50 protein-coding genes and 3 pseudogenes (2 of these 53 only partly in view) are annotated in these 57529 nt (G+C 53.4%); 25 read left to right on the top strand and 28 right to left on the bottom strand.

What is annotated here, in order from left to right; genetic code table 11:
- Positions 1–223, bottom strand: the beginning of a protein-coding gene (locus ACLD1X_RS20990) for a DODA-type extradiol aromatic ring-opening family dioxygenase (RefSeq protein WP_429370891.1). It extends 545 nt beyond the left edge of the window; the window shows 223 of its 768 coding nt (coding positions 1–223); its start codon is at positions 221–223; the stop codon falls past the left edge of the window.
- A 102-nt stretch (positions 224–325) separates the two neighbouring features.
- Here ACLD1X_RS20990 and ACLD1X_RS20985 point away from each other — a divergent pair, with 102 nt between their 5' ends.
- Positions 326–982, top strand: coding sequence for a thiopurine S-methyltransferase (locus ACLD1X_RS20985; protein WP_429370940.1), 657 nt, complete (start codon positions 326–328; stop codon positions 980–982).
- A gap of 168 nt (positions 983–1150) precedes the next feature.
- On the opposite strand, the gene htpX is transcribed toward ACLD1X_RS20985, so the two are convergent.
- The gene (htpX, locus tag ACLD1X_RS20980; RefSeq protein WP_007973520.1) at positions 1151–2041 is read right to left on the bottom strand and encodes a protease HtpX; all 891 of its coding nucleotides are present in this window, start codon (positions 2039–2041) and stop codon (positions 1151–1153) included.
- Positions 2042–2357: 316 nt separating this feature from the next.
- Positions 2358–3569: a pyridoxal phosphate-dependent aminotransferase gene (locus ACLD1X_RS20975; RefSeq protein WP_008017190.1), complete on the bottom strand. Its 1212-nt coding sequence runs from the start codon at positions 3567–3569 to the stop codon at positions 2358–2360.
- Positions 3570–3795: 226 nt separating this feature from the next.
- Between ACLD1X_RS20975 and msrB the strand changes: the two genes are divergently transcribed.
- The 3 genes from msrB to ACLD1X_RS20960 all read left to right on the top strand — a co-directional run bounded on the left by msrB (position 3796) and on the right by ACLD1X_RS20960 (position 5333).
- Positions 3796–4191 (top strand): peptide-methionine (R)-S-oxide reductase MsrB, encoded by a 396-nt coding sequence (gene msrB / locus ACLD1X_RS20970; protein WP_429370888.1) that lies wholly within the window; start codon positions 3796–3798, stop codon positions 4189–4191.
- A 198-nt stretch (positions 4192–4389) separates the two neighbouring features.
- On the top strand, positions 4390–4875 hold the full coding sequence (locus ACLD1X_RS20965; protein WP_429370886.1) for a glutathione peroxidase: 486 nt from the start codon (positions 4390–4392) through the stop codon (positions 4873–4875).
- Positions 4872–5333 (top strand): MarR family winged helix-turn-helix transcriptional regulator, encoded by a 462-nt coding sequence (locus tag ACLD1X_RS20960; protein WP_429370884.1) that lies wholly within the window; start codon positions 4872–4874, stop codon positions 5331–5333. The genes ACLD1X_RS20965 and ACLD1X_RS20960 overlap by 4 nt, the downstream gene beginning before the upstream one ends.
- Here ACLD1X_RS20960 and ACLD1X_RS20955 read toward each other — a convergent pair.
- A complete protein-coding gene (locus ACLD1X_RS20955) occupies positions 5317–7680 on the bottom strand; it encodes a response regulator (RefSeq protein ID WP_429370882.1) in 2364 nt (787 codons plus the stop codon). The two genes, ACLD1X_RS20960 and ACLD1X_RS20955, sit on opposite strands and share 17 nt — an antisense overlap.
- A gap of 123 nt (positions 7681–7803) precedes the next feature.
- On the opposite strand from ACLD1X_RS20955, the gene ACLD1X_RS20950 reads away from it, so the two are divergent.
- Complete coding sequence (locus ACLD1X_RS20950; protein WP_429370880.1) at positions 7804–8694, top strand: ATP-binding protein; 891 nt, start codon at positions 7804–7806, stop codon at positions 8692–8694.
- Complete coding sequence (locus ACLD1X_RS20945; protein ID WP_429370878.1) at positions 8691–9173, top strand: GAF domain-containing protein; 483 nt, start codon at positions 8691–8693, stop codon at positions 9171–9173. Before ACLD1X_RS20950 ends, ACLD1X_RS20945 begins: the two co-directional genes overlap by 4 nt.
- Here the strand turns inward: ACLD1X_RS20945 and ACLD1X_RS20940 are convergent, their stop codons facing one another.
- Both ACLD1X_RS20940 and ACLD1X_RS20935 read right to left on the bottom strand, forming a co-directional pair.
- Positions 9174–12119 (bottom strand): HD domain-containing phosphohydrolase, encoded by a 2946-nt coding sequence (locus ACLD1X_RS20940; RefSeq protein ID WP_429370876.1) that lies wholly within the window; start codon positions 12117–12119, stop codon positions 9174–9176.
- A 49-nt stretch (positions 12120–12168) separates the two neighbouring features.
- Positions 12169–13485, bottom strand: a pseudogene (locus tag ACLD1X_RS20935) (ATP-binding protein); the annotation flags it as partial.
- 1289 nt (positions 13486–14774) lie between these two features.
- On the opposite strand from ACLD1X_RS20935, the gene ACLD1X_RS20930 reads away from it, so the two are divergent.
- Positions 14775–15158, top strand: a complete 384-nt coding sequence (locus ACLD1X_RS20930) for a hypothetical protein (RefSeq protein ID WP_429370874.1) — start codon at positions 14775–14777, stop codon at positions 15156–15158.
- Positions 15159–15171: 13 nt separating this feature from the next.
- On the opposite strand, the gene ACLD1X_RS20925 is transcribed toward ACLD1X_RS20930, so the two are convergent.
- Both ACLD1X_RS20925 and ACLD1X_RS20920 read right to left on the bottom strand, forming a co-directional pair.
- Positions 15172–15432 carry a hypothetical protein gene (locus tag ACLD1X_RS20925; protein WP_429370872.1) on the bottom strand — a complete coding sequence of 87 codons (261 nt, stop codon included), beginning with the start codon at positions 15430–15432 and terminating at the stop codon, positions 15172–15174.
- 169 nt (positions 15433–15601) lie between these two features.
- Positions 15602–15895, bottom strand: coding sequence for a helix-turn-helix domain-containing protein (locus tag ACLD1X_RS20920; RefSeq protein WP_429370870.1), 294 nt, complete (start codon positions 15893–15895; stop codon positions 15602–15604).
- A 231-nt stretch (positions 15896–16126) separates the two neighbouring features.
- Between ACLD1X_RS20920 and ACLD1X_RS20915 the strand changes: the two genes are divergently transcribed.
- On the top strand, positions 16127–16579 hold the full coding sequence (locus tag ACLD1X_RS20915; protein ID WP_429370868.1) for a hypothetical protein: 453 nt from the start codon (positions 16127–16129) through the stop codon (positions 16577–16579).
- Between the two features lie 354 nt (positions 16580–16933).
- Here the strand turns inward: ACLD1X_RS20915 and ACLD1X_RS20910 are convergent.
- The 6 genes and pseudogenes from ACLD1X_RS20910 to ACLD1X_RS20885 all read right to left on the bottom strand — a co-directional run bounded on the left by ACLD1X_RS20910 (position 16934) and on the right by ACLD1X_RS20885 (position 23011).
- Positions 16934–17134 (bottom strand): annotated as a pseudogene (locus ACLD1X_RS20910) (hypothetical protein).
- 122 nt (positions 17135–17256) lie between these two features.
- Complete coding sequence (locus ACLD1X_RS20905; RefSeq protein WP_429370866.1) at positions 17257–18672, bottom strand: DUF3800 domain-containing protein; 1416 nt, start codon at positions 18670–18672, stop codon at positions 17257–17259.
- A 530-nt stretch (positions 18673–19202) separates the two neighbouring features.
- Positions 19203–20537 (bottom strand): CitMHS family transporter, encoded by a 1335-nt coding sequence (locus ACLD1X_RS20900; RefSeq protein ID WP_429370864.1) that lies wholly within the window; start codon positions 20535–20537, stop codon positions 19203–19205.
- 119 nt (positions 20538–20656) lie between these two features.
- Positions 20657–21400, bottom strand: coding sequence for an acetoacetyl-CoA reductase (gene phbB / locus ACLD1X_RS20895; RefSeq protein WP_429370862.1), 744 nt, complete (start codon positions 21398–21400; stop codon positions 20657–20659).
- 133 nt (positions 21401–21533) lie between these two features.
- Complete coding sequence (locus tag ACLD1X_RS20890) at positions 21534–22322, bottom strand: hydroxypyruvate isomerase family protein (protein WP_429370860.1); 789 nt, start codon at positions 22320–22322, stop codon at positions 21534–21536.
- Between the two features lie 29 nt (positions 22323–22351).
- On the bottom strand, positions 22352–23011 hold the full coding sequence (locus ACLD1X_RS20885; RefSeq protein ID WP_429370858.1) for an aspartate/glutamate racemase family protein: 660 nt from the start codon (positions 23009–23011) through the stop codon (positions 22352–22354).
- Between the two features lie 205 nt (positions 23012–23216).
- On the opposite strand from ACLD1X_RS20885, the gene ACLD1X_RS20880 reads away from it, so the two are divergent.
- Complete coding sequence (locus ACLD1X_RS20880; RefSeq protein WP_429370938.1) at positions 23217–24155, top strand: GntR family transcriptional regulator; 939 nt, start codon at positions 23217–23219, stop codon at positions 24153–24155.
- Here the strand turns inward: ACLD1X_RS20880 and rraA are convergent.
- Entirely contained in the window at positions 24148–24630 is a 483-nt protein-coding gene (rraA, locus tag ACLD1X_RS20875) for a ribonuclease E activity regulator RraA (RefSeq protein ID WP_429370856.1), read from the bottom strand. The two genes, ACLD1X_RS20880 and rraA, sit on opposite strands and share 8 nt — an antisense overlap.
- Positions 24631–24891: 261 nt before the next feature.
- On the opposite strand from rraA, the gene ACLD1X_RS20870 reads away from it, so the two are divergent.
- From ACLD1X_RS20870 to ACLD1X_RS20850, 5 genes are all read left to right on the top strand, one after another.
- Positions 24892–25962 (top strand): isocitrate/isopropylmalate dehydrogenase family protein, encoded by a 1071-nt coding sequence (locus ACLD1X_RS20870; RefSeq protein WP_429370854.1) that lies wholly within the window; start codon positions 24892–24894, stop codon positions 25960–25962.
- 117 nt (positions 25963–26079) lie between these two features.
- Positions 26080–27348, top strand: a complete 1269-nt coding sequence (gene otnK / locus ACLD1X_RS20865) for a 3-oxo-tetronate kinase (protein ID WP_429370853.1) — start codon at positions 26080–26082, stop codon at positions 27346–27348.
- Positions 27338–28219, top strand: coding sequence for a LysR family transcriptional regulator (locus ACLD1X_RS20860; RefSeq protein WP_429370851.1), 882 nt, complete (start codon positions 27338–27340; stop codon positions 28217–28219). The genes otnK and ACLD1X_RS20860 overlap by 11 nt, the downstream gene beginning before the upstream one ends.
- Positions 28220–28260: 41 nt before the next feature.
- Positions 28261–29325 carry a lactonase family protein gene (locus ACLD1X_RS20855; protein WP_429370849.1) on the top strand — a complete coding sequence of 355 codons (1065 nt, stop codon included), beginning with the start codon at positions 28261–28263 and terminating at the stop codon, positions 29323–29325.
- Positions 29322–30362, top strand: coding sequence for an AbrB family transcriptional regulator (locus ACLD1X_RS20850; protein WP_429370847.1), 1041 nt, complete (start codon positions 29322–29324; stop codon positions 30360–30362). Before ACLD1X_RS20855 ends, ACLD1X_RS20850 begins: the two co-directional genes overlap by 4 nt.
- 36 nt (positions 30363–30398) lie before the next feature.
- Here the strand turns inward: ACLD1X_RS20850 and ACLD1X_RS20845 are convergent, their stop codons facing one another.
- Positions 30399–31139, bottom strand: coding sequence for an ABC transporter substrate-binding protein (locus tag ACLD1X_RS20845; RefSeq protein WP_429370846.1), 741 nt, complete (start codon positions 31137–31139; stop codon positions 30399–30401).
- A 215-nt stretch (positions 31140–31354) separates the two neighbouring features.
- Here ACLD1X_RS20845 and acnA point away from each other — a divergent pair, with 215 nt between their 5' ends.
- Positions 31355–34033 (top strand): aconitate hydratase AcnA, encoded by a 2679-nt coding sequence (acnA, locus tag ACLD1X_RS20840; RefSeq protein WP_429370844.1) that lies wholly within the window; start codon positions 31355–31357, stop codon positions 34031–34033.
- Positions 34034–34364: 331 nt separating this feature from the next.
- On the opposite strand, the gene ACLD1X_RS20835 is transcribed toward acnA, so the two are convergent.
- The 11 genes and pseudogenes from ACLD1X_RS20835 to ACLD1X_RS20785 all read right to left on the bottom strand — a co-directional run.
- Complete coding sequence (locus tag ACLD1X_RS20835) at positions 34365–35123, bottom strand: DUF6602 domain-containing protein (protein ID WP_429370842.1); 759 nt, start codon at positions 35121–35123, stop codon at positions 34365–34367.
- A 1-nt stretch (position 35124) separates the two neighbouring features.
- Entirely contained in the window at positions 35125–35877 is a 753-nt protein-coding gene (locus ACLD1X_RS20830; RefSeq protein WP_429370840.1) for a hypothetical protein, read from the bottom strand.
- Positions 35878–36238: 361 nt separating this feature from the next.
- Positions 36239–37231: a DUF4238 domain-containing protein gene (locus tag ACLD1X_RS20825; RefSeq protein ID WP_429370838.1), complete on the bottom strand. Its 993-nt coding sequence runs from the start codon at positions 37229–37231 to the stop codon at positions 36239–36241.
- A 277-nt stretch (positions 37232–37508) separates the two neighbouring features.
- Positions 37509–38054, bottom strand: a complete 546-nt coding sequence (locus tag ACLD1X_RS20820; protein WP_429370836.1) for a hypothetical protein — start codon at positions 38052–38054, stop codon at positions 37509–37511.
- 586 nt (positions 38055–38640) lie between these two features.
- Positions 38641–39396, bottom strand: coding sequence for an HNH endonuclease (locus ACLD1X_RS20815; RefSeq protein WP_429370834.1), 756 nt, complete (start codon positions 39394–39396; stop codon positions 38641–38643).
- A 10-nt stretch (positions 39397–39406) separates the two neighbouring features.
- Complete coding sequence (locus ACLD1X_RS20810) at positions 39407–40696, bottom strand: AAA family ATPase (RefSeq protein WP_429370832.1); 1290 nt, start codon at positions 40694–40696, stop codon at positions 39407–39409.
- 249 nt (positions 40697–40945) lie between these two features.
- Positions 40946–41155 carry a hypothetical protein gene (locus ACLD1X_RS20805; protein ID WP_429370830.1) on the bottom strand — a complete coding sequence of 70 codons (210 nt, stop codon included), beginning with the start codon at positions 41153–41155 and terminating at the stop codon, positions 40946–40948.
- Between the two features lie 286 nt (positions 41156–41441).
- Complete coding sequence (locus ACLD1X_RS20800) at positions 41442–42080, bottom strand: aldolase (RefSeq protein ID WP_429370828.1); 639 nt, start codon at positions 42078–42080, stop codon at positions 41442–41444.
- Positions 42077–43042, bottom strand: coding sequence for a GntR family transcriptional regulator (locus ACLD1X_RS20795; protein ID WP_429370826.1), 966 nt, complete (start codon positions 43040–43042; stop codon positions 42077–42079). The genes ACLD1X_RS20800 and ACLD1X_RS20795 overlap by 4 nt, the downstream gene beginning before the upstream one ends.
- Positions 43043–43197: 155 nt before the next feature.
- Positions 43198–44061 carry a methyl-accepting chemotaxis protein gene (locus tag ACLD1X_RS20790; protein WP_429370935.1) on the bottom strand — a complete coding sequence of 288 codons (864 nt, stop codon included), beginning with the start codon at positions 44059–44061 and terminating at the stop codon, positions 43198–43200.
- Positions 44059–44820 (bottom strand): annotated as a pseudogene (locus tag ACLD1X_RS20785) (MCP four helix bundle domain-containing protein); the annotation flags it as partial. The pseudogene ACLD1X_RS20785 and the gene ACLD1X_RS20790, both read right to left, overlap by 3 nt.
- A gap of 317 nt (positions 44821–45137) precedes the next feature.
- Here ACLD1X_RS20785 and pyk point away from each other — a divergent pair.
- The 10 genes from pyk (at position 45138) to qatC (ending at position 57308) form a co-directional block, all read left to right on the top strand.
- Entirely contained in the window at positions 45138–46586 is a 1449-nt protein-coding gene (gene pyk, locus ACLD1X_RS20780; RefSeq protein ID WP_429370824.1) for a pyruvate kinase, read from the top strand.
- Positions 46587–46600: 14 nt separating this feature from the next.
- Complete coding sequence (locus tag ACLD1X_RS20775; RefSeq protein ID WP_429370822.1) at positions 46601–46771, top strand: hypothetical protein; 171 nt, start codon at positions 46601–46603, stop codon at positions 46769–46771.
- Entirely contained in the window at positions 46764–48065 is a 1302-nt protein-coding gene (eno, locus tag ACLD1X_RS20770) for a phosphopyruvate hydratase (protein ID WP_429370820.1), read from the top strand. The genes ACLD1X_RS20775 and eno overlap by 8 nt, the downstream gene beginning before the upstream one ends.
- A gap of 3 nt (positions 48066–48068) precedes the next feature.
- Complete coding sequence (gene tpiA, locus ACLD1X_RS20765; RefSeq protein WP_429370818.1) at positions 48069–48866, top strand: triose-phosphate isomerase; 798 nt, start codon at positions 48069–48071, stop codon at positions 48864–48866.
- 78 nt (positions 48867–48944) lie between these two features.
- Complete coding sequence (locus tag ACLD1X_RS20760; RefSeq protein WP_429370816.1) at positions 48945–50570, top strand: NADP-dependent glyceraldehyde-3-phosphate dehydrogenase; 1626 nt, start codon at positions 48945–48947, stop codon at positions 50568–50570.
- Between the two features lie 8 nt (positions 50571–50578).
- Positions 50579–52102, top strand: a complete 1524-nt coding sequence (gene gpmI / locus ACLD1X_RS20755; protein ID WP_429370814.1) for a 2,3-bisphosphoglycerate-independent phosphoglycerate mutase — start codon at positions 50579–50581, stop codon at positions 52100–52102.
- Between the two features lie 158 nt (positions 52103–52260).
- On the top strand, positions 52261–52977 hold the full coding sequence (locus ACLD1X_RS20750; protein WP_429370812.1) for a TerC family protein: 717 nt from the start codon (positions 52261–52263) through the stop codon (positions 52975–52977).
- Positions 52978–53441: 464 nt separating this feature from the next.
- Entirely contained in the window at positions 53442–55244 is a 1803-nt protein-coding gene (locus ACLD1X_RS20745) for a KAP family P-loop NTPase fold protein (protein ID WP_429370810.1), read from the top strand.
- 241 nt (positions 55245–55485) lie between these two features.
- On the top strand, positions 55486–56001 hold the full coding sequence (locus tag ACLD1X_RS20740) for a hypothetical protein (protein WP_429370808.1): 516 nt from the start codon (positions 55486–55488) through the stop codon (positions 55999–56001).
- Positions 55980–57308 (top strand): Qat anti-phage system QueC-like protein QatC, encoded by a 1329-nt coding sequence (qatC, locus tag ACLD1X_RS20735; RefSeq protein WP_429370806.1) that lies wholly within the window; start codon positions 55980–55982, stop codon positions 57306–57308. Before ACLD1X_RS20740 ends, qatC begins: the two co-directional genes overlap by 22 nt.
- A 110-nt stretch (positions 57309–57418) precedes the next feature.
- Here the strand turns inward: qatC and ACLD1X_RS20730 are convergent, their stop codons facing one another.
- Positions 57419–57529, bottom strand: the 3' end of a protein-coding gene (locus tag ACLD1X_RS20730) for a tyrosine-type recombinase/integrase (RefSeq protein ID WP_429370804.1). Its footprint extends 1278 nt past the window's final position; only the last 111 of its 1389 coding nucleotides appear in the window; its start codon lies off the right edge, out of view — the gene reads right to left on this strand; it ends in the stop codon at positions 57419–57421.

Below are 57529 nucleotides of genomic sequence, written 5' to 3'. Positions count from 1 at the left end.
GCACTTCGAACAGGGCTTTGGGAAAACCACCGAAGTCATGCCAGGTTTCCGGTTGCGGATTGCCGCTGACCAGCAGCTCATTGCTTTCCCAGTGCGCAGACACCATCACGATGGCCTTGGGCTTGGGTATTGCGGCGGCCAGGCGGGCGAGGGCCGGCCCGCTGGCACCGGGCTCCAGGGCGAGCATGGGGGAGCCGTGGGATATGTACAGGCTGGGGAACATGAATGAGCTCCTGAGAGTTAAGATGCAACATCTTCAGTCAGATCATTAATCTAAATCTAATATAAGTTTTAGGGTGTTTTGATCGAATTTTCGGGGTTAATTATGCAGCCGGAGTTTTGGCACAAGAAGTGGGCGTCGAATCAGATCGGCTTTCACCTTCCGCAGGTGAACCCACATCTACAGCGGTTCTGGCCACAGCTGGGCCTGGAAGAAAGCACGCGGGTGCTGGTGCCGTTGTGCGGCAAGAGCCTGGATCTGTTGTGGCTGGCGCACTGCGGGCATGAGGTGCTGGGTGTCGAATTGTCGGAGAAGGCCGTGGAGGACTTCTTCAGTGAGCATCAACTGGATCCGACCGTCAGTGAGCAAGGGCCTTTCAATGTGTACCGGGCGGGCTCCATCGAGCTTTGGTGCGGAGACTTTTTTGCGTTGACGCCTGGTGATGTCGCAGATTGCTCTGCGCTTTACGATCGCGCCGCGTTGATTGCCTTACCGCCATCGATGCGCGAGCAGTACGCGACGCATTTGAAACAGATTCTGCCCAAGGGCTCTCTGGGGGTGTTGATCACGCTGGACTACGATCAGGCTGAAATGTCCGGGCCGCCATTTGCTGTGCTCGATGATGAAGTACAGCGGTTGTTCGGGGCTTCGTGGGGATTGAAGATCCTCGAAGATCAGGATGTCTTGAGCGGGAGCGGGAAGTTCCTTGAAGCGGGTGTGACGCGACTTGAGGAGCGGGTGTATCGGGTTTCCAGTCGGTAATAGCGGTTAGCAGCACTGGCCCCTTCGCGAGCGGGCTCGCTCCCACCTCTGATCTGTGGCATCAGTGGGGGCGAGCCTGCTCGCGAAGGGGGCCGAAAGAACACCCAATAATCCAGCAGACAAAAAAGGCCCGCATCACTGCGGGCCTTTCATTTGCGGTGGAGCCTCTTAGCCGCGACGACGAGCCAGGGCGTCGATACGCTCTTCCAGTGGCGGATGGCTCATGAACATGCGAGCGAAGCCTTGCTTGATGCCACCGTTGATGCCGAAGGCGTTCAGGGTGTCGGGCATGTGCACCGGCAGGCCTTGTTCCGCCCGCAGACGTTGCAGGGCGCCAATCATCGCGGCGGTGCCGGCCAGGTTTGCACCGGCTTCGTCGGCACGGAATTCGCGCTTGCGCGAGAACCACATGACGATGGCGCTGGCCAGGATGCCCAGAACCAGTTCGGCGAAGATGGTCGCCACGTAGTAGGCAATGCCCTGGCCTTCTTCGTTCTTGAAGATCACTTTGTCGACGAAATTGCCGATGATCCGCGCAAAGAACATCACGAAGGTGTTCACCACGCCCTGAATCAGTGCCAGGGTGACCATGTCGCCATTGGCTACGTGACCGATTTCGTGGGCCAGGACGGCTTTCACTTCATCCGGCGAGAAGCGCTCGAGCAAACCCTGGCTGACCGCGACCAGTGCGTCGTTCTTGTTCCAGCCGGTGGCGAAGGCGTTCGCCTCGTAGGCCGGGAAGATACCGACTTCGGGCATCTTGATCCCGGCTTCGCGGGACAGTTGCTCGACGGTTTGCAGCAGCCATTGCTCGTGACGGGTGCGTGGCTGGGTGATGATCTGGGTGCTGGTGCTCATCTTCGCCATCCACTTGGAGATGAACAGCGAGAACAGCGAGCCGGCGAAACCAAAGACCGCACAGAAAATCAGCAGCTGATTGAGGTTGAGGTCAACCCCATTGGCCGCCATGAACCCGTTGAAGCCGAAAAGGCTCAGGGTGATGCTGGCAATCAGCACGACCGCCAGGTTAGTGGCCAAGAACAGCAGGATGCGCATCATGGTTGTAGAAATCTCCTCATGCTTAAGATGTAGCGTACTGCGGGGTATATAAGGTGCTGCACCGGGGTATTCAACCGGGTGACTATTTCAAACTGTGTCCTACGGCAACAGTCTAGCTGCTTGCAGGGCATTTCCTACGCGAGTGCGGGAAGTGTTTGTCGGTCAGTTCATGTCCAAAGCCCCGCCTTTGTCAGGCGCGAGCAGGCAAGACGTTACCCGGCGGCGGGCAAAGCGGCAGCCAGTGGCGGAATGCAAAAAAGTGTTGCCGGATGAATCACCGTGCGACATGCAGGCGCGTCGCACGGTGATTGGGCGCTTACTGGCGGTAGGACTTGAGGAAGCCGCCGATGCGTCCGATGGCCATCTCCAGGTCATCGACACGTGGCAGGGTCACGACGCGGAAGTGGTCTGGCCATGGCCAGTTGAATGCGGTGCCTTGAACCACCAGCAGCTTTTCCGAGAGCAGCAGGTCGAGGACGAATTTTTCGTCGTTATGGATCGGGCAGACCTTGGGGTCGATCCGCGGGAATGCATACAGCGCGCCCATCGGCTTGACGCAGCTCACGCCCGGAATGTCGTTGAGCAATTCCCAGGTGCGGTTGCGTTGTTCCAGCAAGCGGCCTGGCGGCAGCACCAGGTCATTGATGCTCTGATAGCCACCCAGGGCGGTCTGGATCGCGTGCTGGCTGGGCACGTTGGCGCACAGGCGCATGTTCGCCAGCATGTCGATGCCTTCGATGTAGCTCTGGGCGTGGTGTTTCGGCCCGGAAATGGCGATCCAGCCGGAACGGAAACCGGCCACGCGATAGGACTTGGACAAACCGTTGAAGGTCAGGCAGAGCAGGTCGGGCGCCAGGGAAGCGGTGCAGATGTGCACGGCATCGTCGTAGAGGATCTTGTCGTAGATCTCGTCGGAGAACACCACCAGATTGTGCTGGCGGGCCAGTTCCAGCATGCCCAGCAGCACTTCTTTGGAGTACACCGCGCCGGTCGGGTTGTTCGGGTTGATGATCACCAGGGCCTTGGTGTTCGGGGTGATCTTGGCCTTGATGTCGGCCAGGTCCGGCCACCAGTTGGCTTGCTCGTCGCACAGGTAATGCACCGGATTGCCGCCGGACAGGCTCACGGCTGCGGTCCACAACGGATAGTCAGGCGCAGGCACCAGCACTTCGTCGCCATTGTTGAGCAGGGCCTGCATCGACATCACGATCAGTTCGGATACGCCGTTGCCCAGGTAGATGTCTTCAATGCCGACGCCTTCTACCTGCTTTTGCTGGTAATACTGCATCACGGCCTTGCGCGCACTGAACAGGCCCTTGGAATCGCTGTAACCCTGGGCGGTCGGCAGGTTGCGGATCACGTCCTGGAGAATTTCGTCCGGCGCTTCGAAACCAAAAGGCGCCGGGTTGCCGATGTTCAGCTTGAGGATGCGATGGCCTTCCTCTTCCAGGCGCTTGGCGTGCTTGAGCACCGGGCCGCGAATGTCATAGCAGACGTTGGCGAGCTTGTTCGATTTGCTGACCTGCATGGCGATGTGTTCCCGAAAATGAACGATCCAGACGGCGTTTGGACAACCGTGCTGGGAATCCTGCGTATTCACACAGGCCTGACGCCTTGAGATGCAGCACCCATATTTCCGTTTGAATGCGCGTGGTCTGGCTGCCAGACTGGCGTTTGACGAGGCGCAATCATACGTGCCGCCCGATCCGTGGAAAAGGTACAGATCGGGCTTTTTCAGCCGCTGAGGTGTGATGATGGAAAAGTTGGAAAAAACCCTGGAAGAATGGAAGGCGATGCTCGATCCAGAGCAATACAACGTGTGCCGCCTCAAGGGCACCGAACGACCGTTTTCCGGCAAGTACAACGCCACCAAAACCGACGGTGTGTACCACTGCATCTGCTGCAAAGAGCCGCTGTTCGACTCCAGTACCAAGTTCGACTCGGGTTGCGGCTGGCCGAGTTTCTATGCGCCGATCGGCGACAGCGCCATGACCGAAATCCGTGACGTCAGCCATGGCATGATCCGCACCGAAGTGGTCTGCGCCAAATGTGACGCGCACCTGGGGCACGTTTTCCCGGACGGCCCACCGCCTACCGGCCTGCGTTACTGCATCAATTCGGTGTGCCTGGACCTCGTTCCACGCGAGTAATGCGAGCCCCGTAGGAGCGAGCTTGCTCGCGATGGTCGTCAACGATAACTCGGGAAGCCTGGTGCCCCGAGCCGTTCTCTGGTCCATCGCGAGCATGCTCGCTCCTACAGTAGTGGATTGGCGTTCGATAATTTAAATTGCACGCAATTCAATTGCTCGCTATGTTTAGCTCATCTTCCCGAATCCGGAACTTTCATCATGAGCGACAACCTGCTGAGCATCCCTTGCACCACCATCAAGGGCGAGCAAAAGACCCTGGCGGATTTCGCCGGTAAAGCCGTATTGGTGGTCAATACCGCCAGCAAGTGCGGTTTCACTCCGCAGTACAAGGGCCTTGAAGAGCTTTGGCAGACCTACAAGGACCAGGGCCTGGTGGTGCTCGGTTTTCCCTGCAATCAGTTCGGCAAGCAAGAGCCGGGTAATGAAGGGGCGATTTCCGAGTTCTGCGAACTGAACTTCGGTGTCAGCTTCCCGCTGTTCAAAAAGATCGAAGTCAATGGCGCCGACGCCCATCCCCTGTTCGTGCAGTTGAAAAAGCGCGCACCGGGTGTGCTGGGTTCCCAGGGCATCAAGTGGAACTTCACCAAGTTCCTGATCGGCAAGGACGGGCAACTGGTCAAGCGCTTCGCCCCGGCGACCAAGCCGCAGGACCTGACCCACGAAATCGAAGCCCTGCTCAAATGAGCAGCTTGTCAGTCGATTCCCTGAGGCTCGACAGCCAGCTGTGTTTCAAGCTGTACGCTGCTTCCCGTGCGGTCATTCGCGCCTACAAGCCGATGCTCGATCAGTTGGGCCTGACTTACCCTCAGTACCTGGCGATGCTGGTGCTGTGGGAGTGGCAGGAAACAGCCCCGGAACAACCGACCGTGAAGGCGCTGGGGGAGCGTTTGGCCTTGGATTCCGGCACGCTGACCCCGTTGCTCAAGCGCCTGGAACAACTGCAACTGGTGCAGCGCCAGCGTTCGGCGCGGGATGAGCGTGAAGTGCATTTGAGCCTGTCGCCGGCCGGTATGGCCTTGCGCGACCAGGTCGGGCCACTCAAGGCGCGTCTGTTGTGCGACAGTGGGGTCGATCTGAATCGTCTCAACGACTTGCGCGCTGGTCTCGATCACCTGTTGGGACAGATCAAGGCGCTGTCGTAGCGGGAACCCACAAGTCGAGCAGGGCGGCCAGTTCTTCTCGCCGGAAGGGTTTGGCCAGGTAGTCGCTCATGCCCGCGGCGCGACAGCGTTCGCGCTCTTCCGACATGGCGTTGGCCGTCAGGGCGACGATGGGCAGTTGGGGCCAGCGTCCGCTGCGGCGGATTTGCCGGCTGGCCTCATAGCCGTCCATCACCGGCATGTTGCAGTCCATCAGCACCAGGTCGAAATCCCGCTGCTCGAGTTGATCCAGGGCCTCGGCACCATGAGCCGCGGTAGTGACCTCGCAGCCGAGTTTGCCGAGCATGCCCTTGGCCACCAGTTGGTTGACCGGATTGTCTTCCACCAGCAACACGCGCCCGCGGCGTTGCGGGCATTGCGTGTCGAGTCGGGTATCGCTGATCGGGTGAGTTTCCGGTTGCAGGATCCGCCGCAACGTCTGATACAGCGTATTGCGTGCCAGGGGGCGTGCCTGTTGCTGCAAGGGGGCGAGGGCGTTGGCCTCTTCGCTGGGCATGAAATGGCCATAAGCGGTGATCAGCAGGATCGGGGCACCAAGGGTGGGGCGCAAATTGAACAGGCATTCGGGGCAGTCGGTAATGAGCACGTCGGCTGCCAGGCCAAGCAGCGAGTCATCCATGGAGCGCCGTTCATAGTCCAGCCCCCAGCCCGGCAACAGACTGTTGAGCAACTCGCCCAGCCCGCTGCTGGCGGCTGTGATGGCGACGACTTTGCCCTTGAGCAAAACGGCAGGCATTGCACGGGTATGGCTGGGCAATGGCAAGTCCGCGCAGAACTGGCTGCCAAAACCCGGCTCGGAGCTGATCGTCAGGCGCCCCTGCATGGCTTCGCAAAGGTTGTAGGTCAGCGCCAGGCCCAACCCGGTGCCGCCAAACTGGCGGGTAATACCGGCACCGGCCTGGGTGAACGGCTGGAAGATCTTGACCTGGGCATCGGGAGGAATGCCGATGCCGGTGTCGCAGACTTCGATTCTGACGCCATCCCCGAACGTCGAAAGGCGCACGTCGACACGTCCGAATCGGGTGAACTTGAGGGCGTTGGACAGCAGGTTACTGACAATCTGCCGGACCCGGGTCGGATCGCCGAGCACCAGTGCCGGGAAATGCGGGTCGATCAGGCAGGTCAGTTCGACACTGGGGGCGGCGTTCTGCGACAGCAGGTTGGCGGTGTCTTCGATCAGCGAGCCGAGGTCGAAGGGGATGTGTTCGAGTTCGAGTTGACCGGCATCGAACTTCGACAAATCAAGAATATCGTTGAGTAATTCCACCAGCACTTTGCCCGAGTCATGGGCGATTGACAGCTGCTGCTGTTGTTCGGCATTCAGCGGCCCGTCGAGGGACAGCGCGATCATCCCGAGCAAGCCATTGAGGGGCGTGCGAATTTCATGGCTCATGTTGGCCAGGAACACCGAGCGGGCGTCGGCCATGTCGAGGGCGGTACTGCGGGCGACCTCCAGTTCCTCGTTGGACTGGCTCAGCCGGGCGTTGATCGCCTTGAGCTCGGCGGTACGGGCCGAGACAATGTTTTCCAGTTGGCCCAGGTACTCGGTCAGGCGGTTTTCCGCATTGCGCCGCTGCTGGATTTCGGTGGCGATGTTCCTGAACTGCTGGTTGGCAACCTTGACCAGGACACCGATCTCATCATTGGCGTGCCCGGCGGGGCATTCCAGTGACGTCGGTTCGGTACTGCTCGGGTCGCGACTGCTGAGCTCACGGATGACCCGCACCAGAGGTTTGGTCAGCATCACATAGAACAGCGCCAGCAGGATGCCGGACAGCAGCAGGCTACGGGCGAAGCCGTTGAGCAGGGTCACCTCGGCCCGGCGCAGGAACCGGTCGCCGAAGGCGTAAGTGTCGACGTTCAGTCGCAGTGTACCCAGGGACTCGTTGGGTAAGTTATCCAAGTAAAGCCGGTCTTCGAATTGTCGATTGGCGCCGAACAGGAAATCGCTGAACATCCGGTAACCGTTTTGTATGCCGGGTCGCTTGACGTTGGCCAGCACAGTGCCGTTGTTGTCGGTCAGTTTCACGCTGATGATCGCCGGCGAGCGCAGCAGGCCCTGGGTCAGTTCCTTGGCGAGTTCGGCGTCAATGTTGTAGGCGATTCGCGAGGCCGGGTTGTGACTGATTTCCAGTAATGAAAGGATTTCACGATTGATGGAGGCGTCTTCACTGGCATAATCGATGCCTATTTGCAGCAGGCTGAGCAGCGTGCCCAGAATGAAGCCGACCAGCACGGTAAGCCGGGCCTGTTTGAACGACAGCCGGTTGGTGAATTTGATGTCCATGGGGGAGTGAACCACTTCCGTTTCCTTTCGCTGCTCAAGCATAGTCGATCATGCCTGCCTGCCGATGTTCTCGCGAGGCCCGTACCGTGGGGGCAGCCAGTTGTCTGACGCTGTGTTTTGTCGCTGTATCACCATCATTACCGTGAACGTGCCCGAGGAGAAGTCGTGGATTCCCGATTGAATGCTTTTCTTGAACGCGCCGATGCCGTCCTGGCCCGTATCGAGCCGTTGCTGCCGGCACCCCGGCCAGCCATCGACTGGACACAATGCCTGGCCGCGCGCTGGCAGCGAGAGTCGCGCGGCGGTTATCTGATGCCGCTGGAGGTCAGCCTCGACATGCGCCTGTCGGACCTGATCGGCGTCGACCGGCAAGTCGAGCAACTTGGACGCAATACCCGACAGTTCCTCGATGGCATGCCCGCCAACCACGCCTTGCTCTGGGGCTCGCGCGGCACCGGCAAGTCGTCGCTGGTGCGCGCCCTGTTGGCCGAGCACGCCCAGGCCGGCTTGCGTTTGATCGAGATTGAACGTGATCACCTGGCAGACCTGCCGAGAGTGGTCGAACAGATTGGCAAACTACCCCAGCGTTTCGTGCTGTTTTGCGATGACCTCTCGTTCGAGTCGGGCGAGGGCGATTACCGAGTGCTCAAAAGCGTCCTTGATGGCTCGCTGGAACAGGCACCGGACAACGTCTTGCTGTACGCCACGTCCAACCGTCGCCACCTGGTGCCGGAAAAGGAAAGCGACAACGAAAACTGGAAACGGGTCGACGGCGAACTGCATCCCAGCGAAGCAGTGGAAGACAAGATCGCGCTGTCGGACCGCTTCGGTTTGTGGCTGTCGTTCTATCCGTTTACCCAGGAACACTTCCTGAACGTCGTCGAACACTGGATCGGCCAGTTGGCCGGCAAGGCCGGACTGGCGTGGCAGCGCACCGAAGAACTGGACATTCTGGCGGTACGCTGGGCCACCGGCCGGGGCAATCGCAATGGACGTTGCGCTTATCAATTTGCCCGTTATTGGGTCGGGCTGAAACTGTTGGAGCACAAGGCATGATCGATTTACAAAAGAGCGGCCAGGGCCTCGAAGGCTACGGCATGCTGCACGCGCAACTGGAGTCCCTGCTGGCGGACGAGCGGGATTTCATCGCCAATGCCGCACAATTCTCGGCGTTTCTGTTCAATCAGCTCGATGACCTGAACTGGGCCGGTTTCTACCTCAACCGCAATGAGGAGTTGGTGCTGGGCCCGTTTCAGGGGCAGATCGCGTGCGTGCGGATTCCGTTCGGGCGTGGTGTTTGCGGGGCAGCGGCAGCCACCTTGCAGACTCAGCTGGTTGAAGATGTGCACGCGTTCCCCGGTCACATCGCCTGCGACAGCGCCTCGAACAGCGAACTGGTGGTGCCGCTGGTCAAGGACGGCCGCTTGATCGGCGTGCTTGATCTGGACAGCCCGAAACTGGCGCGCTTCAGCGCACAGGACCAGGCCGGGATCGAACAGCTGGCGGCGATTTTCCTGCGCCTGACCGACTGCTGATCAAGACGCCAGGCCGGCCTTGGCCAGCAGGCCCGACGCGTCCACCGCATCGATCTGCTCAGGGGCGAGGAAGCGCCTGGCGTACTGCAAATGGATCTGTGCCTTGATGAACAGCTCGAACAGCTCCGGATCGATATGGGCGTCACGGCACATGAACGCCATGATGCCCAGCGCCTCGCTCAAGGTCTTGGCTTTTTTGTAGGGGCGGTCGGCGGCAGTCAGCGCTTCGAAAATATCGGCAATCGCCATCATCCGCGCCGGCAGGCTCATTTCTTCTCGCTTCAAGCGTTTCGGATAACCACTGCCGTCCATTTTTTCGTGATGCCCGCCGGCTATTTCCGCGACGCTGCGCAAGTGCTCGGGGAACGGCAAATGGTTGAGCATCAGGATCGTCTGAACGATGTGGTTATTGATGACATAACGCTCCTCGCTCGTCAGTGTGCCGCGGACAATGCTCAGGTTGTACAGCTCACCCCGGTTGTATTTGTGGGGCGGAACGTCGAGCTTGAAGCCCAGGGGGTTATCGGGCGGTATCACTTCGTTTTCGTTGCGTTCGAACAGGTGCTCGGGCTTGTCCGCCAGTAACGGTTCGCTGACGGGCAGGGTGGGGACGGGCGTTCGGGCCTGACGCCGGTTTTCTTCCCAGGACACGCCCAGCCGGTCATCCAGGGTCCGGGTCCAGGTGCGTTCAGCCAGGCGGCGCAGGCGTTGCAGATCAGCGTCGGCCATGGCTTCGCCACCGAGATTGCAGCGGGCAACGAAGGCGAAGTCATCATCCAGCCCGGCCAGGCTGGCATTGCGCAGTTCTGCCAGCGATTGCTCGTCACCGCCCAGGGCAATGGCCTGCCAGTAGCTGATCCAGACATCGCGCTTGAGTACCTCGAAACGGGTACGGATTTCGTGGATGCGATCGGTCAGGGTTTCCAGTTTCGTGGCTTTGTCGACAACGTATTCCGGTGTGGTGACCTTGCCGCAATCGTGCAGCCAGGCGGCAATGTGCAGTGCCTCCCATTCATCTTCGGTCGGCTGATAGGCGCGAAAGGCGGGTTCCTGGCTGGCTGCCGCCGCCTGGGCAAGCATCAGGGTCAGTTCCGGCACGCGCTGGCAATGGCCGCCGGTATAGGGGCTTTTGGCGTCGATGGCACCGGCCAGCAGTTGAATGAAGGCGTCCAGCAGCTGTTTTTGCCGGGCTTGCAGGCGCTGGCTTTCGATGCACACCGCAGCCGCGCCGGACACCGCCTGGAGAAATGCAATGCGGTCCGGACGCAGTTTGTCCAGATCGCTCTGCTTGCCGCTGTCGGCCAATAGCAAGACCAGCAGGCCCACGGTTTCGTTGTGACGATTGTGCAGGCGGATTCCGATCAGGTGGACCCGAGGACTTTCCAGCGCGAGCAAGACTTTTTGCAGATCCCCCGCCTGCTCGAAACCCAGGTTACTGACGACATTGTCGGCGATTGCCAGCTGGTGCAGCCATGGGGGGCTTTGCGCGTTATCGAGGGAATGTCCGCGGATGTCGAAGGCTTGCAGGTTTGCGGCGGTGTCATTGATGACCAGTCCGTGGGGCTCCATGTGCTGGCCATCCCCTTCGCGCAGATAGATCAGGCCGGCATGGGCCTGACCGATCTTCACGGTTTCGAACAACACCCGCTCCAGCAGCGGGGCGAAGCGGGTTTCGGCGCTGAGGCTGTCAGTGATCTGGAAGAAGCTCGCCAGTGTGTCCTTCATCCGTGCCATCGACACGCTCAACAGGTCGACTTCGAGCACCGGCGAACGACGGGAAAGCGGAAAATTGAAATCGAAACTGCGAATCGCATCGGCCTCCTGCACCAGCGCACGCAAGGGTTTGACCAGGACTCTTGATGTCAGCCAACCCAGTGGCACGCATAACAGCAGTGTTGCCAGGGTAATGAGCGCACCTTGCCAGCGCATTCGGTAAGCGTCGACGAGCAACTCGTCTTCCGGTACCAGAAGAGCCAGCCGCAGGCCGTGGGGGCCGCCTTCCTGCATGCTGCTTTGCGCCACGATCCACTGCCGGCCTTCGGCGTTCAGGCGACTGCCTTCAGGCGGACTGTTGAGCAGCGCACCCAGGCCGGGGCTCAGGTCCGCCGCCTTGATCAGGCGGGATGTCTGATCATCGATGATCAGCCTGCGGCTGTCAGGGTAGGCAATGGCATTGCCTTCGGCATCGAACAGCACGATTTCGGTATTGGGGGTCACGACGTGCTTGGCCAGGGTGGCGCTGAGTTCGGCCAGTGTCAGGTCGGCGGCCAGGATTGCCTTGTCGCCACTGCGCCGCGCCAGCGTCGTGCCAATGTTGTGGGTGGAAAAAAAGATATAGGGTTCGGTCGTGATCTGGTCGGTTTCACTGCGGGCGCTGATAAACCAGGCACGATTGCGTGGGTCGTACGTGTCATTCAGGTTGTCCTGATGGCTGACAAGTGCCAGGTTCCGGTCGAAAAACAACGACTGGGAGAGGGGCTGGCCAGCGCTTTTGTGCTCGATGCTCCAGACCTGGTAAGCCGCTGTGTCCGGGGCCTTGACCAGGGCCTTGACCTCTGGGGTACGCAGCGGGCGGACCATGAAAAAGTCACCGTTGTCGTAGCCCAGGTACAGCGAAGCCAGATTGGGGTTGTCCTCGAGTGACTGGCTGAACGGTCCAAGCAGTGCCAGGCGTTGTTCCAGATCAGGGGACTGGCCTGCCGGGTTCAGTGCCAGCAGGCTCAACAGATGACGAATGGGTTCATAGGTTGCGTGCAGGTCCAGGCGGACATCCTGCTCAATGCGGTTGAAGAGTTTCTCACTGCTCGACAGTATGATTTGTGTGGTTTGCCGGTAGTTGAAAAGACCCAGCACCACTCCGGTCAGCAACAACAAAAAAGTGAACATCACGCTGATATGGACATGCAGTGGTAACCGGCGTGGATCGGTGCGCAGTGGGTCAGGCATTGCGGGTCTCTCCATGATGGTCAACACACTGCCGAGGGTCCAAGCATAGTTAAGGCTCTGTCACTTTGCTTTTGTCGTAATGCTCAATCTGACATAACAACGCTTGCTCCAGCTCAAGCAGGGTGCACTCCATGGATTTGCAGCATCCAGCCACTGTTGCGTGATCAAAACCCTCATGACAGGCTGCTTCGAGCGCCTCGCAGCGATCGATCAAGCGGGAGGCTTGCACTATCCGGGCCGCACCTTTGATTTTGTGGGCAATATCCTGCAGCGCCTGCGTATCCCCGGAGGCGGATAGCGACTGCAGCGTTTGCAGATCCTGGCGGTTGCTGCTTACCAGTTCGTTCAACAATCGCCGGTTCAGCACCGGGTTGCCCCCTGTCAGCAGTTTCAACCCGTGCAGGCTGAACGCAGGGGGTGCCTGAGTGGGTTCAATGCCTTCCATCCATTGACTCAAGGCACCGAGGCTGAGGGGTTTGAACAGACAGTCGTCCATTCCGGCTTGTTTGCAGCGTTGTACTTCTTCGGGTTGGGCGTTGGCGGTAAAGCCGAGAACGGTACAGGGAGGACGATGGTCTTGTCGTTCGTGCTGGCGAATGGCACGGGCCAGCTCGTAGCCGTTCATGACCGGCATGTTGCAATCGGCGATCACCAGATCAAACGGTTGGCCTTTCCATGCCTCCAGTCCCTCTTGGCCATCGGCCGCGACGGTAAACCGATGCCCAAGAAACTCCAGTTGCTGGCATGTGAGCAAACGATTGGCCGAGTGATCGTCGACTACCAGAACATTCAATGGGGTCGTGGCGACGACGATTTGCGTTTCGGCCACCTGGGCTGACTGTTGCAGCGGCAAGGTTTCCAGCTGCAGCAACACCTCCACTTGAGTGCCGATGCCCGGCTCGCTGCATAATTGCAGGCTGCCGCCCATCATCTCGCAGAGGTTGCGACTGATCACCAGCCCAAGCCCTGCGCCCCCCCTGGCCGATTGCGTGGCGTTGTCGGCCTGAGCGAAGGGTTCGAACAGGCGCTGTTGATCCTGTTCGCTGATCCCGATCCCGGTGTCGTGAACCAGCACCCGCATTTGTACGCGCTCAGGTTGCATGGCCGGATGCAGGTCGACAATGACCCGGACCTGGCCTTGCTCGGTAAACTTGATGGCATTGCTGACCAGGTTGGACAGTACTTGCTTGAAACGCAAAGGGTCGAGCAACACATCGAAGGTAGGGTTGGCCGGTGAAAACTCCAGCACCAGCTCGAGTTCCTTCTGTCGGGCCAGGCCATCGAAAATCCGCACGACCGAAGCCACCAGTTCACCCGGACTGACCCGCTCCGGGCTCAGGCTCAAGCGTCCTGATTCGATTCTGGCATTTTGCGACTTACGACAAAAACCCTATTTAATCGTCAAGTCCTAACCACTTTATAATTTTTATAAAATAAATAATTTTTAAAAACCATGAGAGGGAGTGGAGTAAGTGAGTGTATATATAATTATTTTTGATTATTGTCATAAGTATTTTGTTTGAATTGCAGTGCTTCTTGGGTTGGAAGCGATGAAAAATATTATATTGATTATAGTTATTCTGTTTTTAAAGTAGGAATTTGATATGATTAAAGCATAATAATAGAGCTGTGAAGGTGATTTATGTACACTTTTCGAAGTGAGTGTTTGCAAGATGTTCTCAGGTTTTTGGGTAAGGTTGGGGAAAAGTCAGTTATTATGTCTTGTCAGCTACAACAGGATCCTGTTTTACCTGATGTAGATGCAATCCTTGAAGTTGATATTTCTCTACGCAGCCTGCATCAGATCGCTGCCCTCATTCCGGATGCTCACGTGATTGCGGAGTCGCTAGAGCTAAAGAGGTCATGATGCGGTAGATAACTCAGTTCTTTTGAGTCCGACGATCCTAGAGAGCAATTGTATGCCGGGGTCAGTAAGGTCACTGCGATCTCCTTTTATGTGCCTAATTTAGGCGCTGAAGTCAGCAGAGTTCACGCGCTCCGAGCCTTCCAAATCGCAGAAGCTGGTCCCATTCAATCCCTGTAGCGAGTTTATTTCTGAGCTAACTTTACTGCGCTGGTGGTCATTTTCTGGCGTACAGCGAGGCCTTCGCACCGTTTCTCACCGCCTCAGGAGGGCCTAAGGATTGAAGGGGATGCACCTTGGATCCGTTCTTCTAGACGATTCGATAGTCTTTTTTGAGTCCACGACGGAATCACTCTGTGTGTTTTTCCTGTCTTGGCGTGCTGGCGGGCTCAGCCGAATCTGGGGTTGCTGCACTGATCGTTGAGAAGATCGAATCATCCATCTCGATGCTTGCAGCGACTAGGCATGAATGGCGTGTTAGCGATAAGTCCACGAAGCCTAAGACTTTAAGAAGTCGGCTCTCAATACTCTTCGGAATTGTGGGTTATGTTTGGAGTGTACCTTCGCTGACGGTGCGTCAAACTTCGTGCTCCCAGAAAAATCATGCAGTTAATTTTTTGATACATGGTTAATTCGAGAGAGAGGCATATTGCTCTCGACATATTTATATGCCCGATCTCTGCGCGGTTTTATGGAATGATGCTAGTAGCGAAGGTTGTAAGTGACTGCTATTCATCAGCGATGCGATATGATAGCTTTGACTGCGTAGATGTCCGGTCTTTGGAAGTTTTATGGGGATTGTCTTAATAATTTGGTTGTTGCTGATTGTCTCAACTGGCTTTCGAATTATTGAGCGGGGACTTCGCTTGTCCGCTGCTCACAAATATTATTCCTTGCAGAATATTGTCCTGCGTTCTTTGTTGGTCGGAACATGGGGGTCATTTTTGACCATCGTAAGTTTGGCTCTGGTGATCGCGATTAGCTTTGTTTTGGCACCGAGTCAAACTCAATATGCAGAGGGGGCGGTACGTGTATTTCTCAGCCGCTGGTTGCCGCCGACACCTGGAAATGCGGTGATTGTTTATGTGACAGCGAGCTTGTTTCTAAGTTTTCTCCTTGCACCCCAAGCGATGCTTGCCGGGCAGCGAATTCGCAAGCTGGGACATGGGATCTAGCTATGGCTGGAGGTCATTCTCCTCCTTCGTGATTGCGCTTCAGGATCAAGGGCCTGCTTTTTCCGAATTGCACTGCAATCTTTTCGAAGCTCAAGCGGAATCTCACCTCGGCTGCTTCGCGCTCCGATGCCGTCATCGCGGCTTGCTTTGATCGCCAGATCCCTCTCAACTCGTCCATCCTCCGCTGACCAAGTGCTTTCAACTCTACCAGCTCGTCGTAGGACGGGATCTCATTGGCTGGCCTTTGTTCATCATCATCGGATTGTTCAGTCATATGTAGTCATCCTACAGGCCAGATCGTTACCACTTCTCGAAATGGTAGCCGATCAGCTCGCGCTCGTCCCCCACGTAAGGAGGTGCCAATGGCAGAAATGGCTGGCTTGATGACGATAGGGTTGGGGGATGAGGAGGGAGGAGGACTAGATGTGAAGAGCTGAGCTGTTTCAGGATGAAGGCATTGATCCTTCGGTCCGCTCAACGCCCTGGACAACGCCCTCAGCTAAGATCTTCGCGTCGAGGCCACGTTGTTCCGCAACGACCAAGGTGATAAGCACCAACGGATCTACCTCTAGGATGGATGCAATTTCAGTAACCAAACCCCATGTGGGTGTTCGCTTACCATTCTCAAGCTTACTGACATAGCTTTCAGAGACGATGTCGTAAAAAGCCTCTTGTGTAAGGCCTTTTGCGAGTCTCAGCCTGCGCAAGGTAAAGCCAAATGCTTGTTGAAATTCCACTGCCGATGTCCAGCTTAAAAGCTGGCATTGGATCAAAAACTGAGCTATTTTAACTGGGACTTATGTCCTAGTTAAAATGGATAGTTCAATATTATATGTGTCTTGGTGCGCAAGTCTTGGCGACAAAAGCGGGTGTGGCATGCATTCGAAGCCGTCTGCTGCCTAGGTCGTAGCTCAGCAGGCTGAGATTTTAAAATGAAGAAGCGTACGCTTCGGCAGGAGAGGGGAGTGATGGATCCCATACGAGAAGAAGCAATGCTACTTGAAGTGCCAGAATCATCGATCAGTGGCCTGAAGGATTTGTTCGATCCTACGACAATATTTTTAGAGTTTGCTGCTCAACGAGGAGGATTCATTACATTTATTGTTGCGTATCACGAGTACACGAGTCACGGAGCTATTCGTTTGCTTGAGGTTAACTATGTCTCAGGCTTGAATATGTTTGCTTCAAAATTTCTGAGAGATATTGGTGAGTATGAACACTCTCTTTATCTACAGGTACCTCCCGAGGTAAATGGTAGTCGTTATCTTCAGTTCTATATAGTTGAAAAGGTGTATAAGTACTACTCGAAAGAACGTGGGGCTTTCGAGTTTTACATTGAAACTCTTGAAGGTCAGGTTATTCACAGCGTCAAAGAGGTTGGTGCTATATCGAACTGTGAATTGATATATTCCGCTATATAATTTATTTGGTATTTTGCTGGTCAAAGTGGACGCAAAAAAAGAATGCAATGGCGCAAGAATAGGCAAAGGTCATTGTGTGGTCAGAATATTGAGGCGTTCTTGATAGATTTTTAGTTAAAATATGGGGTTATAAGCACGAACTCCTCGTGGTTGCTGAAATTACGGAAAATTTTGGAGCGAGACTTAGATGCCAGGTTGCGAAGATGTGTCGATGATGAGCGGAATAAAGATCCACACGGGCTCATTTGCAATTGGAGTCGTGTGATGATTTGCCTGTCGTGATGAACTATTTCGTCCAATTTTGTTCTCTACACTTGCCTGCTTTTGAGTACTGAGAACTGAGGAAGATTATGTTCATTCCGGAGTCATCAGCACTGCAAGAGTCATTGATGAATTTTCATTTCGATCTATCGCAGCTAGGGCGCCACGAACGTTATCTCTCTAATGACCCGCGCTTCTCCACCCAGTTTGAAAGCTCCATGATGGCGGCTTCGAGTGCGAATTGGTTTTCGTTGGTTTGAATAGCAGAGAGGGAAGTAGGTCAGAGTTTGACATTGTGTTCCTCCCAGGTAAGGAAAGCGTAGAAGCGAACTGTGATAGAGTAACATTTCCTGTGCTGGAGCACGGGATGGCATCTCTTTTATCGCTGCGGCGTAGGAAACTAAAGTTAAAAGCAGCTAGGAGAAGCTTACGCACTCGCTTAATCCGTCAAGGTGTTCATCTTTAGTGTCCACACCAAATGCTTCCAAAAATTTCTTCGCAAAGATGTCTTTCGGTCCTTCTTTACCTTCCTCTTTATTGAGGATTCTTGAAATAGAGCTTACGAAAAGGTCGGCAATCTGCATAAGTGGTGAAATGCTAGAGTCCTCAACATCAACGATGTCAATGTACACGTTTCCTTGGAATAAATTTTTCGAAGCATTCTGCAATTGAAGTTCAATTTCCATCATGGATAGTTTGTCTTTTGACGCCTCTTCCGCATCCTTCCTGAACTGAAGGTTTCGAGGGAGTACGGCTCGTCCTGACTTGTTCTCTTCGGAAATTCCTTGGATGACCATATGGTAAAAGAGTTTGTTCAAAGTGTCGTCCACATTATAAAGCCCACTTCTAACAACACCCAGTCCCTTAAAAGAAATAGAGGATGAGTTTTGTATAATTGCCCCGAGAAGTGCTTCGTAGGCTTCTAGATTTCCTTTACCGATTTCCTTGAAGTGCATCTCGCCCTTGAATCCGATCTCCTGCTTCTTCTGATTGATGGCGGCTGTTATCTTGATTGTCTCATAACTGCGCAGAACCCATAGACTTCCGACAAGTAAGTACTTCCCGGTTTTTCCGCTTTCGTCAGCATAGATGCAGTATACCGGATGGGTAGGCCTAACTTCGAGTGCGCGTTGCTTTTCCTCTTCTTCAAGTTTTCCTCGAAATTTTCGAACTTCCGGTGAGGCGATAAATAGGCCGAGTACATTTTGTACTACAGCGCGGGCTCGTGCAATTGAGTGAAGTCGTTGTAATTTTGGATAGTTTTCGAACGAAATGTCACCGCCACTGTACAGATCGGCTTGGAATGTTTTCCAATAGATAATCTGGCATTTTATGTCCGAATCGCGGGCCTGGGGGTAATGATTAAGGATCCAGGCAACCCTGTCTGTTACCCGAGTAGGACTGTTGCTTGCAATTGCGGAGAGCACTCTCAACTTTTCTGCTTCTTTATCTTTCCCTTTTTTCTCAAGCGCGACTAGTAGTTCTTCCTGCTCTTCATCTTCTGTAGGTGTGACGTCGATATCGTTCATCTCGATTCCCTTCAGCTGCCGCATTGGCTGTATGCCAGCATTGACCGTGAAAGGCTTCTCGTCAACTAGCACAATAGGGCGTTTACCACCTAAATGCTGAAAGCCTTTAAAATTAAAAAAAAGGTGCGCGTCAGGAACCGGCTGGGTGGCGATTGTTTCTATACGCAGACGAGTTCCGAGAAGCCCTAACGCCTCTTGCTGTCCTTGACGGATAAAAGATCTACGGCTGGATCTGATGCAGATTGTGAAAGGGGGCAATGAGGTCCACTTTTGGCCTATTTCGGCTGGACTGAGGTCTTTCATCAAGATTGGATCGGAAGTAGATGGCCGATCAGGGCAATTGCGCAAATTCGGGCCGCACCGCACAATTATCAATCGTTGCAATTGAAGTTTCAAACAGAGGGTAACCGCCTGTGTTGGATGCCCGCTAATTGCCAATTATGTTGAAACAGTCGGTCCTTCGAGATGCCCGTGTACTGACTGCTGAAACGCCTCTTCTGCGACAGCTACGCCAAATATGAGTCCGGTATCCTCTGCTCAAAGTACAGATTTCAAACTCAAGCGCGTACTTTTCTGTCATGGAAACCATGGCCGCTTTTTCAACAGAGTCGGCCGATTGCTGCCTTTCAGACCTCGTAGCGGCTCGTTTTTGGAAACCCGCGATGCGAAGTGGCACCAGCATTGGCTGCGGTTACAACCCACTGGGACGCTCGATTTCCATTGAAGTGGTAGTCGTAGTTGGTTCTGTATTTAGAAAAAATCCCGGAGTCTACTTAGATTCCGGGATTTTTCGTTGTGACGCATTATTGATTCGAACTTCGAGAGTTCTTAAATCAGACACCAGCTGCCAGAGGGAACAATCCCAACAGCAAGCAGGCGATCAAGATTAGGAAGCTCAGTGCGAACGCCCATTTCATTGTGTATTTCTGGTGGTCACTGAACTCCACGCCTGCCAAGCCGCAGAGCAGGTAGGTCGAGGCCACGAGAGGGCTCAGAAGGTGAACAGGTTGACCTACCAGCGAGGCACGGCCAATTTCGGCGTGAGTAATACCGTAGACTTCGGCAGCCTTGGCCAGTACAGGAAGCACACCATAGTAGAAGGCGTCATTGGACATGAAGAAGGTGCCCGGAATACTCGCCAGTGCTGTGATCGGCGCCATGTAAGGGCCCCAAGTCTCAGGCAGCATTGCTAGGAAGCTCGCTGACATCGCGTTGACCATGCCCGTTCCGGACAGAATGCCTGCGAGGATGCCGGCTGCCAGGAAGATCGCGATCTGGTTCAAAGCTGTAGGAGCATGCGCAGAAATACGACGGCGCTGATCATTCATGTGCGGGTAGTTGATTACCAGTGCAATAGAGAACGCGACCATGAACAAAATGGAAAGTGGCAATATTTCCACCACCAGACCGGCCATCAACGCGATTGTCAGACCTGCGTTCAACCAGAACAGTTTTGGACGACGCAGTTCGGCATTTTCGTCTGACATGGATGGCAGACCTTCGTCAGCATCATCGTCAAAGACGGTGGCAGCAGCACCAACCGATAACCGCAACGTACCCAAACGCTGACGCTCACGAATACCGATGAAGTAGGCCAGTGCCAAGACACCGAGGAAGCCGACTACCATCACCGGAATAAGCGGGATAAACAGCTCGGAAGTCTCGACCTGCAAAGACGCTGCTGCACGAGCAAGTGGGCCGCCCCATGGCAATAGATTAGTGACGCTCGCGGCAAGAATTACCACACAAGTGAGTGACAGTGGTTCGATTCGCAAACGCTTGAACAAAGGCAGCATCGCGGTAACGGTAATCATGTACGTCGTTGAACCGTCGCCGTCCAGCGATACCATTCCGGCCAGAAGCGCTGCAAACACAACGGCCTTCATTGGATCGCCGTTGATCAGCTTGATGAACCTACGAATGATGGGATCGAACAGACCTGTGTCGAACATCACGCCGAAGTAGAGGATCGCGAACATCACCATGACCGCGGTCGGAGCTACCTTTTTCAGACCCTCGATCATCATGCCGCCCATGTCCGGGCCAAATCCCGCTAGGAGTGCAAATATGATCGGGACTGTTGTCATCGCTACCAACGGTGACAACCGCTTGGTCATGATCAGTGCCATAAAGGTCACGATCATGCCGTAGCCGAGTAATGAGAGCATTTGTATCACCTTGACGTAAAGTACAATTGTTTTTATGGGATCTGCGCAAAAAGCGCATCAAGGTTCCCGCTGTATTTTTGGTTTGATCCAGCGGGTTGCCGCTGAGTCTCACACGAGTATCAACTCATGTGAAGGCCACCATTCAGCGAGAAGTCAGCACCGTTCGCATACCCAGCCTCATCAGAGGCAAGCCAGGCACAAACAGCAGCGATCTCCTCAGGTGTTCCAAGGCGTCGAGTCGGAATGTCCTGGATGATGCGGTCCATAGCGTCGGCAGTTGTGACGGACTTGAGCTTGGCAGTGGCGATGTATCCAGGAGACACCGTATTCACTGTGACGCCGCGGGACCCGACTTCTCGTGCCAGGGCGCGAGTGAAGCCTCGGATTGCAGACTTGGCGGTGGAGTAGTTGACCTGACCCACTTGACCGAGCTGGGCATTAACTGAAGAGATGTTAATCACTCGTCCCCAGCCTCTTTCTGTCATGCCATCGATAACCTGTTTGGTTACGTTGAACAGGGAATTGAGGTTGGTGTCGATGACGGTTGCCCAGTCGTTGGGCTGCATTTCCTGAAAGACAACATTACGAGCGGTGCCGGCATTGTTGATCAGGACATCGACTGGGCCGACATTTTTCTTGATCTGCTCAAAGGCTTGGCGGCAAGAGTCCCAATCAGCAACGCTTCCTTCAGAGGCGATGAAGTTGAAGCCAAGCTCTTTTTGCTGAGCCAGCCAAGTGTCTTTCAATGGGGAATTGGGACCGCATCCTGCAACAACGGTAAATCCGTCTCGGGAGAGTCGCTGGCAAACTGCTGTGCCCAGGTTTCCCATGCCAGCAGTAACAAAGGCGATCTTCTTGGTCATGCGTTAACTCCTTTTGTGTTTTTTGTGGGGAGCATTGCGTGCAACCTTCAAGGGCTACTGACCCCTAATAAACTCCACTAGAAATTGTTTTGCAAGGTAACGCAGTACAATTTCTCCAAAAAGAAACGATTTCTTACCAACGGTCATATTCATGCGGGTTGGGTTTCATGGTTCTCCATAGGCCTTCAAGCCCGTCTAGCGTGGAGGTGTGAGGGCGATACTCGCATCCCACCCAGCCTTGATAGGCATGGTCTTCAAGCATGGAGAGCAGCTTTGGAAAATCGATATTGCCAGTACCAGGCTCATTGCGGCCTGGGAAGTCGGCTACTTGGACATGACTTACGCGCGGCCACCATTGGCTGAGCTTTCGTAGACAATCCTCGCCCAGTAACTCCGTGTGATAGGTGTCCAAGATCAAGCCGAGGTTGGGGAGGGACTCCAGCATTTCCTCTGCAAAGTCGAAGCGGCTCATCAGGTAGCCAGGAACCTCAGTTGGGCTGATGACTTCAATCAAAGGTTCAATGCCTTCGCCAGACAAGAACTCAGCCGCGTACTTCAGGTTACGTCGATAAATGCCGCTGTCAGCAATAGCCCCAAGCTCAGCATGCGACACACCAGACATCAGGTGCACCATTTTGCAGTCGAGCACCTTTGCGTATTGAACGGCTAGGCTCACTTCTGCCAGGAACTCCTGCTTTGAGCCACAAATGCCGGTGGTGCCTCTTGTTGAGCCTGGTGGCGCCGCAAATTGCACCATCTCTAGCTGATGCTCTTTGAGAAGCTCCCCAATTTGTATCGCTTCGTATTCGTAGGGCGAGGGAAACTCGACCGCTCGAAATCCCGATTTCGAGGCCGCTGCAAACCGCTCTAGAAAAGGCAATTCCGTAAATTGGAATCCAATGTGTGCGTTTAATCTGGTCATGTTTAATTCCTTCAATACTCGAAACTGCCTCAGGCTTGCAGGAGGCTACGCAGTTTCATCACTGCGCTATCAGGTGTGGTCAATACTGGCAGGCCGCTCACCTGGCTTGACTGTTGCGCTGCGCTGGTCATGGAAAATTGCGCGAAACACAAAATTTCGCTGTTCGTTGGCTTACGAGCCGAGTCGACAATCAGCGCGTCGTGACGATCCGCATTTCCCTTGCGCAGTTCATCGAATGCTTCAGGGCAGACATAGGTATCGATTTCAATTTCGACACCCTCTTGGCGTGCGTAGGTCTGAAATTCCTCAGTCATCGATGCAATGGCTGGTTTGAAGGTCGCAAGGATGGTGATCCTTTGGGTGCGTTGAATGGCCTCCTCGATCATGGCTTCGTTCGGCTTGAGCACTGGGATGCTTAGCGAGCGCTTGCACAGATCAATGGCGTCGCCAAAAGCGGAGCACGTAAACAAGATCGCATCAGCTCCTGACTCCGCAGCATAAGTAGCCAGCTTCAAAAAACGTTCGTTCAATGCTGATTTGAGTTCACCGGCTTCCGCCAAGTCGCTGGAAAGCGAGTCCTCCAACAAGTTTGCGAGCTTGGCCTCGGGCCAGAGCCGAGTGAAAGCTTCAGTGATGGGAGCGATTGCCACAGGCGTTGCATGGATCAAATAGATACGTGGTGCGGTCATGGCGTATTCCTGGTTTGTAGTAGATCAAGTTGATGGGCGGTGAAGCATCGGCATTTCAGTGGCGTGTTGATGCGTATCAGGTGTGTTATTTTTCTTTCAAGTCTCGGATTTGGATGTCAACGAATCCATCCTCCACTGATAACCGGTTTCCATGAATTCAGCAGAATTGACTCCTCCACAACCACTGGCGGGCGAACAATCCAAAATGAAGCCCAAGATAAAAAAAGACCTTGCGGAGCAGTTGGCTCCCAAGATCATCGATATGGCGAGAGCCAGGTCGATGCGCGCCGGAGATCCACTGCGCGAGGAATCTTTTGCCAAAGAGTTGGGGGTTTCCCGTTCGCCGATTCGACGTGGTTTCGCGTTGTTGGCTGAGTTGGGCCTCGCGACCAAGGAGCCGAATAGGGGCTATTTCCTGACGGCTGACGCCCGAGGGATCGACAGTCGTAAACTCCCCCTGGAAGTAGACCCTTTTGAAGATTTCTATTTGCGCGTGGTTGATGACGTTCTTCGCGGCGACATCCCGACGACTTTTTTTGAAGCGGAGTTGATGCGCAAGTATGAGGTGCCGAGAGGGCAACTCATGAAGGTCCTGAATCGGTTGGCCAATGAGGCGATGATTGAGCGCAAGCCAGGGCAGGGCTGGGAGATCAACAGCTTTTTGCATGACTCCAAGGCTCATATTCAAAGCTATCGTTTTCGTATGGCCATTGAACCTGCTGCCGTTCTCGAACCTGGCTACGAAGTAGATAAGGCCGCGTTTGCCAAAGCTCGTGAGACCCAGCAAAAAATGCTGGATGGAGACATTTTTAACCTGTCTCGATCTCAGCTTTTTCAGATAGGTGCACAACTTCATGAACTGGTGGTTCGTTGCTCGGGCAACGCTTTTTTTCTCGAAGCAATCCGCCGGCAAAACCAGCTGCGTCGATTTATGGCTTACAAGGCCAACGTTGATCGGCCTCGGTTGATCAACCAGTGTAAAGAGCACATCCATCTTCTGGATCTCATCGAAAGTGGGCAGCGAGAAGCAGCTGCGGAGTTCCTGCGCAACCACCTCGATGTTGTCGGTCGGCAAAAAACCGACAAGGAGGCCAAGGACGAGTTGGAGTACCAGCGCAGCCTTGAGGTCTCGGTGGTCAGCTAATCTGGGGCGTGTTCAGCAGTACTACACCATCGTCATCGCCGTATAGCTGGTCGCCATCTGCGATGGTGTGCCCAGCGAATTCCACCGCTATACCAATCTGCCCCTCATTGCGTTTGACGGTCTTTCGCGGTGATGTGCCCAGTGCCTTAATGGCAATCGGCATGTCACTCAGAGCTGCCTTGTCGCGGATGTAGCCGTATATCAGCACTCCAGCCCAGCCGTTCTTCACCAAGTCCTCAGCGATCACATCGCCAAACAGTGCGTACCGATCACTACCCCCTCCATCTACGACCAACACTCTGCCTTGCCCCGGCAAACTGCTTATCTCCTTGATCCTGGAGTTGTCTTCAAAACATTTGAGGGTGAAAGCACGGCCCTCGAAATCGTTTTTCCCGCCAAAGTCCCTGAACACGGGGGCCAGAACCCGAACGGTGTCCGGGTATTGGTCGCACAAATCAGATGTTTTTACTGTCATGGAGTGAGTCTCCTAGCTCGATTGATGGATGACCGTTGAGCGAAAAGATTGCACAAACTGAATATTCGTGCAATAAAATGCAATCTGTCGAAGGCGATGTTGACACTGCTCCAAGAAAATCTCAGGACGAACGGGAGCAAATGGTTAGGGACTTCGCCTCGTCAATATTGTACTTTGTATTTACGATGTACATAAATGGAGCGGTTTGCAGGCAGGCCTGCTTCCACAAATTCAGCTCAAACAATAAGCAAGGGGTGTGCGATGCGTATTTTGGTTCTTCCTGGTGATGGTATCGGTCCGGAAATCGTTGAGTCTTCGATGTCGGTCCTGCAAGCAGCCAACAAAAAATTCGATTTGGGCCTGAGCTTCGATTACGAGGACGTAGGTTTCACGAGCCTGGATAAATACGGCACCACCTTGCGTGATGAAGTGCTGGAAAAGGCCAAGGGCTACGACGGAATCATTCTCGGCACCCAATCGCACGCCGACTATCCAGTGCCAGAAAAGGGTGGTCGTAACGTTTCGGCCGGTTTCCGTATTGGCCTGGATCTTTATGCCAACGTACGTCCTGCGCGTACTCGTTCGTTCCTGACTTCGAACATGAAGGAAGGCAAAACGATGGATCTGGTCATCATGCGCGAAGCGACTGAAGGCTTTTATCCGGACCGCAACATGAGTCGTGGCTGGGGCGAAGTGATGCCGACCCCTGATATGGCTTTATCCACGCGTAAAATCACTCGTCATTGCAGTGAGCGTATTGCCCGTCGTGCGTTCGAGTTGGCTATGAAGCGTGGCAAGAAGGTCACTGCCATTCACAAAGCTAACAGCTTCCATATGACTGACGGCCTGTTCCTTGAGTGCGTTCGTGATGTGGCAAAGGACTTCCCAGAAGTGGCTCTGGACGATCTGCTGGTCGATGCTTCGACTGCTCACTTGGTGCGCAGCCCTGAGCGTTTCGACGTGCTGGTTGCTACGAACTTCTACGGCGACATCATCAGTGACCTTGCCAGTGAGTTGTCGGGCAGCCTGGGTCTCGCTGGTTCCATGATGGCCAGTGATATTCACTGCTGCGCCCAAGCACAACATGGCTCCGCGCCGGATATCGCAGGTCAGGACAAGGCCAACCCGGTTTCCATGATTCTCTCCGTCGGCATGTTGCTGCAATGGATGGGCGAGCACCACAACAATGAAGCATTGATCAAAGCTGGTCTGGAAATGGACAAGGCCGTGGATGTGGTTCTGAAAGATCCTAAGCAACGCACCCCTGATCTGGGCGGTTCTAGCGGCACCAAAGCTTTTGGTGAGGCCGTTGCCAAGGTCATCCTGGGCTGATCGTCACGGGCGGCATGAATGTCATGCCGCCCGTTGATTGGAGTATTTGCTGGATTGATAACAAGAGAATGCCTTTCTTGCTTGGGCTAACCGAGGAAGGGGCGCGAGGAGAGAACAGTGAGTCAATTACTACTCGGTTGCATCGCTGACGACTTCACCGGCGGTACTGATTTGGCCAGCACTTTGGTACGTGGCGGGATGCGAACGCTGCAAGTCATCGGTGTACCTGAAGGGCCCTTGCCAGAGGATATTGATGCTGTCGTTATTGCCTTGAAAAGCCGTACCGTCAGCCCCGAGGAGGCTGTTACTCAATCGCTTGAAGCGTTGGAGTGGTTGCGTACTGCGGGTTGCCAACAGTTTTTTTTCAAGTACTGCTCGACGTTTGATTCCACTTCTCGCGGGAACATCGGCCCAGTCGCCGACGCACTCGCTGAAGCCTTGAACGTTTCGTTCGCTGTGGCTTGCCCCGCATTCCCCGAGAACAAACGCACGATTTTTAACGGTCATTTGTTTGTCGGTGATGTGCTGTTGAGCGAGTCCGGAATGCGCAATCATCCATTGACGCCAATGACTGATTCCAATCTAGTTCGAGTACTGCAACAACAGACGCTCAAGCCAGTCGGGCTCGTTGCGCATTCGGTCGTTAACAAGGGCGCGCAAGCCATTTCAAATGCATTCAGTAATCTTGAGTCTCAGGGCCAGGGTTACGTCATCGTCGATGCGATAGATGATGAGGATCTACACGCAATCGGTCAGGCCGTTGCGGACCATAAACTTGTTACCGGCGGTTCCGGCGTTGCGCTAGGTCTACCTGAAAACTTCCGTCGTGTAGGTTTGCTCGGCAAATCCGAGACCGCGTCGGTACTACCCGCCATTGAAGGGTTGGGTGCGGTGGTTTCCGGCAGTTGTTCAGTGGCGACCAATAGTCAGGTCGAGCACTGGCAAAAGAGTCGTCCAAGTTTCTCCCTTGACCCACTGCTCCTCGCGAATGGTCATGACCAGGTAGCCGAGGCACTCTCCTGGGCGAAGGACTTGATTCAGCAAGGGCCGATTCTGATTTACGGCAGTGCGCAGCCAGAGACCGTAAAGCTTGCACAGCAGAAGCTCGGTGTTGAAGCCGCAGGCCAGATTGTTGAAGACGCGCTATCCGCTGTAGCTGTTGGCCTATATGAAATGGGTGTTCGCAAACTCGTGGTTGCCGGTGGCGAAACTTCGGGTGCTGTGGTCAAGGCACTTAAGGTCAAGGCGCTGAGAATCGGCGCGACTATTGATCCCGGAGTGCCGTGGACGCTTGGCTTGCGAGACGATCCGGTGGCCTTGGCACTTAAGTCCGGCAATTTCGGAACAGTAGACTTCTTCGAGAAGGCATTGGCCAATGCGCCATGATCTGCTCAGCCTAGAAATTTTCATGGCAGTGGCTGAGCAGCGGAACCTGACAAAGGCTTCGCAACTCTGCCACTTGGCGACGTCCGCCGTCAGTAAAAGGATCAGCGAGCTTGAAGAGAAAGTAGGCTCGCCTCTGTTCGTTCGCTACCCCCGCGGAATGGAACTGACTCCTGCGGGGCAGTCGCTTCGCCATTACGCGATGCAGGTGAATGAAACCCTCCAAAAGATGGATCAGGAGTTGAGTGAATATGGCGCTGGAATCAAAGGCCATGTTCGTTTGCATGCCATTACATCCGCGTTAGCGCAGCAGCTTAGCCTGGACATCGGCACGTTCCTGGAAACCTACTCTGGTATCAAGTTCGACATCGAAGAACGCGTTGGCGCCGCAATTGTACGAGCTGTCTCGGATGGACGTGCGGACGTCGGCATTACTGCCGAACAGACGCCGTCCCTGGGGCTGGAAACACTACCTTATCGCGTGGATGAGTTAGTAGTTGCCGTCCCACAAAGCCATCCTTTGGCTGGGCAGTCACAGGTGAGTTTCAAGCAGGTGCTGCAATATGAGTTTATCGGCCCCCATGCGGAAAGCTCTGTTCACCTGTTGCTGACCGAACAAGCTTCATTGTTAGGGACGACGGTCAGACAGCGTGTCCGTGTCTCCAGTTTTGAGTGCATGTGCCGAATGGTTTCAACCAATCTGGGCGTGTGCATTTTACCTCGTGACGTATTGCGTCCTTATCTACGCCCCTTCCATTTGCAGGCGATCACGTTGGCTGAGCCTTGGGCCAAGCGTCAGTTGCAAATCGTTGCTCGACGATTCGAGGCTTTACCACCTACTGCCCGTGCGTTCGTCGCGCACTTGACCGCTTAACAGGCGCTGTTCAGTCACCTGTTTACTCTTGAGATGAGCACATGTTTATTTACGTCGGCTGTCGTACCACTCGGGAAAGAAATGCTCGTGGTAATGGGATCAACGTCTACCGCGTCGACTCGCAATCGGGGCAGCTGTCTCATGTGCAACTCGTCGATGGTTTGGTGAATCCATCTTTCCTGGCTATCAGTAAACAACAGAATTTCCTGTATTGCGTTCACGGCGATTCGGATCAAGCCAGCGCATTTAGCATCAACTCCGATGGCACCTTGAGCTATCTCAATAGCCAAAGCACCCAGGGTCACAATCCCGCTCATCTAGCGATTTCACCGGACGGTGGTTTCCTGGTGGTGAGCAATCATTACAGCGGTTCAGTAGTTGTGTTGCCGATACTCGCTTCAGGGGAGTTGGGCGAACTCTGTGATCAAGTGCTGACCGAGGGGCCAATCGGACCCCATCGAGTAGAGCAAAAAGGCCCGAAACCTCATTTCAATCCATTCGATCCGAGTGGAAAGCTCGTGGTCGTGCCGGACAAAGGGCTCGACCGAATCTTCATTTATCGATTCGACTCGCAACTGGGCAAGCTGCTGCCGGCGGCTTGTCCGTTTGTGGCCACTCGGAAAGGTGCAGGGCCACGGCATGTTGCGTTTCATCCTGGATTACCAGTGATCTACTCAGTCAATGAACTGGACTCCACAGTCGGCACATACCGCTTTGACAGCGAAAGTGGTGAGCTTCTGCCGCAGCAGGTCATCTCTGCGTTGCCTGATTCATTTACCGGTGACAGCACCGCTGCTGAAATCGAAGTCGATAGAGCAGGGCGATTCCTCTATGCCTCCAATAGAGGTAGTGACAGCATCGCGATTTTCAGTATCGACCCGCAAACGGGTTGGCTGACGTTCGTTTCGGCGACGCCAACGAAAGGCCGCACGCCGCGATTTTTTGCGCTCTCTCCCGACGGACATCTCATGTACGTCGCCAATGAGGACAGCGATTCGATAGTGGTTTTCAGTGTTGATCCAACAACTGGAGGCTTAACCCCGACGGGTAATGTGATCGAGACGGGGAGCCCTGTGTGTATGGTCTTCGGTGGTCCGAGGACATGAAGGCGTTTTTCACCTCAATGGGATTGTGGTGGGCGACACCGCTCGTTGGTATTGCCGGGGCTCTGATCGCCAGTTACTTGAATTGGCCTTTGCCATGGATTATCGGATCGATGTTGGCGGTGATCCTGGTGCGTTGCTTAGGCTGGCGGGTTGGGGAAATTCCCAATGGCCGTCTGACTGGGCAGTGGATGATCGCGACGTCCATTGGTTTGCACTTCACTCCTGTGGTGCTGGAACAAATTCTGGGTCACTTCGCGATGATGCTGTTCGCGGCCTTTCTGACCCTATTGCTTGCGTTGCTCGGCGTCGAGTTTATGCGGCGCCGTGGAATGGACCTGACAACCGCTTTCTTCGCGTTCATGCCAGCCAATTTTTCAGAGATGATTCAATCGGGAATCAGGCACAAGGCAAACGTCAGTCAGATCGCCGCGGCTCACAGCGTTCGCTTGGTGTTGATCGTACTTTGCGTCCCTCCAGCGATGTTTATCATCGCAACAATTTCGCCAACGGTTGCGCATACGCGATTGCCGAGTGATTGGTATTGGCTTACACCCTTGTTGGTAGGTGGTGCACTCACGGCGCTGCTGTGGAAGCGGTGCGAGTTACCGAATCCCTGGATGTTTGGCCCAATGACGTTCTGTGCTTTTTTCACGGCGAACTTCAATTTGCAAACGGCATTACCTATCGAGCTTAGTCATTACGGCCAGTTAATGATTGGCTGCGCGCTAGGCGGCTATTTTGATCGTCAATTCTTCAGGGCTTCACCGACGTTCCTGCTCAAGGTCTCGTTGTTCACCTTGATGATGATTTTCTGCACTTCGGCTCTGGCGTTTGGAATCGGGTATTTGTTGGGCTTTCCTTTGATGACACTTGCATTGGGGATGATGCCGGGTAGCAGTACCGAGATGTACCTGACGGCCGAAGCCTTGAATCTAGGTGTTGGTGTTGTCACAGCGATGCAGATAATGCGCCTGGTGGTGGTAATGCTCTTTGCCGAGCCAGTGCACAAGGTATGGTTGAAACGCCTTCGCCGCTGAGCGCCGTCGTGCGATTCAACCTAAATTAGAGATGGGTTAGTTGCCCTGCAAGGGAGCGACGGTGACATCGCTCTGACCGCTGTCGACGAGTGCCTTGCGCACGAAGCCGCTGGCTTTCTGTTCTTCCAGGAACGCCCGAACGTAGGCCGCGCCAGAGGTGCATTCCACGGGAACGCCCATCGCTTGGCGAATTGAGGTGAAATAACCATCCAGCACGCGCAGTTCGTTATTGGCCTCGGCGACTTTGAGGAGTGGCTGCCGCACGCCCGCAGCTGCATCGAGGTCTTCGTCGAGAAATAGATCTACTGCGGCGGCCGAGGTCAACGCACGGACCAGAGTCGCGTGCTGTTGAGTTCGGCTCAGGTACAAGTCATAAGCAGCGCCCTTGCCGACGGCAATCCGTACGCCCGGCTGATCGAGATCTTCCATCTTGAAGAATGTGGAGCTGTTCTTGACCAGGTAGGTACCTTCGATAATCACGTATGGCTCGCTGAAGGCAACCAGGGCTTCACGCACGGGTTCTATGGCCAGGAATGCAATGTTCCATTGCTTGTCTACCAAGGCTTCAAACACCTTGCCGGCAGCATCATAGGTGATGAACTCAACAGGGACGCCCAGCTGCTTCCCCAACTCCACTGAGAGGCTGACGGACACCCCTTGCGGTTGCCCAGTTTCGGTATTGCGTTGTGCAAGAACAGGGTTACCAAAGTTGATGGCGGCTTTGAGTACGCCGGTTGGGGCGAGATCGTTGAGTACTTCTGCGGTAGGGGCGGGCATACGGGTTCTCCAGAGGAAAATGTCATTGGCAGTGAGGGTAGGGAAGTGCGTAGTCCCTGACAATTTCAGACTCGCCAATGGAGCGTTCTCCGTGGACGAACGATGGCTTGCTCAACGCTCAATTTTACTCGGGCCTACCTTTGGTTACGCTGGGTCCAACTGAACGACCGCATAGAGTCGTTTGCTCATGCACTCAACCGGTGAATGATAAGCCCATGATTTCAGCCATCGATGCACGCCATCAAAGTCACCTACAAGTGGGCGACACCCGTTATGCCTACGTCGATCTGTATAAGATACTTTCGCCTGACGAACTACTTGGATTGCCTTACTCGATCCGTATTCTGCTGGAGAATGTGGCTCGTTGCTCACCTACGTCTCTGGATAATTTCCTCGCGTGCATACGCGAGGGTTCCTCCGCTTGTGAAGTGCCTTTTTATCCCAATAGGCTGATGTTTCACGATACAACCTGTCTGCCGGCGTTGGCTGATTTTGCCGGTATGCGTGACATGGTTGCCGAAATGGGTGGCGCACCAGAAACGATGAACCCGATGATCCCTGCGGTGCTGGTCATCGATCACTCGGTGATTGTCGAACGCTACGCCGAAGCAGATGCAGTTGAAAATAACCTCGACATCGATTACCGCCGGAACTCCGAACGTTATGAGTTCATCAAGTGGGCACAAAAGAGCCTGACCAATTTCAAGGTGGTGCCACCAGGCACTGGGATCATCCACCAGGTCAACATGGAATCACTGGCTACCGTCGTCTGGGAAAGTCAGACGGCCGACGGCCAACCGCTGCTGCATCCTGACGATATCGTTGCGACCGACAGCCACACGCCCATGATCAACGCCATCGGCGTGCTGGGCTGGGGCGTGGGTGGGCTGGAGGGACAGGCTGCCATGCTGGGCGAGCCGGTACCTATCAGCTTCCCTGAGGTTCTCGGCATTCGCTTGAGCAACGAACTGCGGCCCGGAGTGACGGCTACCGATCTGGCATTACGCATCACTCAGATGCTGCGTGCAAAAGGCGTGGTGGGCAAGTTCGTTGAGTTCTGTGGACCCGGTCTGTCGAAGCTCAGTTGGGCTGCACGGGGGACGCTGTCGAACATGGCTCCTGAATATGGCGCCACGGTAGTGTTCTTCCCGTTCGACGACAGCACGATGGAATACATGCATCTGACCGGCCGTAGCGACGACACCATTGCGCGTATTGAAACGTATCTTGAAGCTCAAGGTCTGTGGCGCCACGACTCATTGCCCGAGCCGCAATTTGATGACTTGATTGAGTTGGACCTCGCGGCAATCGAGCCAAGTGTTGCAGGGCCTCATCAGCCGCACCAGTGGCGCAAGCTGGCGGACGCCGCACCATCCTTTCGGCAAGACATTCTGGGTGAGCGGGAGGGTGTGATTGCGCGCTCCTCAGACATGGAAACGGAGTACTTCGAGCCTTCGTTTGGTCAGGCTCTGACCCATGGCGCAATCTCTTTAGCAGCGATCACTAGTTGCACCAACACCGCGAATCCAAGCCAGATGATTCAGGCCGGATTGCTCGCACGTAACGCCCAGCGTCGCGGTTTGCGCAGCAAGCCTTGGGTCAAGACATCATTGTCGCCCGGCTCACGGGTGGTGGCGGACTACCTGGAACAAGCTGACCTGCTGAGTGACTTCTCGGCTTTGGGTTTTGACCTGGCAGGGTTCGGTTGCATGACCTGTATTGGTAACTCCGGCAGCCTCGAAGAACATATGGAGCGCTTCTCGGATCAAGGCCTCAAAACTGTGGTCGTACTGTCCGGAAATCGCAACTTCGAAGGGCGCGTCAATCCTCGGGTGCAGGTCGGTTACTTGGCGTCGCCGGCGCTTGTCGTCGCCTACGCGTTGGCTGGCACCATCAACATGGACATACAGACTGAGCCGTTGGGCCAGGATGCGTCAGGCAAGGATGTGTATCTGCACGAGTTGATGCCGACCGAAGAACAGATTCAGGCACTGGTCAGCCACACCGTTCGCCCTGATCTGTTCCGCAAGCGCAACGCAATGCTTTGGGACGGTACTCATCACTGGCAGGCACTGTCGGCCAGCGGCAGTGTGCAGTTTCCCTGGGCGCCGAATTCGACTTATCTGCGGCGGCCGATCTATCTGCAAAACGTCAAAGCCCAAGCCTCCTCTGAACTGTCGATTCACGGCGCTCGCGCATTGATGGTGCTTGGCGACAACGTCACCACCGATCACATCTCACCCGCCAGTGCTATTCCACTCGAAAGTCAGGCCGGGCGTTGGTTGACCGAACGCGGCGAAAACCCGCACGACCTCAATCAATATTCGACCCGCCGCAGCAACCACGAAGTAATGATGCGTGGTGCGTTCGTCAATCGGGCAGTGAAGAATCAGCTGTTGAAGCAACAGCCGGGAGAGGGCGGTTTTGCCACGGCTTATGACGGTTCGATTCAGCGCGTATACGACGCGGCACTGAGCTATGTCGCCAAGGATGTCCCGCTGGTGATTTTCGCCGGCTTCAACTACGGGGCGGGCTCCAGTCGTGACTGGGCAGCCAAGGCGCAAGCCACGCTGGGCGTCAAGGCGGTCATCGCGCAGAGTTTTGAGCGCATCCACCGTAGCAACCTGATCGGCATGGGCATCTTGCCCATTAACTTTGCAGCTGGGGTCGACTCCCAAAGTCTGCAACTGACGGGCAATGAATCGTTGGATTTCAGCGGACTTGAGGAATTGCAGGTGGGGGCAAACGCGGTAAGTTTGACGATCACTTGTGCTGAGGGAGCCCAAACGTCAGTGTCATTGATTCTACAACTGGATTCACAACAGGAAATTCTGTACTTAAAGGAGGGTGGGATCTTGCCTTATGTCGTGCGCAAGGTTGTCATGCAAGCATAGGCTCACCCGAGATGGGGGAATGAGATCAATTACTGCCTGCCTCAGAGCAAGCGGAGCAACGGAGTACCACTGGCCAGCTTCCGCGCAGCGGCTTAGGCCTGGCACCCGCTACGCGGAATGTAGCCAGGGCTGATAGCAACTACCCCAGCATAAACTGCTGTTCCATTGTTGTTTGAATCCTCCGCAAAACAGCGTATTTGACCGCGAAAGTGGCCTGTCGTTAAGGACTGCTTTCGCCCATAGCAGACACTAACGTTTGAACTAAGCCGCGTCGGAGCGCAGTAGGATGAATTCCAAAGCGCAGCTATTGTGCGTTAACTTACACGAGGGGTTAAGCGTTACCGCTGAGCGCGGCCCCATATCGCTCCCAATCGACCGCAGGCACTGTGCCGAGCGCTTGGAGTCGGCCAAGTAGCAAAAAGAGAAAAGCAGCGAGCGAGCCCCCCTTCTCTGTGAGGTGCAGACTTCCTTCCTTGACTTGAAAGGCGCAGTCAGAAAGAGCAATTCCTAGGTTGATCTCTCGCTCGCCGGTCAAAGCTCCCAGCGTCTCAATGAGGCTCTTACTGGCACAGCCATCGGCCCATTCAACATCGGTTGCGACGATACCGGCGATGATAGGAAAGAGGGCCTTGGCAGGGTGCTCTCCGCCTGCATGTCGGATCGGAACGCTCGTTCTCTCAAGGCGACGGACCGATGCCGCCTTATTGGCGGCATAGTCGAGATACTGCTTGTTGATACTGGGCTTTGCTTCAAGGACGGCGTAGACAGCTTCGGCGGGAACGAATCGATGAGACTGTTGGTCGAGCAGGGTTGGTGTGTACTGCGGGTCAAAAATGATGATGTCAATCTGATCGCTGGTGGCCCCATTGCAGTCGACAACAATGCCTTGTGCTACCCCGTAGCGGTTCGGTAGGTACTTTCGGAGGACTTCAATGAAATGCGCTTCATTGACCTCGCCCATGACACCGTTATGAGTAATCGACTTACTCGATAGCGCAAGCTGGAGACGAAGAACTTCCTGTTCCGCTACAAAGGCGTCCCGCAAGAAGGTACGTCCGTCGATCTTCGAAGCTTCTTTTGCTTTGTTCATTTCACCAGACTACCTCAACCCATGTCTTCTTGCTCAGGGAAGCGCGAGCCTGCGAGGCAATGCTTGACTTCTCGGCTGCTGTGCAATCACCCGAAACCGCGTTATTGGTGTTCGCTGGGTCATAAAGTTTGACGCTTTCAATATTGTCCCTGAGGTATTTCAGAACATTCCACGTGTTCGTCGCCAAGTCGCCGAAGCGCGCGTAGCGCAGAGCATCGAGGCAAGCGAGTTCTAGGTAGAACGAGGGAAAGTGGAGGCCGTGTCGGGTTCGCCAGAGCTTAACCAGTTTGATCTCGTCGATGCGACCACTGTTAGACACGGTGGTGATGTGATTCTGGACATCCGTCTTGGTCCAGCTGCCAGTACGATTCCGGTAGAGGCTGTGCTCGTTTCCGAACTGGGACTGTCTGCGACCAGGTACCAAGTCGATTGAATAGCCATTGACCGTTGTCCCGATAGAAACGTCCTGCTTTCGAACTGGATAACCACCAGCTCGAACGGCATTTCCGAGTGTTGTATACATTTCCGCGAGCGTTCCCGGAGTAGAAGAACTCAAGGAGAGGAAGATGTCTGCATCAGTGGACAAAGAGATGCCCGTGCCCTTGGCGAGAGAGCCTGAAAATTCTGCCCTGAGCAAATATCCATTGCCCCACTTTTCAAGCAGTGGATATATCTGGTTTCCAGCAGCCTCTGCCCCTTCAGCATTCACTGCGTATTGCCGAATGAGACCACGCAAGTAGTCATCGCAGGTCAAGTTTCCTCCCAAATTGGCTATGACTCCAAATCATAATAAGTAGATGTCACATATGGGGGAATGTCTTACGGCACTTGTAATGCAAGCGCCCCTTGTCCGCCTGCTCCCCTTGATCCATTTTAGTTGATTAAACCAAACGAGGCATGAGGCTGAGGGAAAAAGAGACAAGGGTCTGCTGGAGAGCACGGAGTCGTTTGCAAAGTCTCTATGGCCGATGTCGGCGTAAGCGTCATCATCACGAGCGTGACCGTTCCTGGCCGATTTCTGCCTGTCACCAAGGGCAGCAACCGGCCCATAGCTGCCGCTCAAAAAATAGCCTCCTACGGACGAAGGCAGGAAGTCTTCAGTCTTGCAAATTTCTCTAAGAAGCGATCTTTTTTACAAAGCTGAACCTATGATTGACTTTAGGTCTATTAGTTTTTAGAAAAGCTCGACCATTTAGCTCGGTTAGCGCGGTTGCCTCATTGGCTCTGAATTTTTTGAATGACTTATTCAAAGACATGAGATGTTTTGTAGAAGTGTCTGGCCCAAAATAAACATTTTTTTGACAGTTTAGGTACTGGAGGACATTGAGATAGAACGCGTCGGTCTCGTTCGTCAATTTGTGGAAATTGGTTTTTCTTATCCCGATTTTGTACTTGCATCCGTCATAAAAGACGAGCAATAGCTTTGGCGTCAGTGGTAGAAGCATCCTGTAGAAACAATCCTCGCTTTGTGCATCCATATAAATCAAAGGGTTGTCGCTAATTATGAAAGGGGTTTCAGTATCATTTATAAGTAGCTTCATCTCAAGCTGTAAACTAGGGAGTATGATGTTATTGGCGCTTTCAAAAAGGATGGAATGCGGGCTGGTCATGGAGACCGTTACACTATCGTAAAATTCAGACAATTCTAGTTCAGAGAGTTGCCCGTTTGCCGTCTCTGCCAGCTTAAGCATAAGGTCAGGCTTTGCATGCTCCTTGGCAATAGAGTAGTTTTTTGCAATAACTTCTTCAGCCAGTTTCAAGGCCTTGTCAGTCCGAACGTGCTGATAAACAGAGAATATTGTAAAAAGTATATGAGCACGGCTTGATCGGTCTATATGTGGGGCGGAAATTGAGCTTATTAAATCAATAATTTTTCCAATTTCATCCTCAATTACACCCAATTTTTTTTCAATGACCAAGTCCTTGCCGTAAAAATAGTGCTTGGCGCACTGCGGCTTATATGGAATCGGCGATCTTACCTCTCCACTCGAAGCACTCATCAATCCGATGTTAATTTTGTCTTCATACGAAAATCGCTTTAGGAGTAGCTTGGGGACATAATGTTGATTCGCATACTCAGTTTTTGAGGGCTTAGAGCTTGAGTTCATGAGTTATTGCGCTCCATGTTCCGGTTGATGAGTTTATTCAAAATTTTTTTCAACGATTCTGGGTGACTGGCTTTGGCTTTGGACTTCTATAGGCGATGCTAATCGAGATCATCTGTATGCGTATTACTTGGGGCTCAAGCAGCGTGTCCATTGATCGGTCAATTGCCACCTTTTGCGGAGGGCATCTTGGGGGCGAAAATGACCAATTATGAGCGGCTGCTTCTGACTCATTACAGCCCTTCAGCAGCAGCGGTAAATTGGTTGATATCAACAGTTGCTAGCTCCACACTTTCACAAGTTCCCTGTCGGAATTAATAATGAAAGCTTCGCCAACAGCATATACCCTGGAAACATCTGTTAATGCTTCAAAAAAATCCTCAATTCTTACGTAATAGATACCGGCTTTTCGACTTCTATCGGAGTTGAAGTAGAATCCAGATATGGTTTCGTCAAAATACTGATAAATCTCAAAGAAATAGCTGTGAATTATTTGATTTGCCATGTATGAAAAATATCGTTTTTTAACCTCCATGTTTTTCATGTCGTGAAGATTCTCTACATTAATGTCACCAGGGTCAAATGATGAGTCTTTTTTAGGGTAGAACGCCAATTCCACTTCTGTTTTATATAAGGGGTCAGGTATCTTATTCGATTCGTTTAGCTTTCTTATGATGTAGCAGGAGGTCATTATTCTTTTTTCGAGTTCGAGAAGCAGTTCATCACTCCCTTCATCGCAAAAGGGTATTTTTTTATCAATGCATGAGTTGATAAACTTTACGTTGTCAGTTAGGTCTTTTATCCAGTATTTTTCTTGCTTGATCATAATTGGTTTCTATATTGAGTTTGTGGCAGATTTTTTGGTGTTTTCGCCATTTCCTTGAGCAACATTCCTTATTCGTTCGTAACCCCTTGAGCCCTATTGTTTAGGACTTTTAAATCCGACTAAGTGCGATGGAGTGGAAATGACTAGTTCTGTCCAGAGGTTACGAAATGGTTGGCTTCGTGTCTATGGCCGACATGGAATGCAGATCCAGTCATTGAATGTCCTCTCCACCCGAGTTCTGCCTTCCACGACACGCAGAGTAAGACCAAAAACGGCCACCCACCTGTATGCTCGCAGAACCATTCGCTGGCTTGAATGGTGGTATGAGGTTGGATTTACAGGGTAGGGCCAGAACGCGATAGCAGCTACCGCCAGTTGCTTCAATGACGCCGGCAAGCGGCAGCTGCTTCAGGATTGCGCTGCTTGTTTTAAACTTGCTGCACTGACGTCATCAAACCAACATTCGGTGTGATCCTTGTCATTCAACTCCACTCGCAGCCCAAAGCCACAGAGGCAGCATTGCTTTGCGTCATAGCAGCGGCGCCAGTCTCTGACTAGTGGCTGTGAACATCTTGCTGTCACCCAACTACAAACTAGCAGCTCTCACCGCCTTCTCAATCAACTCGAAACTTGCCGAGCGCACGCCCACTATCATATTCAATATGGTTTCGTGAGAGCTTCCTGTCAATTCTGCCCTAGCATCTATGATCATCTTTGCCAATTCATTATCCGCAATATGCGGATATTGACCAATCGCAGTGAGTACCGACAAATGCAAATCGGACGCATATGAAATACTTTCAAAGGCCCGGCGCTTCTCCACCTCAGGCATGCTGGATAAACCGCATGCGTTGATAAGTGCTTCTGCTCGCGCCTTATTGCTTCGCCCACCTATGGGCTCAAAAATATAGCCTTCATGAATTTTGATATGCTCACTGTATCTATGGATATATGGGTGCACCCATAGATAGTCGTCAGGGCTTATTGGATAAGAGCAATGGTTGGTCAGTGCACGCATTAGCACCGGTTTATCGCTCTTGTTTTTATTGCAGCGCTTGCAAATGGCAACCAGATTAATCCTTTCATATGTGAATCGTGCCATTCCATCAATGGCTTTAGCAATAATGTGGTCTATTTCGTTTCGGCCAATTTCATGCGACAAGGCTCTACGGCAATAGGCGCATGTATAATTTTGAAGCTTCAGCAAGCCAGCGCGCAGATCCTTTCGCAACGGCGCAAGTGAAGTCTTTGTCCACTCAGAGCACTGCCCCTTAAAGTATTTATCAATACGTTCTTGGTGCTCGTCGCTCCATGATACTTTAGAAAGTATATCGAACGTCATACTACCCTACTTAGTCAGCAAGACGAATCAGAGAAGAAATTAGCCCGTGCATCGAGTCATTCTCAGGTAAACACGCAACTATTGGCTTAAGCTTGGAAAGCTTGGCTTTTAGCTTTGTTTTGTTACCCTTTATGCCCGTTGCTACAATGGCAAGAATCTCCTCAATCTGAGCTACAAACTCCGGCGACCTAGTACTATGCAGCTCAAACTTTTCTTCTAAAATATCATTCGATTGCCAGCCAACTGGCACGTCGGATAGCTCTGCATAAATTTCTCCAGCTGTATCCTTCCTGAGCGTAAGTAACTCGACACTACTATTGCCGACAGTTCCAACTATGAGGGGGGAATGCGTAGCCAAAAAAATATGACAACCTCTTCGGTGACTTACCGCTGCCATCAGATCATCAATATACTCTCTCTGCCACCTAGGATGCAGTGCGCTTTCCGGCTCATCTATTAAGATAAGTGTATTATCCTGGATCCGGAGCGCCAACGTTGCAAGTGTAGAAAATAGTCCCCATTGGCCTGCGCTAAATTGCTCAATACTAAAGTGATCGCTAATGCTTTCTCTAAAGTCTTTTGGGGACTTAAAATTCAAAAAACCAAATTTATAGGCGAGTGCTAAACACTCTGATAATTCTGGGTTAACTTCGAGCCCGGCAAATAGATCTAATCGCACGACTGGTCTTTTGGAATGAGCATACCCGAGCGCATCCTCCACCATTGATTTTTCTAAGCCTGTGAGTCGATCCATCAATCCAGCTTTCCGTGTATTTGGCTTGTAATGCTCATTAAATCTCGACATCACCGGACTTAATTCAACATCAAAGGTAGTTGGCACGCCTGTTTTTTTTGATACCCGTTCAATTAGCCTGCGTACGGATTCTTCAGGATTAGGATTCAGAAGGACGGAGCCGGTTAAGGCTTGTAGGCTTTGATTGCGGCTGACAATATTCTGATTGTGTTTCGGTCCAATGTACTCATAGTTTTCAGCGGAGTAACGGCCATCAATTCGGTCCTCTCCATGTCGTTTTTTTGTAGGGAACCGGTCATTAGGGATCGCCGACAGCGCAATAACCTGCGAAGGTAGGCTTGAAAAAATCGTTGAAGCTGAGGGGTATCGGTTCCGGCGCCTTTGCTCAGGATCTTGGATCGAGTCATCTAATAACGCACGTAACAGTGTGCTTTTCTTAGTGCCATTTTCACCGAGAATTATTGTTACTTTGTTCTCTAGGTCAGGCGCGCTTGGAATAACTACTTTACAAGCGCTGCCCGGTATCTGAAAGCCTAAGACCTCCATGCTCACATATCCTCAAAAATCTGGCGTTAAGACCCTGCGCGCCACGCAACAACGGTGACGACATGAAAAAATGCGGATCAATGATCGTTGAGATTGATAAAGATGTGTAGCCAAATTTTTACACCTACCCTTCGGCTGAGGCTGCCGCTTCCAATCTGCCGGTATCGGTCAATCTTTGTCATTAACGAAGGGCTGCTATTTGGTCCTTTGCTGCCTGTCCCGAATGTTTGAACACGCAGGCGACAGCAGTCATTCCGGCGCCATCATCACTGCTAGTGCCATCTTGATGAACTCTTCGTTTCGGTCTATTGCTGTGAGAGCGCCACGAACGTTTGCCGCCACCTCAGAGGCGCCTCGTTTCTCTACCCAGTTTGTAAGCTCCATGATGGCGGCTTCTAAGGCGAGCTGATTTTCGTTGATCTTGAACAGCAGGGAAGGCAGCAGGTCTGAGTTTGGCATTGTGTTTCCTCCGTGGAGAGGAAAGGGTAGCAGGGTGTTGTATTAACACGTTCAATCTTCAGCCGATCACCTAAGATAAGCGGAAAGCGGCCCAGAACAAGCGTTAATACACCCATAACTCTTCTGCGTTGAAGGGACGAAGTGAAGTTGTGACAGCGATGTAAGTGGTTGAGACGGATTTGAATGACTAGCTGTTTCAGTGACGAGCTGATTGGGGATTATGAATAGCAAGGCGAACGATTAGTCATTGGCTCAATCGAGCGCCTTGTCTTTGCCCTCAGCAGGGTTACCACTTAACAGAGAAAACCTGTCGTAGATCTTCAATAGCTTCTTCTGCCAGTGGCGCAGGCTTAGGATTGCTCATCATCCAAAGCTTTGCTGTTTCCTCAAGTTCTTCCAGAGCAAAGCTTGCTTTAGAGACAGAGCTTTCCCAAACAACAGGACCCAAGCGCTCCAGCATGACGCCTCGAACGTTGTTGGCCAATTGCGCCACTTGTGCCGCCACGTCGGGAGAGCCGGGACGCTGATAAGCGATCAATGGGATATGGCCAACCTTCATGATTTGGTAAGGGGTCAATGGTGGAAGGATGTCGTCCTTGGCCCAGACCCCGGCGAGCGTTAAAGCTACGAGCGAGGTCGAATGAGTGTGAACCACTCCGTTGACTTCAGGGTTGCGGTCGTACACCTGGCGATGCAATTCCAAGGTCTTCGACGGTTTGCTGCCCGAGACCCAAGTGCCGTCCTTGCTGACTTTTGCGATCTCTTCTGGCTTCAATCTTCCCAAGCAGGCGTCGGTGGGAGTGATCAACCAGCCATCTTCTAGGCGTGCGCTAATGTTGCCTGCGCTGCCCACGGTGTAACCGCGTTCATAGAGGCTTTTCCCGACGATGCAAATTTCTTCGCGTAGTTGTTCTTCGGTGCTCAACTTGTGCTCTCCTGGAGAATTGATGCGAGGCCAGTGCTGAGGCCAGAAATTGAAGGGGTGGTTTCGGCTGATTCTGATCGCAGTTTCAGGATCGGCGATTTGTGAGCAAAAGAGCCGCTCAAGTGCTGCTTCATCAAATGCGCGGCTTCCAGGTTGTTGCCCTGTTCCACCAGTTCGATCATCCGAATGTGCTCGGTACATTGTTTATAGAGGCGCTTGCGGTCGATCATCGAGCGGTACTCGATGAGCCGCCGCATGTTGTTCATCTGGACCAGAATCATGTGATAAAGCGGGTTTCCCGAGAGCTTGATGAACTCTTCGTGGAAGCGAATACCGTTTTTTAAAAGGACATCCGCCGGCAGGTTATCGATGCCACCATTGAGCATGTCCTGCTGCTCCTTTTTTAGACGTTGGAGCTTGGCCAAGTCGTGCAGGTAAGTAGGCTCCAGCAGTGCCGCTGGCTCGATCAAAGAGCGCACTTTGTAGATTTGTTCGAGGGTTTCCGGTGTCTTCGCCACATCGAGAAAACGCCAGCCGTAACCTGGTTTCGGTTCAGCCCACCCGACTTTGGCGGCGCGATTCAGAATGTCGATGACTTGGGCTTTGGTCAGGTCATAGCGAGTGCGCAGAAACTGCTCCGTCACTTCGCTCGGGATTGCGTTATTCAACCAGTCTTCCGAGAGTCGGTAGTATTCATCCGGCTCTTCAAGGGGAAGTACCTCGTCTTGGATCTGCGAAGGATCCTGCACTGATTCCAGTACGAAGAACCCGCGATTGGGCAGCTGCTCAAGCACAGTCTGTTCCGAGAGCAATACCAATGCTTCGCGTGCCGGAGAGCGAGAGACGTTGAATTCGTTGGCGACTTTTTGTGCGCTCAAGTGAGCGCCCAGTGATAGCTCACCGGTCTGGATTTTCTGCCGGATCTCGGCAGCGATTCGTTGTACGAGGGCGCTTGAGGCCATATCTGTGATCACTTACGAAATGGGGTGGCGACAAATACAAACCGGTTGAACCGGAATGTGAGATCCGATGAGGCATACCTCAATTCGATCAGGTTTTGCCGCGCTTGACTACTTTTTAACGTGCCATTATGCAAAATATTGCATTGTCGATATCGCTACATCTTGAAGTGTTGAACCATCGAATTCAGCTCAAGGGCCAGCAAACCAAGGGATTGAGACGCGCTGGTGGTTTGTTGTGAGCCTGTCGCTGATTGAACAGAGAGGTCTCGGATATTGAGCAAGTTCTGGTCGACCGAGCGTGCCACATTGGCTTGTTCCTCAGTCGCCGTGGTGATCATCAAGTTTCGTTGGTTGATGTCATCGTTGGCGGCCACGATTTCTGCCAATGCGCTTTGGGTGGACTGCGCTAGGGAGAGAGTGAGGCGGGTGTTCTCACTGCTGCTGCGCATAGTCGACACGGCAGTATCAGTGCCGTTCTGAATCCCGCTGATCATGTCTTCAATTTCTCGCGTGGACTGCGAGGTACGATGAGCGAGTGCGCGAACTTCATCGGCAACCACGGCAAAACCCCGTCCAGCATCGCCCGCCCGCGCAGCTTCAATAGCAGCGTTCAGCGCCAACAGATTGGTTTGCTCAGCTATCGTGCGAATTACGTCCAGAACCTTGCCAATGCCTTGTGCTTGATCCGCCAGACCTTCCACTTGTTTTGAACTGAGTTGCACGTCTCGGGTGAGTGTTTCGATTGCACCGAGGGTTTCCACCATGCGCTGTTGACCGCGAAGAGCAATGTCCCGGGAAGCCAGCGACAACTCTGAAGTAGACAGCGCATTACGCGCCACTTCCTCAATGGCAGCTGTCATCTCATTGACCGCCGTGGCTGCCTGTTCGATCTCCGCATGTTGCTGGAGAATGTCGTGGCCTGACGCCTCTGTAACCGTATTTAGTTGAGCGGTAGCGGAGGTCAGTTGCTTCGACGAACCGGAGATTTGGCTCAGGGTTTTGATCAGGTTGTTCTGCATCGTCGACAGGGATTCGAGCAGGCGAGTGGCTTCATCATTACCGGTCGGTTCGATGGGCTTACTCAAATCACCTTCGGCAATTGTTCTCGCCGCTCTTACGGCTTCATTCAGCGGTGCAGTGATGCTGCGGGTCAGTAACCACGCCACCAGGATTGTGCCGATACCAACCAAAATGATGACCAGCACCACTCCTCTCACAGCACGTTGATAGGCATCGATTGATTGATTACCCGCGGCTTCTGCTCCTTGGTTCGAGCGATCAATTAGGTCATCAAAGTTTTTGGTCATCTGGTCGTACGAGTCTCTGATGGTCATCAAAAACTCCCTCGCACCAAGCTTGTCGCCTTGCCGAGATAGCTTGAGTAATTCGAGGTGATTCTTCGCATACACCTCCAGGCTGGCGTTGAACGCGCTCAAACGGCCCTTGTCTTCATCGCTGGTCAGCAACTGAGCATAGGTTTGCATTTGCTCCCGGACTTGCTGCAACCGCCCGGCAGTTTTGTCCTCGTAGGACTGCATGTCTTTTTCGCTGACCGAAAGAATGTGCTGCATCGATCCCATCCGATAGCGATTCAGCGCGGCATTAGCTGCACCCAACGCACGGACCCGCTGGAGCCAGTTGTCCTTGATTTGGATCGATTGATCCTGAACCTCGTCAATCTGCCGCAACGCGAATACCCCTAAAGCAACGCTCAGCGCGGCAATGATGAAGAACCCGAGAACCATTCGACTGGCGATTGAGAGGTGTCTTGGCAGCATGAGCATTATCCCTTCGGCAGAGTAGTGCGATCCGGGTCTTGGCCGGATGCGTGTATTTGTGCTGACTAAAATAGCATTGCATTTTGGTGTGTCAATGTGCCAATATTTTTTGAGCGATTTTTCGAGACGGCTCACCTCAATGATTTGTTATCAAGGCAGAAACGCTGAGATTTAAAGGATTTAATCGAGCCGAGGTTGTTAGAGATACCAATCAGATTGCTTTGCTCTGATTGGTTATTTGCACGCTAATAACCATAAGCAGAATCAAGATTTCCTTTGCGTTCAATAATAAAACCCTGTTCGAGGAAGCATCTGTCATGCAGCGCAGAACCAAGATCGTGGCCACATTAGGGCCAGCAACAGAATCATTCGAAGCCATTGAGGGATTGGTGAAAGCTGGCGTCGATGTCGTGCGTCTGAATTTTTCCCATGGCAAGGCTGAAGATCACATTGCTCGTGCCAGATTGGTCCGTGAGTTGGCTGCCAAGCACGGTCGCTTCGTGGCGGTACTGGCGGATTTACAAGGTCCGAAAATTCGAATTGCGCGTTTTGCGGAAGGAAAGGTGATCCTCGATAAAGGTCAGCAGTTCGTTCTCGACGCTTCCCTGGACAAGAATGCGGGGGACAAGCAGCGAGTCGGTATTGACTACGAAGCTCTGATTACCGATAGCCGTCCAGACGACATACTGCTGCTTGATGATGGACGAATTGAGCTTAAGGTCTTGAAGGTCGAGGCCACGCAACTGATCTGCGAAGTTCTGGTCAGCGGGCCGCTATCGAACAACAAAGGGATCAACCGCAAAGGCGGAGGGTTGTCTGCATCGGCGCTGACCGAAAAGGACTTCGCCGATATCAAGACTGCCGCAGAAATGCAGGTGGATTATTTGGCTGTGTCGTTCCCGCGAGATGCTTCTGATATGGAGCTGGCTCGTCGGCTGCTGCATGAAGCAGGAGGGCAGGCAGGTCTGATCGCCAAGATTGAGCGCGCAGAAACCGTCAATGACCTACGTATTCTGGATGCGATCATTGAGGCGTCGGAAGGTGTAATGGTCGCTCGTGGCGATCTCGGTGTTGAGATTGGCGACGCAGAATTGGTTGCCGTGCAAAAGCTGATTATCGACCGTGCTCGCACACTCAATCGCGTGGTAATCACTGCGACGCAGATGATGGAGTCGATGATCACTCAATCGATGCCGACGCGCGCTGAAGTATTCGACGTCGCCAATGCTGTGCTCGATGGAACCGATGCAGTAATGCTTTCAGCTGAAACCGCAGCAGGCGCCTATCCGATTGAGACTGTTGAGGCCATGCACCGGATTATCATCGGCGCCGAAAAGCACCCTCAGTCCCATCGTTCCAAGCATCGGGTTGATCAAGTGTTTCACAAGATCGATGAGTCCATCGCCATGTCGGCAATGTATGCAGCGAACCATCTGCATGGCGTGAAAGCCATTATCTGCATGACGGAAAGCGGCGATACACCTCGTTTGATGTCGCGCATACGTTCACACCTCCCAATTTTTGCATTCTCTCGCAACCTGGCTACTCAGAATCGGGTCACGCTTTTTCGAGGTGTCACCACCATTCCATTCGACAGCGATGATTTCGCCCCGGAGTTGGTGAACGAGAAGGCGGTTGCGGAACTGACCAAACGTGGCGTCGTGAAGGCTGGTGATCACGTTCTGATCACCAAGGGCGACTACGCCAACGCCCAAGGCGGCACTAACTCCCTTCGAGTCGTGTGTGTCGGTGAAGCCATTCGCTGAGTGAGGAAGCACTGATGAGTGAGATTAATTCAGCAGACCAGGGCGCGACACATCACCTTGAAAGTGAATCGTGGCCAAGAGATTTCGATTTTCGTGAGCAGTACGCGGAGCAGCAGGAATTACTCAAGCCGCAGAGCGATGACACGTTAGCTTCGAACCATCCGAAGGGGGATAAACATGCTTAACAAGAACAGCCAAATTCAACAAGTCAGTGCTCGGGAAATCCTGGACTCGCGAGGAAACCCGACTGTTGAAGCTGTGGTAACTCTCGCGAATGGAGTTACTGCTACCGCCAGCGTCCCCTCCGGTGCCTCGACTGGTTCACGTGAAGCACTTGAGTTGCGAGACAACGCATCGCGCTACATGGGCAAAGGTGTCATGCGGGCGGTTGAGAATGTAAACAACCCGATCCGCGAATGCTTGATCGGACTGGATGCATTGAATCAGCGCGAAATCGACAATGTCATGATCGCCCTGGATGGCACAGAGAGTAAGAGCATCCTGGGCGCCAACGCGATTCTTGCCGTTTCGCTGGCGACAGCCAAAGCAGCTGCCAAGGTTCAGAATGTTCCCTTGTACGAACACTTGGCAGCGCTATACGGCACGCCGGGAAAATTCAGTATGCCGGTTCCGATGATGAACATCATCAACGGTGGTGAGCACGCCGATAACAACATCGACATCCAGGAGTTCATGATTCAGCCAGTCGGAGCATCGTCGTTCCGGGAAGGGCTTCGCGTGGGCGCTGAGGTGTTCCATTCCTTGAAGAAAGTTTTGTCGGAACGTGGCCTGAGTACTGCGGTGGGGGACGAGGGTGGTTTCGCTCCGTCACTGGCCTCCAACGAAGAAGCACTGGTTGTTATCAAGGAGGCAGTGAGTAGAGCGGGTTACGAACTGGGCAAAGACATTACCCTGGCACTCGATTGTGCGGCCTCGGAATTTTACGAGGGCGGTCAATATGTGCTCTCCGGAGAAGACCAGGCATTCAACTCGGCAGGCTTCGCCGATTACCTGGCGATGCTCTGTGACAAATACCCGATTATTTCTATTGAAGATGGGATGGACGAAAGCGATTGGGACGGCTGGGCAGGCCTGACTAAAAAGCTTGGTCATGTGCAATTGGTGGGTGACGACCTGTTCGTGACCAACACCAAAATACTGCGCGAAGGAATTCAGAAAGGGATCGGTAACTCGATCCTGATCAAGTTCAACCAGATCGGAACACTCAGCGAGACGCTGGACGCCATCCGCATGGCGCAGGATGCCGGTTATACCGCAGTGATTTCCCATCGTTCGGGTGAGACCGAGGACACCACAATTGCCGACCTCGCTGTCGCCACTTGCGCGGGTCAGATCAAAACAGGATCTCTGAGCCGCTCGGATCGTGTGGGTAAATACAACCGTTTGTTGCGCATTGAAGAGGCCTTGCAGGAGCGGGCGCCTTACAACACGGCTGCGCTTCTGAACAGGAAAGCCTGAATCATGCAGACCTCTTCGAACAAACAAAAATTGGTGATCGGCAATTGGAAAATGAACGGTAGTAGTGCTGCCAATGCGTCATTGCTGCGTAGCGTACTTCCTGTGATTTCACGCTTTGAAGGTGTCGAAATTGCAATCTGCCCGCCGTTTCCTTACCTGACCACCGTGGCTGATCTACTTGATGATTCAGACGTTTCGCTAGGTGCTCAGAATCTTAGCTCCCTGCTTTCAGGCGCTCATACCGGTGAGGTCAGTGCTTCGATGCTCCATGACATCGGCTGCCGCTTCGTGCTGGTCGGACATTCGGAACGCCGCGCACTTTATTCGGAGGACGATGACCTTGTGGCAAAGAAATTTGCTACGGCGCTTCGTGCTGGGCTCATTCCGGTTTTGTGTGTCGGCGAAACACTCGCTCAGCGCCAGTGCGGCGAAACGGAAGGTGTCGTCACTGCTCAGCTGAATGCGGTACTGAAGGCTGTTGGCATTCAGGATCTGGCTAAAGGCGTCATAGCCTACGAGCCAGTCTGGGCTATTGGAACTGGCGAAACTGCGACGCCAGAGCAGGCTCAAGCAGTGCATCAACACATCCGACAGTGGTTGGCTAAAGAAGACCGCGCAGCCGCCGTCGATTGCCGGATTTTGTACGGTGGAAGCGTGAAGGCCGACAACGCAGAGCAACTGTTCAATCAACCCGATATCGATGGCGGCTTGATAGGCGGAGCTTCTCTGGACGCGATGTCTTTCGCTGCCATTTGCTGGGCGGCTCAGGCAAACCCCGCGACCGAATCAATCGCAATCTGAATTCTTTTCAATGTGTACGTGCTGCTGTCCGTTTATTTCTTACGGGCAGCGCCTGGTGCATGCACAGAGGTATAAAAAATGTCTTTGAACAATCGACTTGAAGCACTGTTCCCGAGCGCTGACGAGATCCCTAACGCTTTCCGTCCAGGACCGGCCATCGAACAGCGAGAGTATCTCGTTAATGGTGAGCTGCAATTGTGGGACGGTCCATTAGCTCCGGTTCGTAGTCCCGTGTGTCTGAAAAAAGAGTCAGGATACGAGTCCGCAATTTTGGGCAGCACTCCGTTGCTGGATGCTCCAACTGCGATGATCGCATTGGATTCTGCGGTGCAGGCATATGATCGCGGTCAAGGTGCTTGGCCCACCATGCGTGTGGTTGAGCGTATTCGCCATGTCGAGGCTTTCCTCAAGCGCATGCGCGAACAACGCGAAGCCGTGGTGAAGTTGTTGATGTGGGAGATCGGCAAAAATCTTAAGGACTCAGAGAAAGAGTTCGACCGTACTTGCGATTACATCGTTGACACCATCAATGCGCTCAAGGAACTGGATCGTCGCTCCAGTCGCTTCGAGCTTGAGCAAGACACGCTGGGTCAAATCCGCCGCGTTCCTTTGGGCGTGACGCTGTGCATGGGGCCTTATAACTATCCCCTGAACGAGACGTTCACTACGTTGATCCCGGCTTTGATCATGGGTAACACCGTCGTGTTCAAACCCGCAAAGTTCGGTGTGTTGCTGATCCGGCCTTTGCTTGAAGCATTCCGCGACAGCTTCCCGGCTGGGGTCATCAACATCATCTACGGTAGCGGCCGAGAAACGGTCAGTGCTTTGATGGCCAGCGGTAAGATCGATGTCTTCGCTTTCATCGGTACCAACAAGGCTGCAAGTGATCTCAAGAAACTGCATCCGAAGCCTCACCGCCTGCGTGCCGCGCTTGGGCTAGATGCGAAAAACCCAGGGATCGTCCTGCCTGATGTCGATTTGGATAACGCAGTCGCGGAGGCTGTGACCGGGTCGCTTTCGTTCAATGGTCAGCGTTGTACCGCACTCAAAATCCTGTTCGTTCATGAAAACGTCGTGGACGCTTTCCTGGATAAATTTCAGTCGAAGCTTGCCCAACTGAAACCGGGCATGCCTTGGGAGGCAGGTGTGGCATTAACTCCACTGCCGGAGCCTGGCAAGACTGATTTTCTCACTGGTCTGGTAAACGATGCCGTGAGTAAAGGTGCCAAAGTAGTCAATGCTGGTGGCGGTGAAGTCTGCGAAACATTCTTCTACCCTGCCTTGCTGTACCCAGTGACTTCCGACATGCGGGTGTACCACGAAGAGCAGTTCGGGCCTGTAGTGCCGGTGGTGGCTTATCGTGATCTGGAGACAGTCATCAACTATGTCCTCGACTCAGATTTCGGCCAGCAGTTGAGTATCTTCGGCAACAACTCGGCGCAGGTTGGACGCCTAGTAGATGCGTTCGCAAACCAGGTGGGGCGTATCAACATCAACGCACAATGCCAGCGTGGGCCGGACAGCTTTCCATTCAACGGGCGTAAAAACTCAGCCGAAGGGACGCTGTCCGTCGACGACGCCTTGCGGGTGTTCTCCATCCGAACGCTGGTCGCCACCAAGTTCCAGGAGAACAACAAAGAGCTGGTCAGCGACATCATCCGAAATCGTGAGTCGAGTTTCTTGACCACTGATTACATCTTCTAGGGGGAGTGATGACTACGCGCTCTTTGATTATTCTCGACGGTGTCGGCATTCGTCAGGCAACTGACTCGAACGCTTTTGCAGCGGCCAAAAAGCCAACTTTTGATGCGCTGCTTGAGCGCTATCCGAACAGCCAGATCGAAACATCAGGTCTTGCAGTAGGCCTTCCTCAGGGGCAGATGGGGAATTCCGAAGTAGGCCATATGAACCTGGGAGCAGGTCGGGTGGTGTACCAGAGCCTGACCCGGATTGATAAAGCGCTCGCGGATGGAGAGTTCTCTAGCAACCCAGCGTTGCTGGAATTGCTCCAGGGAGTAAAGGCGCGCGATGGTGCTGTGCACGTCTTGGGCTTGCTTTCCCCTGGCGGTGTTCATGGCCATATCGATCAGATTGTCGCGGCATGCGGTTGCCTCGTTGAACAGGGTGTCGAAAAAATCTATGTGCATGGATTTCTAGATGGCCGAGACACTCCGCCTAAGAGCGCGCAGACATCGCTGGATGCATTGGAGAGTGAGTTCGCTCGCTTGGGCGCGGGACGGATTGTCTCGTTGGTCGGTCGTTACTATGCAATGGATCGCGATAACCGCTGGCCGCGGATCGAAACCGCTTACCGCCTGATTGTTTCGGCGAATGCTGAACATCAAGTTGCAACCGCCACTGAGGCGTTGTCTGCGGCCTACGAGCGTGGTGAATCGGATGAGTTCGTCAAGCCGACAACAATTGGGCAACCTGTCAGTGTCGGCCCTGATGACGCGATGATCTTCATGAACTTTCGACCTGATCGTGCTCGGGAATTGACCCAGGCATTGATCAAGCCTGAGTTCGAAGGGTTTGAACGACCTTTTGTTTTGCCAAGGGATCGGTTGCTGACATTGACCCGGTATTCCGACGAGTTGGACTGCCCATGCGCGTTCCCTCCGGAGGCGATCAGCAACAGTTTGGGGGAACACTTGGCGCTTCTTGGGAAGACGCAATTACGCATTGCTGAAACCGAGAAGTACGCCCATGTGACTTTTTTTTTCAACGGCGGTAGAGAGCAGCCTTTTGAGGGGGAGGAGCGAGTCCTGATTCCCTCTCCAGACGTTGCTTCCTACGATCTTCAGCCTGAGATGAGCGCTCCCCTTTTGACGGACAAATTGGTTAACGCTATCGCTGGTGGCGCATTCGATCTGATTGTTTGCAACTACGCCAACGGCGATATGGTGGGTCATACCGGCTCCTTTGACGCTGCCGTCAAGGCGGTTGAGGTGCTCGATGAGTGTCTGCGTCGGGTGGTGGAGGCAACCCTCGCCGCCGGTGGTGAATGCCTGATTACAGCTGACCACGGCAATGTCGAACAAATGCTCGACACCGAGTCTGGCCAAGCACACACAGCTCATACCTTGAATCCCGTTCCGCTGATTCTGGTCAGTAAACAACCTGGCCGAGAGGGACTGAAGAATGGCCGGTTGTGCGATATCGCTCCCACCTTGTTGCAGATGCTGAGCTTGCCGATTCCGTCTGAGATGGATGGCAACTCACTTCTTACCGTCTGATTGGCTTACAGGTGCCATCAGTGCATCGCCGCACCGACGATTGGTTTGGTCACCCCCGTCGAGGCGATGTGGCTTAACACGACTCGCTCATTTGAGCATGCGGGCATTGCCAGTTTTGGTAGTGCCTTTTTTTCTGGGCAATCGAGAGTTATGAAGTTATGGAATGGTTTCTCAATCCGGAAATCTGGATCGCGTTTTTTACTCTGACAGTTTTGGAAATTGTGCTGGGTATCGACAACATCATCATGATTTCGATTCTGGTCAGCCGCATGCCGAAAGCAATGCAGCCGAAAACTCGTTTTTTTGGCCTGGCCCTCGCCATGGTCACTCGTATTCTTTTACTGCTTTCCATCACCTGGATCATGCGTCTGACTGCTGATCTCTTCCATGTCTTCAATCAGGGGATATCAGGCCGTGACTTGATTCTATTCTTTGGAGGATTATTTCTGTTGTGGAAAAGTAGCAGCGAAATTTTCCAAGAACTCGAAGGTGGGGAAGAAGGGGAGTCAGAGTTTGGTAAAAAGGGGGCTGGCTTTCTGAGCACCATCATTCAGATCGCGATCATCGATATCGTCTTTTCTCTGGACTCGGTAATCACTGCGGTAGGTATGGTTTCCCACGTGCCAGTGATGGTCGCGGCCATTGTCGTCGCCGTGCTGATCATGATGCTGGCAGCTGGCGCGATCAGCGCGTTTATCGATAAGCATCCGAGTTTGAAAATGCTTGCGCTGGCGTTTTTGATTGTTGTGGGTTTCGTACTCATCGCGGACGCAATGGGGCAGCATGTGCCCAAAGGTTATGTTTACTTTGCCATGGCTTTCTCGCTTGCAGTGGAGGCTTTGAACATTCGGTTCAGAACGCTTAAGGCTGCATAAAATCGTGACAACAGGGCAAGGACGCCTGCCTTTACAGGCTTTTACTTTGACGAAATCGGATATTGGAACAATCGAGTGTTGCTCGGCTCAGAGCATGGCGCTAAGTAACACTCTGAGTTGGCTTCTATTTTGAAGGACTGCGATTACCTCTGTATTGCTTATGCGGGCAGAGAAGGGATAGATGTTAAGGTTTTGTAAGTGCTGATACTTCCACCGGAATACTGACTGGGGCCTCTCTGCCCATTGAGATCCATTCCGTTGACTCCGCCTCTTTTTACATCGAATAGACAGGCTTCTGAAATGTGCAGCTAACGCGCATGAGGCCAGATGGTTTGGATGATGCCAAACCAGTGGCGCAGCTATTGTTTTTGGCGAATGATGTCCGTTGGAAGGCATGGGGCATCGAAACGGGTACATCGTCCTACGTCAAATTTCTAAAAGTGACCGCTGGCAGGGAGGCCTAGATGTGGGCTGACGTCGATACAAAGCAAGATTTTTTGAATTACTCGGAGGTCGCCGATCTAGTGATCGATGTGATTCGAGATCCCAATATGAGACCGGTAACTGTCGGCGTTTTCGGATCCTGGGGCACTGGCAAATCGACGCTGTTGAACTTGATTGAGGATGGGCTGAACCCCCATCAGGAAAAGCCCGAGTTTGTTGTAGTGCGGTTTGATGCTTGGCTTTATCAAGGGTTTGACGACTCTCGTGCCGCTCTAATGGAAGTGATTGCATCCACGTTGATGGACGTATCACTAACGTCTCCGTCTCTACTGGGGAAAGCAAAGAAGCTGGTTTCTCGCGTCAAGAAAATGCGGCTCTTAGGTCTTATGGTCGAAGGCGGTGCGCTCGCCATGGGGGTGCCTGCCTTTGGTTTTGGCGCAAAGGGTGTTGAGGCACTCAACAATCTTTTCTCCGGTGATGTCGATAGCGACTCTGTTGCCACATTGAAAGAAGAGGGAGGCAAGGCTAAAGAGCACTTTTCCGATTTGCTTGCAGATGAAAAGCAGAACACGCCGCCCAAGCAGATCGCCGCGTTCAGAGAAGAGTTCGCAGACGTGTTGGAAGGCCTCAACAAGACCCTTGTTGTGTTCGTCGACAACCTGGACCGTTGTCTGCCCGCGCAAACAATTCACACGCTGGAAGCACTGCGTCTTTTCCTTTTCATGGGCCATACCGCTTTCGTGGTTGCTGCGGACGAAGACATGGTCCGCCATTCAGTCAGTGAGCACTTCAAGGACCCTGGCGACCGGCACGTCACCGATTACCTAGACAAGCTGATTCAGGTACCGGTCCGTGTCCCGAAATTGGGAGTCCAAGAGGTGAGGGCATATCTTTTTCTGCTCTTCGCCTCCGCTGGTAAAAATGCCACTGCTGACAGCCTTGAAAGCCTCAGAGCCGGTCTCGAAGAAAACCTTCGCCAAGCATGGAAAGACGAGCCAATCAGCACAGAAAAAGCGTTAAGTCTTCTCGGCTCAGGTGTGCCGAAAGAGGTCACCGAGGCTTTTCCCATTGCTGATCGCATCGCTCCAATGCTTGCCAACTCGACGTCGGTTTCGGGAAATCCCCGAATCGTGAAGCGTATGCTTAACGTGGTGCGCATGCGCGCCCGTGTTGCAAAGTTACGGAAGATGCCTGTGGATGAGGCATTGATTGCGAAGATCGCCTTGTTCGAACGATGCATGGAAGAAAAAGCGATTGCGCATTTGTATTCCATCATCAATACCGCAGCAGGAGGAAAACCCGAGATATTGGCATCACTGGAAACCCTCCTTGAAGACCCAGACAAATTTAAGGCTGCGTCCCCTGAGGTGTGGAAAGAGAAGGGCGATTTGCTAAGGGAGTGGTTAACTCTAGAGCCTCCACTGGCCAACATCGATCTTCGCCCAATTGTTTACCTAAGCCGTGAAACCACTCCGTTGCGAGTCCTCCGCGCAGGATTGTCAGCAGACGCAGCCAACGCATTGGGCATTTTGAAACGGACCAATAACACGTCCTCCCCGTCCGCCATTTCCGCAATTCAGAGTGTTCCTGTGTCGGAGCGTGGATTGCTTATGGCTCAACTCATTGAGTCAATGCGGCCGCATTCTGATTGGTCTCAAAAAGCGCTCGGTTTCGACGGAGCACAGCTACTCGCAGAGCACTCCGCCGACGCAGGTGCTCTTCTGTCTGACTTCATCCATACAGTGATGCCAGGAAAGCTCAAACCGTGGCTCAACGCCAAGGTGAAGGGTGCCGCTTGGTTCAAACCAAAAGAGTCGAAGTGATATGGGGACTTCTACATCGAGTAAAGGGCCTGGGGGAAATTCACCGTACGTCCCAGGATGGGTAGATACGGATGGTCAGCCGGCAATACCTGAGGCTCCCCCACAGCGCTTTAAGGACTTCCGCACCAACCTGGGGAGATTCGTCGCCAGCGGCGACGGTGACTACCTCCGCTCCGCAGTGAGCAGCTATGCAGGTGCGGCGACTGGTGGCAGCGCGATTGGTCCTGCCAGGTTTGGGTCAATGGCAGGTGCGGGCGGAGCGTTGTTTGGCGCAATGGCCGCATTTCGCGAAGGGCAGTCGTTGCCTGGGCTTGATTTGGCTTCACTCAATGGTCAAGACACCGATCTTGCCATCAGCGTTATTGTGCAGGCCCTTGCCACTGAAGACGGTGATTCTGATCGAGTTCGAGTGGCTATGAATGAAGCGCTCTCAGAGTGTCTCCAAGGCTACGACGAATTCGATTTTTCGAGCATCACGGATGAGATGCTGGTGCAGATGATGCTGGTCTACGTGACCAATTGTGTCTTCAGTCAGGTGGTTCTGGACTCGAACGATGCGTTCGCAAAGGCAAAGTCAGCCGGTCAAGTGGAGCAGGCTGAAAAGGACTTACATTCACTAGTCGAGTCGGTCACTGACAAGCACATGCGTCCTTTGCTGAGTGGAAATTTGAAAGCATTCTCTTCCGCCCGAGTTGAGCAGGTGCAGCTTCTGGCTATAAAGGAAGTCTGGAGTGAGTGGGAGAGCTACGAACAGTGAAGCATCTTATCTTTCAGCATGAACCTCATTTACTGCCCCCACCCTCGGATAATGTGATTCCAGTACTAATGTACGGCAGTCGACCTCACGCTCGCGGAACCTGTTCCATTGGTGGGCCAGTAAGAGCTGCGGTAAGGCGTTTAGGCGCACCTGTGAGTAGGGTTGGTTTCGACTTGCTGACCATTGCGATGGCAGTCACCGCCGCAGATACGTTTGTTGATAAAGCTGATGCTGATGACGGGTGGGCACGGGCTCTGCGTTTATCGATTCCGATAGCTGATCCAGATCGTTGGCAACCAGCTGTACCTTTACTTCAGAAGGCCCTCCATTTTCTCAGTGGGGACATCTGGGAGATTGAGCTGCTGCCAGACGGGCCGCGTCAGCTAAATGCGCAGAATCGAGGCCGAATAACAGTCATGGCGGGCCATGATTGCGTGAGTCTCTTTTCGGGTGGCATGGACAGCGGGATTGGAGCGCTGGATCTGCTGGCCACAGGGCGCCGCCCTCTATTGATCAGCCATGCCTATAGAGGCGATTCAGAGAAGCAGATCGCGATCCGTGATCAGCTTCCTATCAACGTTTCCAGATTCGCTGCTGTAGCCCACCCTATCTCATGGTTGGGTACTCAGACCGATGTTCAGATGCGTACGCGAAGCTTTAACTTTCTCGCATACGGAGCGCTCGTAGGATCGACCCTTGCGCAGCTCCGGGTTGCTGGTCCTCCAGTGGAGTTGTACGTCCCTGAGAACGGATTGATCGCCCTCAACCCACCAATGACGCGAAGACGCATTGGTGCGCTCAGTACCAGAACAACCCATCCTCACTTCTTGGAGTTGTTTCAACAAGTACTGGATACCGTTGGCCTGCCAGTGAAGGTCGTAAATCCATACTCGCTGAAAACCAAAGGTGAAATGTTGCTGGAGTGTTTGGATCAGGCCACCCTCAAGCAACTGGTATCCGAGACAGTCTCGTGCGGTAAATGGAAACGAACACACGTGCAATGTGGCAAATGTGTTCCCTGCATCATCCGGCGTGCTTCTTTCCATGCAGCTAACATGGTCGATGCTACAAACTACAACACCAAGGGGCGCGACCTTGCTGCTGTGCTGAACGACAGCACCGCTAGAGATGACCTTATGGCAATGATCCTAGCCGCGCGGCGACTACCTAAAGTTGACGCCGCCAGGTGGGTTCCCCAAGCTGGTCCGTTGCCTACAGAACGCCATACTCGCGATAACCTGATCGACGTGGCTGCAAGAGGTATGAAGGAGGTAGGAACTTACCTGGATAGCCTTGGGCTTCTCTGAATGTGCGCAGCTCTCATAGACATCTAAATGTCGGAAAATGACCATCTCAGAGGTGAACGCTGATGAGATGGTCTGGAGAGTAGTAGTTGTATCATCAATAATACGCTGAGCTAAACGGGTGGATGATTTTCGCCAAGATCGTCCAGCATTGCAGCAAGCATACGTTGAGAAAAATCACGAAACTGACGAGATGTCATTTGCTCAGAGAATTTTTGCATTGC

Source organism: Pseudomonas sp. 18173, from assembly GCF_050432945.1.
Lineage (GTDB): Bacteria > Pseudomonadota > Gammaproteobacteria > Pseudomonadales > Pseudomonadaceae > Aquipseudomonas.
Note: the sequence above shows the minus strand (reverse complement) of the source record. Positions and strands in the feature narration are given on the sequence as shown.

What these genes read in the sequence shown, in the direction of transcription:
- ACLD1X_RS20985 (WP_429370940.1), top strand. Translation starts at nt 326, where the DNA reads ATGCAGCCGGAGTTTTGGCACAAGAAGTGGGCGTCGAATCAGATCGGC.
- htpX (WP_007973520.1), bottom strand. Translation starts at nt 2,041, where the DNA reads ATGATGCGCATCCTGCTGTTCTTGGCCACTAACCTGGCGGTCGTGCTG.
- ACLD1X_RS20975 (WP_008017190.1), bottom strand. Translation starts at nt 3,569, where the DNA reads ATGCAGGTCAGCAAATCGAACAAGCTCGCCAACGTCTGCTATGACATT.
- msrB (WP_429370888.1), top strand. Translation starts at nt 3,796, where the DNA reads ATGGAAAAGTTGGAAAAAACCCTGGAAGAATGGAAGGCGATGCTCGAT.
- ACLD1X_RS20965 (WP_429370886.1), top strand. Translation starts at nt 4,390, where the DNA reads ATGAGCGACAACCTGCTGAGCATCCCTTGCACCACCATCAAGGGCGAG.
- ACLD1X_RS20960 (WP_429370884.1), top strand. Translation starts at nt 4,872, where the DNA reads ATGAGCAGCTTGTCAGTCGATTCCCTGAGGCTCGACAGCCAGCTGTGT.
- ACLD1X_RS20955 (WP_429370882.1), bottom strand. Translation starts at nt 7,680, where the DNA reads ATGCTTGAGCAGCGAAAGGAAACGGAAGTGGTTCACTCCCCCATGGAC.
- ACLD1X_RS20945 (WP_429370878.1), top strand. Translation starts at nt 8,691, where the DNA reads ATGATCGATTTACAAAAGAGCGGCCAGGGCCTCGAAGGCTACGGCATG.
- ACLD1X_RS20940 (WP_429370876.1), bottom strand. Translation starts at nt 12,119, where the DNA reads ATGCCTGACCCACTGCGCACCGATCCACGCCGGTTACCACTGCATGTC.
- ACLD1X_RS20930 (WP_429370874.1), top strand. Translation starts at nt 14,775, where the DNA reads ATGGGGATTGTCTTAATAATTTGGTTGTTGCTGATTGTCTCAACTGGC.
- ACLD1X_RS20925 (WP_429370872.1), bottom strand. Translation starts at nt 15,432, where the DNA reads ATGACTGAACAATCCGATGATGATGAACAAAGGCCAGCCAATGAGATC.
- ACLD1X_RS20915 (WP_429370868.1), top strand. Translation starts at nt 16,127, where the DNA reads ATGGATCCCATACGAGAAGAAGCAATGCTACTTGAAGTGCCAGAATCA.
- ACLD1X_RS20905 (WP_429370866.1), bottom strand. Translation starts at nt 18,672, where the DNA reads ATGAAAGACCTCAGTCCAGCCGAAATAGGCCAAAAGTGGACCTCATTG.
- ACLD1X_RS20900 (WP_429370864.1), bottom strand. Translation starts at nt 20,537, where the DNA reads ATGCTCTCATTACTCGGCTACGGCATGATCGTGACCTTTATGGCACTG.
- phbB (WP_429370862.1), bottom strand. Translation starts at nt 21,400, where the DNA reads ATGACCAAGAAGATCGCCTTTGTTACTGCTGGCATGGGAAACCTGGGC.
- ACLD1X_RS20890 (WP_429370860.1), bottom strand. Translation starts at nt 22,322, where the DNA reads ATGACCAGATTAAACGCACACATTGGATTCCAATTTACGGAATTGCCT.
- ACLD1X_RS20885 (WP_429370858.1), bottom strand. Translation starts at nt 23,011, where the DNA reads ATGACCGCACCACGTATCTATTTGATCCATGCAACGCCTGTGGCAATC.
- ACLD1X_RS20880 (WP_429370938.1), top strand. Translation starts at nt 23,217, where the DNA reads ATGAAGCCCAAGATAAAAAAAGACCTTGCGGAGCAGTTGGCTCCCAAG.
- rraA (WP_429370856.1), bottom strand. Translation starts at nt 24,630, where the DNA reads ATGACAGTAAAAACATCTGATTTGTGCGACCAATACCCGGACACCGTT.
- ACLD1X_RS20870 (WP_429370854.1), top strand. Translation starts at nt 24,892, where the DNA reads ATGCGTATTTTGGTTCTTCCTGGTGATGGTATCGGTCCGGAAATCGTT.
- ACLD1X_RS20860 (WP_429370851.1), top strand. Translation starts at nt 27,338, where the DNA reads ATGCGCCATGATCTGCTCAGCCTAGAAATTTTCATGGCAGTGGCTGAG.
- ACLD1X_RS20855 (WP_429370849.1), top strand. Translation starts at nt 28,261, where the DNA reads ATGTTTATTTACGTCGGCTGTCGTACCACTCGGGAAAGAAATGCTCGT.
- ACLD1X_RS20850 (WP_429370847.1), top strand. Translation starts at nt 29,322, where the DNA reads ATGAAGGCGTTTTTCACCTCAATGGGATTGTGGTGGGCGACACCGCTC.
- ACLD1X_RS20845 (WP_429370846.1), bottom strand. Translation starts at nt 31,139, where the DNA reads ATGCCCGCCCCTACCGCAGAAGTACTCAACGATCTCGCCCCAACCGGC.
- acnA (WP_429370844.1), top strand. Translation starts at nt 31,355, where the DNA reads ATGATTTCAGCCATCGATGCACGCCATCAAAGTCACCTACAAGTGGGC.
- ACLD1X_RS20835 (WP_429370842.1), bottom strand. Translation starts at nt 35,123, where the DNA reads ATGAACAAAGCAAAAGAAGCTTCGAAGATCGACGGACGTACCTTCTTG.
- ACLD1X_RS20825 (WP_429370838.1), bottom strand. Translation starts at nt 37,231, where the DNA reads ATGAACTCAAGCTCTAAGCCCTCAAAAACTGAGTATGCGAATCAACAT.
- ACLD1X_RS20820 (WP_429370836.1), bottom strand. Translation starts at nt 38,054, where the DNA reads ATGATCAAGCAAGAAAAATACTGGATAAAAGACCTAACTGACAACGTA.
- ACLD1X_RS20815 (WP_429370834.1), bottom strand. Translation starts at nt 39,396, where the DNA reads ATGACGTTCGATATACTTTCTAAAGTATCATGGAGCGACGAGCACCAA.
- ACLD1X_RS20810 (WP_429370832.1), bottom strand. Translation starts at nt 40,696, where the DNA reads ATGGAGGTCTTAGGCTTTCAGATACCGGGCAGCGCTTGTAAAGTAGTT.
- ACLD1X_RS20805 (WP_429370830.1), bottom strand. Translation starts at nt 41,155, where the DNA reads ATGCCAAACTCAGACCTGCTGCCTTCCCTGCTGTTCAAGATCAACGAA.
- ACLD1X_RS20795 (WP_429370826.1), bottom strand. Translation starts at nt 43,042, where the DNA reads ATGGCCTCAAGCGCCCTCGTACAACGAATCGCTGCCGAGATCCGGCAG.
- ACLD1X_RS20790 (WP_429370935.1), bottom strand. Translation starts at nt 44,061, where the DNA reads ATGCAGAACAACCTGATCAAAACCCTGAGCCAAATCTCCGGTTCGTCG.
- pyk (WP_429370824.1), top strand. Translation starts at nt 45,138, where the DNA reads ATGCAGCGCAGAACCAAGATCGTGGCCACATTAGGGCCAGCAACAGAA.
- ACLD1X_RS20775 (WP_429370822.1), top strand. Translation starts at nt 46,601, where the DNA reads ATGAGTGAGATTAATTCAGCAGACCAGGGCGCGACACATCACCTTGAA.
- eno (WP_429370820.1), top strand. Translation starts at nt 46,764, where the DNA reads ATGCTTAACAAGAACAGCCAAATTCAACAAGTCAGTGCTCGGGAAATC.
- tpiA (WP_429370818.1), top strand. Translation starts at nt 48,069, where the DNA reads ATGCAGACCTCTTCGAACAAACAAAAATTGGTGATCGGCAATTGGAAA.
- ACLD1X_RS20760 (WP_429370816.1), top strand. Translation starts at nt 48,945, where the DNA reads ATGTCTTTGAACAATCGACTTGAAGCACTGTTCCCGAGCGCTGACGAG.
- gpmI (WP_429370814.1), top strand. Translation starts at nt 50,579, where the DNA reads ATGACTACGCGCTCTTTGATTATTCTCGACGGTGTCGGCATTCGTCAG.
- ACLD1X_RS20750 (WP_429370812.1), top strand. Translation starts at nt 52,261, where the DNA reads ATGGAATGGTTTCTCAATCCGGAAATCTGGATCGCGTTTTTTACTCTG.
- ACLD1X_RS20745 (WP_429370810.1), top strand. Translation starts at nt 53,442, where the DNA reads ATGTGGGCTGACGTCGATACAAAGCAAGATTTTTTGAATTACTCGGAG.
- ACLD1X_RS20740 (WP_429370808.1), top strand. Translation starts at nt 55,486, where the DNA reads ATGGCAGGTGCGGGCGGAGCGTTGTTTGGCGCAATGGCCGCATTTCGC.